The sequence below is a fragment of the Enterobacter vonholyi genome (assembly GCF_008364555.1).
GTDB classification, from domain to species: domain Bacteria; phylum Pseudomonadota; class Gammaproteobacteria; order Enterobacterales; family Enterobacteriaceae; genus Enterobacter; species Enterobacter vonholyi.
In genome coordinates this window covers 1-57,671 of record NZ_VTUC01000013.1, presented here as the reverse complement: position 1 = coordinate 57,671, position 57,671 = coordinate 1, and the positions used below count along the sequence as shown (strand labels likewise).

The window sequence follows — 57,671 nt, the reverse complement described above, 5'->3', positions numbered from 1 at the left end:
AATCAGGCTAAAGGAGAAGGCCCACAGGATAGTGGTGATAATGAGTAGCGCCACAATGCTTGTCTCTCAGAAAGAAGGAGAGGCATTGTAGCGAACTCTTTAGTTGACAACTGAGCAATAAACAATCAAGTGAAGATTATTCAAGGAACAGCTTGCGCAGATACTTCGGTACCGCGTTGTCAGCGTTAGAACCAATGACTTCCAGTTCAGGGTGGAGATCCTTCAGACGCTGGTGCGCGTTCTGCATGATGCAGCCCTTGCCTGCCATTGAAAGCATCTCGGCGTCGTTCATGCCGTCACCGAAGGCGATACAGTCTTTGAGCCCGAAGCCCAGGCGTTTCGCAACCGCTTCCAGCGCGTGACCTTTGGAGACGCCACCCGCCATCACTTCAAGACAGGTCAGGGTTGAGAAGCTTACGTTGACGCGATCGCCCCAGCGAGCGTTGATCGCCTGTTCCAGCGGGAGCAGCTCTTCGTGGCTGTCGCAGGTGAAGAACACCTTGCTGATCCCTTCCGGCTCCAGCAGGCCCGGTTCGTAAAGGGAGTAGTTGAATACCGCTTCCTTGAAGAAACGCATTTCATCCGGGCGGTGGCGGTTCATAAACCAGTCGTCGTCGCGGTAAACGTTAGTGACGATAGCCGGGTTGTTATGCACCACGCCAAACAGATCGGCGGCAATATCGCGATCCAGGTTGTGGGTAAAGATCAGGTTGCCGTCGGTATCATGCACGCGCGCACCGTTGGAGGTGATCATGTACGATTTGATCTCGAGATTATCGCGGATCTGCCCCACGTCGACGTGGTGGCGGCCGGTGGCGAACACAAAGTTCACGCCACGGGCAGTCAGGAGTTTTAAGGTCTCTTTCGCGTAAGGCGACAGGGTGTGGTCGGGGGAAAGCAGCGTGCCATCTAAATCAGATGCAACAACCTGGTACATAGGGATTTCAACCTCTGGTGGAAAACAAAAATCAATTATGCCTGTTGAAAAATTCAACAATGGCGTTGAGCGCGACTGAGCGCATAGCGTCCTTTTCAAAAAGGATCTCATGGAACGCGCCGTTAATGACCAGCGGTTTACCCCCTTCACAAGGGTGACCGGCAGCAGCGCGCAGTTCACAATAGCGGTCATGCATGCGGTTATCCACCACACGCTCTTCTTCCGCCTGAATCAGAAGCGTCGGCGTATCATCATCACCTACGCCCGCCAGCACCTGCTCACCGGCCATAATACCCTCCCGCACCCAGTGCCAGGTCGGGCCGCCGACGCGTAAGCGTGGTTCATCGGCATAAAAGCGCAGGTTGCGGCGATAACGCTGCCGACTGTGGGTTAAGACGTTGATGGCGAACGGCAGCGCGCGCCAGCGTCCTGTACCTATGGCGTAACCTTCACGAATGCGCTGATGGCCCTCAGCCCAGTCGAGAAGATGACGCACCATCCAGTCAGGAAAACGGATAACGATACCGTACATCGGCGCGGTCAGCGCAATGGCATCGCACTGGTGTTCATAACGCTGCAAAAACAGCGTCGATATCGCGCCCCCCATGGAGTGCGCAAGGATATACCGCTTGCGCCAGGGACCAGGCTGAACGTCCTGCTGCCAGAAGGCGGCAAAATCGTCGACGTAATCGCTGAAGCGATCGACGTGCCCACGGTGCGTGTCCGGTAGCAGTCGTCCGGACAGCCCCTGTCCACGATGGTCGATAATCAGGACATCGAACCCCATATGGACCAGGTCGTAGGCCAGCTCAGCGTATTTAACGTAGCTTTCAATACGCCCAGGGCAGACCACAATCACCCGGTCATTTTTTTCATTTCGGAAACGAACGAAACGCACCGGGATGCCCCCGACGCCCGTAAACTCATCTTCCTCACGCTGCCGCCAGAAATCGGTCAGCGGCCCCATAGAGAAAGCAGCAAAAGCGTTTTCTCGTGTTTCCCAGTCCTTTTTCTGCTGAAACATTGGGTTTCCACTCACGTAATCCAGGGAATATCGTTTTTTTCGTCACCGGTCACAAAATGACTCAATAATAGCGTATTGTGGCATAAAAATAGACGGTTCGGGAGTTTCAAATGACCTTCGAGTGGTGGTTCGCCTACCTGCTGACATCCATTATCCTCAGCCTTTCTCCGGGTTCGGGTGCTATTAACACCATGACTACCTCCATCAACCACGGTTACCGCGGTGCGGTGGCGTCGATTGCCGGTTTGCAGGCCGGGCTGGGCATTCATATTGTGCTGGTTGGGATTGGTCTGGGGACACTTTTCTCCCGCTCGGTGCTGGCGTTTGAAGTGCTGAAATGGGCCGGGGCAGCCTATCTGATTTGGCTCGGCATCCAGCAGTGGCGCGCGGCAGGTTCCATCAACCTGAATACTCTCGCGCAGACGCAAAACCGCGGCCATCTGTTTAAGCGGGCGGTGTTCGTCAACCTGACCAACCCGAAGAGCATCGTTTTCCTCGCCGCGCTGTTCCCGCAGTTTATCGTTCCGCATCAGCCGCAGGTGATGCAGTACGTGGTGCTGGGCGCGACCACCATTATCGTCGATATCATCGTGATGATTGGATACGCGACGCTGGCGCAGCGAATTGCGGCGTGGATTAAAGGGCCTAAGCAGATGAAGGCCCTGAATAAAGTCTTTGGCTCGCTGTTTATGCTGGTTGGCGCGCTGCTTGCGTCAGCGCGTCATGCTTAGCGAGAAATGATGAGATGAATGCCGAAGCCGGCGAACAGCGCGCCGGCGCAGCCGTCAATCCACTTCGCGATACGCTGGTAGCCGCGGCGCATCGCCGGTAAAGCGAACAGGCTGGCCACGATAGTAAACCAGGCAAAGGTTTCAACGACGATCAGCAGGAAGATGCCCCAGCGTGCGCCCGCACCGACGCTATCGCCGACAAACAGCGAGAACACGGAGCCGAAATAGATAATCGCTTTTGGGTTCGCCAGATTAGTCAGCAACCCTTTTACAAAGCTGCGACCGCCCGTTGCCAGCTCCACCTTTGGCTCTTCCGGTTTTTTCTCTTCTTTCTTCAGCGCCCCGCGCAGCATTTGGTAGCCCATCCAGCACAGGTACAGCCCGCCGCCGACCATAATGATGTTATGCAGCCAGGCCATCTTCGCCAGGATCAGGTTCAGACCGAGCAGCGCAACGGCCGCCCAGACCATAACGCCCATGGTGATACCGAGCACGCCCATCATCGCCTCTTTTCGGGAGCGGCTGACGGCCGTTTGTGACACGAAGAAAAAGTCTGGGCCGGGGCTCATCAGCGCAACGATGTGCACTAATGCCACGGTGAGAAATAGCATTAACATAATTAGCTCGCGGGGAAATAATTTAGTGAGTCATCATCCTGGCACTTTTTCGCCCGGCTGACTACTCCTCATCGTCACCGTCGGCGTGAGAGCGGATGAGCGCCATAAACTCTTTACCGAAGCGCTCCAGCTTGCGCGTGCCGACGCCGTTGACGCTGAGCATTTCGCTGGCGCTGAGCGGCATCTGCTCGGCCATCTCAATCAGCGTCGCGTCGTTGAACACCACGTAAGGCGGGATGTTTTCCTCGTCGGCGATGGCTTTACGCAGCTTGCGCAGTTTGGCGAACAGCTTGCGGTCGTAATTTCCGCCGTAGGATTTCTGCATCACGCGCGGCTTCAGGGCGATGACGCGCGGCACGGCGAGCTTCAGTTCAACGTCACCGCGCAGCACCGGACGCGCGGCCTCCGTGAGCTGAAGCGCGGAGTGCTGAGCAATGTTCTGCGTAGCGAAGCCGAGGTGGATCAGCTGGCGAATGATGCTCACCCAGTGCTCGTGGCTCTGGTCCTTGCCAATACCGTAGACAGGCAGCTTGTCGTGGCCCATGTCGCGGATACGCTGGTTGTTGGCACCGCGCAGCACTTCCACCACGTAGCCCATCCCGAAGCGCTGGTTCACGCGGTAAATGGTTGAGAGCGCCTTACGCGCGTCCATCAGGCCATCGTACTGTTTCGGCGGATCCAGGCAGATATCGCAGTTGCCGCACGGCTCCTGTCGCCCTTCACCAAAGTAGTTGAGCAGAACCAGACGACGGCAGGTTTGCGCTTCGGCAAACGCGCCCATCGCGTTGAGCTTGTGGCGCTCGATATCCTGCAGCTGTCCCTGCGGCTTCTCTTCCAGACAGCGGCGCAGCCACGCCATATCGGCCGGATCGTAAAACAGCATCGCTTCCGCAGGCAGGCCGTCGCGCCCGGCGCGGCCGGTTTCCTGATAGTAGGATTCGATATTGCGCGGAATGTCGAAATGCACCACGAAGCGCACGTTGGGCTTGTTGATCCCCATCCCAAACGCCACCGTCGCGACCACGATCTGCAGGTCATCGCGCTGGAATTTTTCCTGCACGTCGGCACGGATATGGTTCTCTAATCCGGCGTGATAGGCGGCGGCGCTAAAGCCGCGGTTTTGCAGACGCGCGGCGGTGTCTTCCACCTTTGCGCGGCTGTTGCAGTAGATAATGCCGGACTTGCCGCGCTGCTCCTGCACGTAGCGCAGAAGCTGATCCAGCGGCTTGAATTTTTCCATCAGCATATAGCGGATGTTGGGGCGGTCGAAGCTGCTGACCTGAATATAGGGGTCGTTCAACCCGAGCAGGCGAACGATATCCAGGCGCGTAGTGTCATCCGCCGTGGCGGTAAGCGCCATAAACGGCAGCTCGGGGAAGCGCTGACGCAGCTGGCCGAGGGCGGCGTATTCCGGGCGGAAATCGTGTCCCCACTGGGAAATACAGTGCGCTTCATCCACCGCCAGCAGGACCGGGTTCCAGTGCGCCAGGTGATCGAGGAAGTTATCCAGCATCAGGCGTTCCGGCGCGATATACAGCAGGCGAATCTGCCCGGTGCGACACCCGGCCATCACCTCTTGCTGCTGCTCCCGGGTTTGGGTCGAGTTGAGACAGGCCGCCGCCACTCCGTTGGCGAGCAGCTGGTCAACCTGGTCTTTCATTAGAGAAATGAGGGGGGATACCACGACCGTCAGGCCGTTAAGCACCAGTGCGGGCACCTGATAACAGAGGGACTTGCCGCCACCGGTAGGCATCACCACAAGGCAATCACGACCTTCCAGCACCGTTTCAATGATGGTTTCCTGGCCAGGGCGGAACTGCTGGTAGCCAAAGGTTTCATGCAAAACCTGTTTAGCCAGCGACTCCTGATTCAATACTTCCGCCTGCGCCACGTTAACCCCATATGCCTGAAATGAAACAGGCGCTATTTTCAGCGCCTGAGAGAGAAACTTCAACGTTTAACGCAAAAACATTCGAACAGCCTAGAGAATATCGTTCAGCATCACGCCCACGCCGACGCGGGTCTGGTTGAAGTTGTAATCGATAAGCGACTCGCCGTAGCCGCTATAGACTTGCGTATAAAGGCGGACATGCTTGCTTACCGGATAGCTTAAGCCCACTTCCGCGCCGCCGTAGCCGGTGTTCCAGTTGTACTGACCTTTCGCACTCAGCACGGCATCACCTAACTGGTAGCCGACTTTAAGCTGGTAGTAGCCCATATATTTGGTGATGTCCGGGTTGTCATCAGTGCTGCCGACCACATACCACGGCTTCACTTCCACCATCCAGTTACCGTTCTGCGCCATCAGACGCGTATAGGCACGGTTCCAGCTACGGGATGTCGGATCGGAACGTCCGTTAGAATCATGGTTAAAGCCCACTTCCACATCGCGTAACGTCCAGCCCGCAAACTCATAATCCGTTGCGAAGCCGAGGAACAGCTGGGGCTCATAGTTGGTTTCGCGGAACGGCGAGGATTCCCCGCTGTTAGAGAGCTGCCACCAGGACTTCTGCGTATAGGAGGCACCAAACACCGAGTTCGGTCCCAGAATGCCGCGCCAGAACGGGAAAGCGAGGCTGAGCTGGAACTTCACCTCATCTTTACGCGCATTATCAGACCAGTTATAGGAGCTTATCGCCTCTTTGTTGAGATCGCTGGTCTGGGTGTAAATCACGTAGTTGGTATCATACGGATAGAGCGTGAACGGATTGTCATGCTCCTGAAGAAGATTCGCGATAATGCTACCGTGAACGGCAGGCTTATCATGCACCTCTTTGATTGTCGCTTCCTGCGCATAGGCTGTGAGGGGCAGCGAAATCGCCGCCAGTAACCAGGCCAGATACGTCCGCATCGGTGGTGTTCTCCTGCAAAAGAGTAAAATTACCTGAATAGTTATGTGGCGGACATTCTACAGACTTATGCGACAACTGCTGCATCCTCATTTCTGAAAGTGGAATTCCTTGTTGCCGAGGCATAAAATCAACATTTTATTAACAATAAGGATGTGATGCCTCATGTCAGCCATGCTTACCGCCGAAGAAGTGTTAAAACTCGTGGGCGAGATTTTTGTTTACCATATGCCGTTTAACCGCGCGCTGGGACTTGAGCTGGAGCGTTACGAGAAAGACTTTGCCCAGTTGAGTTTCAACAATCAGCCGATGATGGTGGGTAATTGGGCGCAAAGTATTTTGCACGGCGGCGTGATTGCCTCCGCGCTTGACGTGGCGGCAGGTCTGGTCTGCGTGGGCAGTACGCTGACCCGCCATGACACCATCAACGAAGACGAACTCCGCCAGCGTCTGGCGCGCATGGGTACCATTGATCTGCGGGTCGACTATCTTCGGCCGGGGCGTGGAAATCGCTTCACCTGCACGAGCAGCCTGCTGCGCGCGGGGAATAAAGTCGCCGTGGCGCGCGTTGAATTACACAACGAAGAACAGGTGTATATCGCCAGCGCAACCGCCACTTATATGGTGGGTTGAGGCGGCAAAATCGGGTAAAATTAATTCACTTTTTTGTAACGGATTTTCCCGATGGATGCTAAACAGACGCGGCAGGGCGTTTTACTCGCCCTTGCCGCTTATTTTATTTGGGGTATCGCCCCGGCGTATTTCAAGCTTATCGCCTACGTTCCGGCCGATGAGATCCTGACTCACCGCGTCATCTGGTCGTTCTTCTTTATGATTGCGCTGATGAGCCTCAGCCGTCAGTGGTCGGGCGTCAAAACGCTTCTGCAAACCCCGAAGAAGATCTTCCTGCTGGCACTCTCTGCCGTGCTGATTGGCGGCAACTGGCTGCTGTTTATCTGGGCGGTGAATAACCATCACATGCTCGAAGCGAGCCTGGGGTACTTCATTAACCCGCTGGTGAATATCGTGCTGGGGATGATTTTCCTCGGTGAGCGCTTCCGCCGGATGCAGTGGGTGGCGGTGATTCTGGCCTTCTGCGGCGTACTGGTGCAGCTCTGGACCTTCGGCTCGCTGCCGATTATTGCCCTCGGCCTGGCGTTCAGCTTTGCGTTCTACGGCCTGGTGCGTAAGAAGATTGCGGTGGAAGCGCAGACGGGGATGCTGTTTGAAACCCTGTGGCTGCTGCCCGTGGCGGCGATTTATCTTTTCGGCATCGCCGACAGCCCAATCAGCCACATGGGCAGCAACCCGTGGTCGCTGAACCTGATGCTGATGGCGGCGGGCGTGGTGACCACTATTCCACTGCTGTGCTTCACCGGTGCGGCGACGCGCCTGCGTCTCTCCACGCTGGGTTTCTTCCAGTACATTGGCCCGACGCTAATGTTCCTGCTGGCGGTGGTGTTTTACGGCGAGGTGCCGGGGGCGGATAAGATGGTGACGTTCGCCTTTATCTGGGTGGCGCTGGCGATTTTCGTCGCCGATGCGATTTATACCCAGCGCAGGGGGCGCAAAGGGCTGTAATGTTGCCCTCACCCTAACCCTCTCCCACAGGGAGAGGGAATTCGATCGTTGGGCGGGTAAGCGCAGCGCCACCCGCCAGATTTTTACAGCCAGTTCCGGCGCTTAAAGTACAGATACGGTGCCAGCCCCGCGAGGATCATAAAGATAATCGCCCCCGGGTAACCAAAGCTCCACTTCAGCTCCGGCATAAACTCGAAGTTCATCCCGTAGCTGGATGCCACCAGCGTTGGCGGCAGGAACACTACGGACACCACCGAGAAGATCTTGATGATGCGGTTCTGCTCGATGTTGATAAAGCCCATCGCCGCCTGCATCAGGAAGTTGACCTTCTGGAACAGGGATTCGTTGTGCGGCAGCAGGGATTCGATATCGCGCAGGATCTCACGCGCCTGCTCCAGCTGACCGCCCGGCAGACGCGCCTTGCGCACCAGGAAATTCAGCGCGCGCTGGGTATCCATCAGACACAAACGCACCTTCCAGCCGATATCTTCCAGCTCAGCCAGCGTGGAGAGTGCCTCGTCGTACTCATCGCCCTGATGGCCTTCCATGATCACGCGGCTCAGCTTTTCCAGATCGCTATAGATGTTTTCAATTTCGTCCGCCAGCTGTTCAATTTTGGTCTCGAACAGATCGAGCAGCAGCTCGTACGCGTTGCCGTCTACCATCGCCTGGCTACGGGCGCGCATGCGGTAGAGGCGGAATGCCGGTAGCTCACGCTCGCGCAGGGTAAACAGACGACCATCGCGAATGGTAAACGCCACGGTGGAGTTACCCGCGTGGTCTTCCGCATCTTCAAAGAAGAAGAAGGAGTGAATATGCAGACCGTCTTCGTCTTCAAAAAAACGCGCGGATGCTTCGATGTCTTCCAGTTCCGGGCGGGTTGCCAGGCTTTGCCCCAGCTCAGATTGTACGCGAAGGCGCTCATCGTCGTCCGGCTCGACCAGATCCACCCATACGGCATCAATGAGGGGCTGTGACTCTTCGGCTTCAAGCCGAGTCAGTCGGTTATTTTCGAGTTGAAATGCGCTCAACATGACCGGGACTCCCAATGCAAAAAATATCGGACAGTTCGGTGGGCACACAGAAACAAATTGGGTTTCAGACCATTAAACAGCCTGACTCAGCGCGACGGGAATAATGCAGTCGCTGACAACCACTAAGGCCATCAGCAAGAGGAGATAGCCTTAGGAGTTGTTCCTGGATGACAGGGAATTGAGCCAGTATCTACTGGGTGTGTCCAAGGCGAATGTCCTCTTAGCGTAATCGTGCGCGCATGTTACGCCAGCTATAACTGTGGCGTCAACACGCAACGGAACGCTGAAGGGCATTAATTGACCTTCAGCGTATAAGGCTAGCAGATTATTACAAAATAACGATATTTTTCTGAAAGTTAGACTGTTTCCAGCTTCGCGTAGGCGGCCACCAACCATTTGATCCCCTGCCCCTGGAACGCCACCTGCAGGCGGCTGTGCTCGCCGCTGCCTTCCAGATTCACAATGGTACCTTCGCCAAACTTCGAATGGCGCACGCGCTGGCCCAGCTTGTAGCCAGTGTCGGTTTCCGCAATCGGCGATCCCATGCGCTGATGGCTGACAGGACGACTGATGCTTGCCCGCAGACGCACCTCCTCCACGCACTCTTCCGGCAGTTCACCGATAAAGCGCGACGGACGGTGATAGACCTCTTTACCGTACAGACGGCGGGTTTCCGCATAGGTCAGCGTCAGCTTCTGCATCGCGCGCGTCACGCCCACGTAGGCCAGACGGCGTTCCTCTTCCAGACGACCGCCTTCATCCAGCGACATCTGGCTCGGGAACATCCCCTCTTCCATCCCGACGATGAACACCTGCGGGAACTCCAGTCCTTTGGCGGAGTGCAGGGTCATGAGCTGAACCGCATCCTGCCAGGTATCCGCCTGCCCTTCCCCCGCTTCCAGCGCGGCGTGGGAGAGGAACGCCTGCAGCGGCATCAGGTCTTCGTCTTCTTCGTTGTAGCTGAACTGGCGAGTTGCCGTGACCAGTTCCTCTAAGTTCTCAATACGGGTCTGGCCCTTCTCGCCTTTTTCCTGCTCGTACATGGTGCGCAGGCCGGAATCTTTAATCACCCGGTCGGTCTGCACGTGCAGCGGCATGTCGGCCGTTTCCTGCGCGAGGGCGTCAATCAGCTCAAGGAAGCGCTGCAATGCGCTGGCGGCACGTCCGGCGAGCGCTTTTTCCTGCAGCAGCTCGCGGCACGCCTGCCACAGCGTCAGCTGGCGGTCGCGCGAGGCCTGACGCACCACGTCCAGCGTGCGGTCGCCAATCCCGCGGGTTGGGGTGTTCACCACGCGTTCAAACGCCGCGTCGTCGTTACGGTTGGCAATCAGACGCAGATACGACAGCGCATCTTTGATTTCCTGACGTTCGAAGAAGCGCATGCCGCCGTAAATGCGGTACGGCATGCTCACCTGCAGCAGCGCCTCTTCCAGCACGCGCGACTGGGCGTTGCTGCGATAGAGAATGGCGCACTGCTCCAGCGCGCCGCCGTTGTCCTGCCAGGTTTTAATGCGGTTCACCACGAAGCGCGCTTCGTCGAGCTCGTTGAAGGCGCAGTAAATCGAAATCGGTTCGCCGTCGACGCCGTCGGTCCACAGCTTTTTACCCAGACGCCCGTTGTTGTTCTCAATCAGGGCGTTGGCCGCGCTCAGGATGTTGCTGGTTGAGCGGTAGTTCTGCTCCAGACGGATGGTTTCCGCGCCGGGGAAATCGTTGAGGAAGCGCTGGATGTTCTCCACCTGCGCCCCGCGCCAGCCGTAGATCGACTGGTCATCATCGCCCACGATCATCACCTTGCCGGTATCGCCGGCCAGCAGGCGGATCCACGCGTACTGGATGTTGTTGGTATCCTGGAATTCGTCCACCAGGATATTGGTGAAGCGTTCACGGTAGTGCTGCAGGATGTGCGGTTTGTTCAGCCACAGCTCGTGGGCGCGCAGCAGCAGCTCGGCGAAATCCACCAGACCGGCGCGATCGCACGCTTCCTGATAGGCCTTGTAGACGTTCTGCCAGGTCTGCTCGACCGGGTTGCCGAAGCTCTGAATGTGGTGCGGGCGCAGCCCCTCGTCTTTCTGGCCGTTGATGTACCACATCGCCTGACGCGGCGGCCACTGCTTCTCGTCGAGGTTCATCGCCTTGATCAGGCGCTTCAGCAGACGGAGCTGGTCTTCGCTGTCGAGGATCTGGAAATCCTGCGGCAGGTTGGCGTCCATGTGGTGTGCGCGCAGCAGACGGTGCGCCAGGCCGTGGAAGGTACCGACCCACATGCCGCCCTGGCTGGTGCCCATCAGCTGCGCGATGCGGTGGCGCATCTCTGCCGCCGCCTTGTTGGTAAACGTGACCGCCATGATGGAGTACGGCGAGCAGTTTTCCACGCTCTGCAGCCAGGCGATACGGTGAACCAGCACGCGCGTCTTACCACTGCCCGCTCCAGCCAGCACCAGCAGGTTGGTGCGCGAGGCGGCAACCGCGTCACGCTGTTTGTCATTAAGGCTGTCGAGCAGGTAAGAAACGTCCATTGGCACCGTCACGTCATGTCGGGCAGGCGAATAGCATTCGCCAAAACCCTGTTAATTTATACAGAACAATTGATGATTATATCAGCGTCGTGAGGGATGCCAACCGTGAAATTTCCACGTGCGGCAGAAGACGGCTATCGGAGGCGATCATCAGGTCAGCATTTTCCGGCTTGATCCAGCAGGCCTGCATCCCGCAGCGGATTGCGCCGGCCACGTCTGTGGTCAGGTCATCCCCCACGTGCAGGATCTCACCCAGCGGCAGGTTAAGCTTATCTGCCGCCAGATGGTACATGTCACTGAACGGCTTTGCGCGCCCGTGAGGACCCGCACGCAGCACGAATTCAAAGTAATCACTCAGGCCAAAAAGCTCCGGCTGGGCATTGCCGTTGGTGATGGCCACCAGCGGCCACTTTTCGGCAAGCTTCGCCAGCGTGTCGTGGGTTTCCTGCGGCACGTCGATACGGCTGCGCCATTTGGCGAAGTTTTCCATGGCCGCTTCCGCCCCAATGGCAGCATCCTGTGTGCTCAGACCCACGTTGAGCATCGCCTGCTCAACCGCGCGACGACGCCATTCGGTCACGTCGTGGTAAATGTCCGGCTCGGTCTCACGCAGGGACTGGCGCAGCTTCTGGAAGTCCTTGTTCTGTATCGCCTTCAGCGCGGGATGGTAGTTCTGCACAAACGCCAGGGACTCCTGTTCGGTGCGCAGGATCACCTCGCGGTTGTCATAAAGAGTGTCATCAAGGTCAAACGTCAGGGCTGAGATCTGACCGAGTGGGCGGTAAAAACGCATTATTTCCCCCGTTTGGCGCGTGGATGCGCCGCGTCATACACCGAGGCAAGGTGCTGGAAGTCTAGGTGGGTATAGATTTGAGTGGTCGACAGATTTGCGTGGCCAAGCAGTTCCTGCACGCCGCGCAGATCGCCGCTCGACTCAAGCATGTGTGTCGCAAAGGAGTGGCGCAGCTTGTGCGGGTGAACGTGGCTGTTCAGCCCCTGCTTAATGCCCCACTCCGCAAAGCGCTTCTGCACGTTACGCGCCGAGATCCTCTTGCCGAGCTTCGACAGGAACAGCGCATCTTCGTCGGAGCCAAACAGCCCGCGCAGGTCAAGCCAGTGCTCAATCCAGGAGACCGCATTGCGGCCAATCGGCAGGCGGCGCTCTTTGCTGCCCTTACCCATTACCCACACTTCGCCCGATTCCAGATCGAGATGCTTGAGATCAAGGTTGACGAGTTCAGACAGACGCAGCCCGGCACCATACATCACCTCCAGCATCGCGCGATCGCGCACGGCCAGCGGATCGTTCAGATCGATATCCAGCAGGCGGTTTACGTCGTCAACGTCAATATTTTTAGGCAGATGGCGCGGCGCCTTCGGCGTGGCGATCCCTTTTGCCGGGTTGGCTTTTAAGCCCCCCTGACTGACCAGCCAGTCGAAGAAGCTGCGCAGCGCAGAGAGCCTGAGCGCCAGGCTTGCCGGGCTGAGATTTTTTTTACGGCTACGCACGACAAACCCGCGTACCGTCGCAGCGTCACATTGTTGCCAGCTTTTCAGGCCGATCTCGTCGGCAATCTGCATGATGGCATCAAGCTGACGCTGATAGTTAAGCAGCGTAATGGGGCTAAGCTGACGTTCCACGCCGAGATAGCGCAGAAAGCGCGAGACGTCAGTGGCGAGCAGTCCGTCCATCATACGCGCTCAATCCAGCGCTCCAGCAGCTCAGGCAGCATCAGGGCGATCTCCTGCAGCAGGTGCGTGGCTTGCCCCTGCTCGTAGTGATGCGCGTCGCGGCTGGTAAATAATATGACGCCCAGATCGCCATCGCGCCCCATCAGCGACATCGCCACCGAGCCAATCGCTTTGGCTTCCGGTAATACCACCAGCAGCTCAGGCCCGTTAAGCGGCCCCAGATAGTGGTGATCATGCCCCAGACGCTGAATGCGCAGCGGTTCAAATGCCTGACGGCTGAGTGCCAGATGGGTAAATCCCGACGGCGCGCCGATGCGCCAGCGGTCAGGGAAAAGACGAATCGTTGCGCCCGCCAGCCCCAGCTCGCGCGCCCAGCGGTGGAAACGGCTGAGGAACTCGTCGAGACTGTGCGCCGACGCCAGACGCGCCTGCAGATGCAGCAGTCGATAGAACAGGCTTTCGTTGGTGCTGGCCTGCTCCATCAGCAGCGTCATGTTCTCTTCAAGCTGGCTGATGTGGTTGCGCGAGCGCGCCATGTGCCATTCGACCAGCGACACGGTCCCGCGAACCGGATGCGGCACACGCATCTCTTCGACCACGCGTGCATTGCGAATAAAAAACTCAGGATTGCGCAGCAGATAATCAACAACAGCCCTGTCGTCCAGTTCCGTCACTGTTTCCTGCAGTTCTTCCCCTGGTTGTTTCATAGATGGATAAACCCGTCATAGACATGTGCCGCCGGGCCAGTCATATACAGTGGATGACCCGGTCCTTTCCAGGCGATATCAAGCCGACCGCCCGGTAATTCCACGCGAACCTCTTCTGCCAGTAACCCCTGGGAGATGCCCACGGCCACCGCAGCACAGGCACCGCTTCCGCAGGCCTGAGTTTCACCCGCGCCGCGCTCGTAAACCCGCAGGCGAATGTGCTCGCGCTTCACCACCTGCATAAAACCGATGTTCGCGCGCTCCGGGAAACGTTCGTGGCTTTCCAGTACCGGGCCGAGCGTTTCGACCGCGGCAGTTTCCACATCATCAACCTGAATCACGCAGTGTGGGTTACCCATTGAGACGACGCCGCACAATACTGTCTGCTCGGCCGCACGCATAATATAGGTCTTTTCCGCTTTGTTTGCGCGAAACGGCACGACGGAGGGCTCGAAGTTAGGCTCGCCCATGTTCACGCGCACCAGCTCATCATCGGTGACGCTGAGCACCATGCGACCATTGGCCGTGCTGACGCGAATATCACGCTTGTTGGTCAGCCCTTTCAGGCGGACAAAGCGGGCGAAACAGCGCGCGCCGTTGCCGCACTGGTTAACTTCGCTGCCGTCCGCGTTAAAAATACGGTAGTGGAAATCAAGATCGGGATCGTACGGTGGCTCGACCACCAGCAGCTGATCGAACCCCACGCCCAGATGCCGATCCGCCAGGCGACGGATCAGTTCAGGCGAGAAAAACACATTCTGCGTTACCGCGTCGACGACCATAAAATCGTTGCCAAGGCCATGCATTTTAGAGAACTGCATCATTTGCTCCATTGCGCGGGTACAGAACGTTGTCGTCAGAGATTAACCTGAGTCGGGCCACCGTTGTCGCCACGGTCGTTAGTATTTGGCGTGGTAGACTCAATGCCGCTGTTAACCGGTTTCGTCGGCGGCGGTGCGGTTTTATCCGCAGGCGGAAAGTACAGTGGTCCCTTCAGTCCGCAGCCAGTCAGGCTAAACAGCGTGATGAGAACGGCAAGCGTTCGGAAAGCGTTTTTCATTATAAAGTTGCCCGTAAGTTCAAATCTGTTTCTATCATCGCAGGAGAAGACACAAAAGCAAGAGTTTGCCGCTTTCCTGCAACGGGAATTATTTAGGGTTATACTGCCGGCATCACGAAAAACAGGAACAAAACCATGAACGACAGTGAATTCCATCGCCTTGCCGACAACCTGTGGATGACCATCGAAGAGCGTCTTGACGACTGGGACGGTGACAGCGATATCGATTGTGAAATCAACGGCGGCATTCTGACCCTGAGCTTCGAAAATGGCAGCAAAATTATTATTAACCGCCAGGAGCCGCTTCACCAGGTGTGGCTGGCCGCTAAACAGGGCGGCTATCATTTCGATCTGAAAGACGGGGAATGGGTTTGCGACCGTAGCGGCGTACCGTTCTGGGATCTGCTGGAACAGGCGGCGACCGCGCAGGCGGGTGAGAACGTGAGTTTCAGGTAGTTTTCTTGCCCGGTGGCGGCTGCGCCTTACCGGGCCTACAACGGCTAGAACCGTAGGCCGGGTAAACGTAAGCGCCACCCGGCGAAAAGGCTCAGGAGAAATACTGCTGCAACAGCGGGGCGGTGTCCTGATTGGCAGGCGCTGCAGGCGTGACGGATTGGGTGCGGAACGGAATCACCTGCGTACGGCCGTCGACGTTCACAATCTGGTAGAACTGCGGCAGGTTAAAGTTGATAAAGCTTGAGCCGTAGGTAAAGCGGTCATGCGAAGAGGAGTAGAAGCGGCTGACGTCGCGCACCAGCTCCTCTTTACTGCCTTCACAATGGTGATACACCTCGGCGCGGTTAGTCTCATCCAGAATGTAGATGTTAAATCCGGCATCGTCGCCCGACTCTTCAAAGAAGAACTGAATAATCCCTTCACTTGCGAATCCGTCCACCACCTGCGGGAGCTTAACGTGGTTGGTTTCCACCTGCACCGACAGGCCATGCAGCTTGTTGTGTGAAATCGCGCCGTAAAACTCGATGGCGTTTTCCAGCTTCTGTACCGACACGTTCAGGCGCTCGAAGAACAGTCCCCAGGTCTGTCCGGAGACGCGCAGCGCTTTAAAGCGGCCTGTTTCCTGACGGGTACTGGAGAGACGCAGTTCGATACACTCAGAAACCAGCTGCTGCACGCGGGTACGAATTAAACCGCGCAGGTGCTGGCTGTAGCAGAACACCTCAACGCTGTCCGGCGGTGCGGCATCCTGGTGCATCTTGCCAAGAATCGTTTTCAGCGCTTCGATCATTGCCTGCTCGCCGTTGAAGTGCAGGGTACGCACTTCGTTCCACGAGTTGCGGTACAACAGATCGACACTGCCTACCAGGCAGTTTTGCTGCTCGCCAAAGCTGAAGACGTCCAGCTTGCGGAAGTCAAAATGAACCACCTGATTGCGGAAGGCCGCCGTCGGGTCGTATTCCAGGTTGACGATGATCGCCAGATGGCGAATCTCGCACGGGCTGTAGAGCGCTTTCGGCGTTGGGGCAGGCAGACGCAGCGGGAAGTGGTGCGACACATCCGCGACCATCTCCTGCAGCTTAGCAAGATCGACCACCTCGTTGCCTTTGATAAACAGGCGCGTGCGCGAGGTCAGCAGACCGTTAAACCAGGCCCAGGCCACCAGCTTGTTCAGGTAGCGGTTATACTCCAGCGGCTGATGGCTGATAATTGAATCCATGCTTGGCGCACGGTTGTACAGATACCACCCGGTGCGGTTCGCGCGGCCCGGCGGCACATAGATAAAGGTCAGATTCGGTTCAGACAGGTCTGGCGAGATCTGCGGGTTAACCAGGGTAACTTTACCCGGCAGAGCTTCAAACGCGGCGTAAAGCTTACGGGTCAATACCCCGATGTCCTGCGGGCTGGCAGAAACGCTGAGGTTGTTACGGCGCGCAAAGCGGATCAGGTTGCGGTAGCTTTGCATCATCGCATCGAGCAGTTCGTTGTGCGCTTCACGCACCTGATCGATTTTCCAGTTGGCCCGGTTATCGAGCATGGACAGACGCGCTTCGTCCCATCCCCACTCTTTCACTAACTGACTGACCACTTCACGACGCCACCCCACGCAGGCGCGTTCGCGGCTCAATTTCTCACAGACTTTGAGATAGAAACATCGACGCACCAGGTCAAGACGCGTGGTGTCATCAATGGCTTTCAGGTATTCGGTCACGCGCTCCAGCATCATGCAGTAGGCGTCCAGCCCGAAGGAGACGATTTCCCCATCGTGCAGACGCTGCTTGATATCTTTCGCCAGCAGGCGCGGCGTAGGGTATTCCCAGGAATAGGCTTCCAGCAGCAGCGTTTTCAGCACCGCTTTGTACGGTGAGTCGATACTCTTATAGAGCTGCCAGAGGCTTGCGCCAAAATACTCTTCTGCTGACAGAGAGCTGAGGCCGCCGAGGTCCAACCATTCGTTTGGCGTCAGTACGCCCTGCGCGTAAAGCGACATGACGTAGTCATCGTAATGCTCTTCTTCTTCGCACGGGACCATATTCCACAGAATACGCTTCCCGGCCAGACGCACAGCAGTACGGTAGAATTCATCCAGCAATAAGATGTGCTGAGTCGAGCCGCAGTCCTCACCACCCAGACTGCCGCTTTCGTTATGGCGGAAACGGTTTTCATCAATCAGGAAGAAGCTCACTTCCACGCCGAGCGAGGCCGCCCAGCTCTCCAGCAGGCTGCATTTACGCTGCAGTAGCTGACGCTCGTCGTTATCGAGCCATGACTGATGACAGACCCAGATGTCCAGGTCCGAAGAACAGCTTTGCCCTACCGATGAGGTGCTCCCCATTGAGTAAACGCCGGTAATAGGCAGTTCACCTTTTGGAGATTCCTGTGGCGGCATGCCGCGGTAAAGTTCCAGCTCGTTCAGATAATGCTGTTGGGTTTCATCAGGCGTGAAAAGGCAAATGCCCTGGGGAACGTTACCGTCAAGGTAGCCAGGCATCAGCGGATGGTGATAGTGCAATAATGTCGGCAGCAGACTGTATACCTGCTGGAAAGCAGGGCCCATGGCAGCAAGCGCGCGATCCACACGCAGTTGATTTATGGCATCCAGTCTCTGTTTCAGAGTCTCAATATAGAGGTACAAGACGTATCGCCTGATGTTTCCGGGTGTCGCAAGCTATTCAAAACACGAGTAACAGCGGACCCGCAGTATTTCAAAAAGATAACCGTTACCCTTTTTCGCCCTTATCATTTTTGGTGGTACCGACGAAAAAATGGTCTAAAACGTGATCAATTTAACACCTTGCCGGTTGACCGTAAAGAAAGATGCGCTACATACAAGTGTAGCACCGTTCTGTACGTGTAAATTCCTGAATACGGCTCTGGCTGACGAATACGCCGCCTTGTCCCTCTCACGCTCATCAACCGTAAAACTGCCATCCCAGAGTCAACAATGTTAGGATGGTTAGCGATTGATAATGACGGTAACAAGCATGTTAGACAATGTTTTGAGAATTGCCACACGCCAAAGCCCTCTCGCGCTCTGGCAGGCACATTATGTGAAGCAGCGCCTGGAAGCCTGCCACAGTGGATTGCGCGTCGAACTGGTGCCGATGGTCACACGCGGTGACGTGATCCTCGATACGCCTCTGGCGAAAGTGGGCGGCAAAGGCCTGTTTGTCAAAGAACTGGAACTGGCATTGCTTGAGAACCGCGCCGATATCGCCGTACATTCGATGAAAGACGTGCCCGTCGAGTTCCCGGAAGGGCTGGGGCTGGTGACCATCTGCGAGCGCGAAGATCCGCGCGATGCGTTTGTCTCCAACCACTACGACTCGCTCGACGCGCTGCCGGAGGGTAGCGTGGTTGGCACGTCCAGTTTACGCCGTCAATGTCAGCTGGCGGAGCGTCGTCCTGACCTGATCATCCGCTCACTGCGCGGTAACGTCGGCACGCGTCTGGGCAAGCTGGATAACGGTGATTACGATGCCATTATCCTCGCCGTTGCCGGTCTGAAGCGTCTTGGGCTGGAGGAACGTATTCGCGTGGCGCTGCCGCCAGAGCTGTCGCTGCCGGCCGTGGGCCAGGGTGCAGTCGGCATCGAGTGCCGCCTGAACGATGCGCGTACCCGCGAACTGCTCGCACCGCTGAACCATGACGAGACCGCTACCCGCGTAAAAGCGGAGCGGGCGATGAATACCCGCCTCGAAGGCGGGTGCCAGGTTCCAATTGGCAGCTATGCTGAATTGACGAATGGCGAACTGTGGCTGCGCGCGCTGGTGGGCGCCCCGGACGGTTCGCAGATGGTACGCGGCGAACGTCGCGGTAAAGCGCAAGATGCCGAGCAGCTTGGCGTGTCGCTGGCGGAAGAATTACTGGATAACGGCGCCCGCGAGATTCTGGCTGACGTTTACAACGGAGAACCCCCTGCATGAGTATTCTCGTCACCCGCCCTTCTCCCGCAGGAGAGCAGTTAGTGAGCCGTCTGCGCGCACTGGGGCAGGTGGCCTGGAGTTTTCCTCTCATTGAATTCTCCCCCGGTCGGGAGCTCTCTGCGCTCGCCGACCAGATGAATACCCTTCAGGACGGCGACCTGCTGTTTGCGCTGTCGCAACATGCCGTGGAATTTGCCCACGCTCAGCTGCAGCAGCAGGACCTGGCCTGGCCAGCCGCCCCCTGCTATTTCGCGATTGGTCGTACAACGGCCCTGGCACTGCATACCGTAAGCGGCGCGGACGTTCGTTACCCGTTAGATCGGGAAATCAGTGAAGTCTTGCTACAATTACCTGAATTACAAACTATTGCCGGAAAGCGTGCGCTCATTTTGCGCGGCAACGGTGGCCGCGAGCTGCTGGGTGAAACGCTGCGTGAACGCGGTGCGAACGTGACGTTTATTGAGTGCTACCAGCGCTGTGCAAAACACTACGATGGCGCGGAAGAGGCGATGCGCTGGCACGCGCGCGGCATTAATACGCTGGTGGTCACCAGCGGTGAAATGTTACAACAGCTTTGGTCGCTGATACCGCTTTGGTATCGCGAAAACTGGTTACTCCGCTGTCGGCTTCTGGTCGTCAGTGAGCGTCTGGCGAACCAGGCCCGGGAACTGGGCTGGCAGGATATTCGGATCGCTGATAACGCCGACAACGATGCGCTGCTGCGCGCATTACAATAACTCTCAAATGGGAAGCCATAATGACGGAACACGACAAATCCTCCGCCGTGGTTGAAGAGACCAGGGAGACTGTGGAGACGACGCCACAGCCAGAGACGACTGAGAAAACCGCTGAGAAGAAAAACAGCAGCAACAAAACGAGCCTCGCGCTGAGCGCGATTGCCATCGCCATTGCGCTGGCAGCGGGGGTTGGCCTGTACGGGCTGGTGAAACAACAGAGCGCTAACCAGACGTCCACCAGCGACGCGCTGGTGAATCAGCTCACTGCCCTGCAAAAAGAGCAGGAGACGCAGAAAACCGAGCTGGAAGCCGTGATTAAGCAGCAGGCCGCCGCGCTTGCCGAAGCGAACGGCAAACAGGAAGAGCTGACTAAACAGCTGGGTGAAGTACAGCAGAAAGTCGCCACGATTTCCGGCACCGATGCCAAAACCTGGCTGCTCTCGCAGGCTGACTTCCTGGTGAAGCTCGCCGGACGTAAGCTCTGGAGCGACCAGGACGTGACCACCGCCGCCGCACTGCTGAAAAGCGCCGATGCAAGCCTGGCCGACATGAACGATCCAAGCCTTATCACCGCTCGTCGCGCGATTACCGAAGACATCGCCAGCCTCTCCGCCGTCTCACAGGTGGATTACGATGGCATTATCCTTAAAGTGAATCAGCTTTCGAATCAGATTGATAACCTGCAGCTGGCGGATAACAACGACGACGACTCCCCGATGGATTCCGACGGTACCGAGCTTTCCAGTTCCCTGAGCGAATGGCGCATAAACCTGCAAAAAAGCTGGCAGAACTTTATGGACAGCTTTATCACGATCCGCCGTCGCGACGAAACTGCCGTACCGCTGCTCGCGCCGAACCAGGATATCTATCTGCGCGAGAACATTCGTTCCCGTCTGCTGGTGGCGGCCCAGGCCGTGCCGCGTCATCAGGAAGAGACCTATAAACAGGCGCTTGATAACGTCTCAACGTGGGTACGCGCCTACTACAACACCGATGATGCGACGACCACCGCCTTCCTCGAAGACATTGATAAGTTAAGCCAGCAGAACATCACCATGAACGTGCCGGACAAGCTGGCCAGCCAGCCGATTCTGGAGAAACTGATGCAGACGCGCGTACGCAATCTTCTGACGCAGCCGGGCGTACCTGCAGAGCAGACGAGCGGAGCGGCACCTGCTCCGGCTCCTGCGCCTGAAAGCGCACCGCAAGGAGAGTAATGATGCTAAAAGTTCTCTTACTCTTCATCCTGCTGATCGCCGGGATCGTCCTCGGGCCTATGCTTGCGGGTCATCAGGGTTACGTCCTGATCCAGACCGATAACTACAACATTGAAACTAGCGTAACGGGTCTGACGATCATTCTGATCCTCGGCGTGGTGGTTCTGTTTGCGATCGAGTGGATCCTGCGCCGTATTTTCCGTACCGGTGCCCATACGCGCGGCTGGTTCGTTGGCCGTAAGCGCCGCCGCGCCCGTAAACAGACCGAGCAGGCGCTGCTTAAGCTCGCCGAGGGTGACTATCAGCAGGTTGAAAAGCTGATGTCGAAAAACGCCGACCACGCCGAACAGCCGGTAGTGAACTATCTGCTGGCGGCCGAAGCGGCGCAGCAGCGCGGTGATGAAGCCCGAGCTAATCAGCACCTGGAGCGGGCAGCTGAGCTGGCTCACGGCGACCCGATTCCGGTGGAAATCACGCGCGTTCGTCTGCAGCTGGCACGCAATGAGAATCACGCGGCTCGCCACGGTATCGACCGTCTGCTGGAAGTCGCGCCACGTCATCCGGAAGTGCTGCGTCTTGCCGAGCAGGCCTATATTCGTACCGGCGCCTGGGGTTCACTGCTGGACATCATTCCGTCGATGGCGAAGGCCGAGGTAGGCGACGATGAACATCGTGACGAGCTTCAGCGTCTGGCGTGGATTGGCCTGATGGATCAGGCGCGCGCTGACCTGGGCAGCGACGGTCTGAAAACGTGGTGGAAGAATCAGAGCCGTAAAACGCGCCAGCAGGTTCCTCTGCAGGTGGCAATGGCGGAACACCTCATTGAGTGTGACGATCACGACACGGCTCAGGAGATCCTCCTCGACGGTCTGAAGCGCCAGTACGACGATCGCCTGGTGATGGTAATCCCGCGCCTGAAAACCAACAATCCTGAGCAAATAGAAAAAGTGCTGCGCCAGCAGATTAAAACCGTTGGTGACCGCCCGCTGTTGTGGAGCACGCTTGGCCAGTCGTTGATGAAGCACGGCGAATGGCAGGAGGCAAGCCTCGCCTTCCGCGCGGCGCTGAAGCAGCGTCCGGATGCCTTCGACTACGCGTGGCTTGCCGATACGCTGGACAAGCAGCATAAGCCGGAAGAGGCGGCCGCCATGCGCCGTGATGGGCTGTTGCTGACGCTGCAAAATAACGGTACGCAGCAGTAATTCATCAGGAGGCCAGATGGCCTCCTTTTTTTATCGCATTTCTCCTGCTACATTCTTTACACCCGCATCCGCAAACGAACCCGCCAATGTAACGATGTCTTTTCATTAACTTTTTTTCACACACACGCACTTTCTGCAGCGTGGACTAAATCGTTTTTGAAGGAAATCGTCATGAACTCGCTTTTGTATGCGCTTATTGAAGCGCTGCGCTGCCACCGCTGGCTGCGCCTGCTTGCCTGTGCTTTTATCTTTTCTTCGCTGGGGAATGGCTTAACCCAGATCGTGGTCTTCGGCTTGCTGTTAGCGTGGTCAGCTCCGCCCGGTCTGCTCACACTCGCTTTTCTTTTCGCTACGATACCGGGATTTATCGGCAGTACGATCGGCGAAAAGCTGTGCTCACGCTGTTCTCCGATATCCCTGCTGATACTGACCGAAGGGCTGGGCCTGCTCGCCCTGCTCTTTCCCCTGCTTGGCGTGGGTTACCACAGCGTTGCCGCATTGCTCGCTGTGCAATCCACCGAGGCGCTGCTCAGCGGGATGAGCTGGCCCGCGCTGACGTTGCTCTTTAAGCGCGGTCTCAGCGAAGCAGAGCTGCCTGCTGCAACCTGTCTGGAAAATGTGATTTTTGCTTCTCAGGTATTATTAGGGACAGGTCTGGGCGTGGTGCTGTTCCAGAAGACGTCCGTGTTTACCCTGCTGGCCATTGATGCCGCCAGCTTTCTCGGATCACTGCTCATGCTATGGCTGGCTGGACGCCGGTTTTCTGCGCCTTCACTCCCGCCCCTCGAGGAAGAGGAAGCCCCTGCGGCATTACGCTGGCGGACGTTGACCGTTCGGCAGAAACGCAGTCTGCTCATCCTGCCGTCGCTGGCGGCCGTTGGCTCACCGGCCATGGCGCTGCTTCCGGCCCTGGCACAGCAAATCCATCCTCAGGATGCGGCGGGTCTTGCCCTGCCTCTGCTTTTTGCAAGGAGCATGGGACAGCTTTGCGGCCCCATGCTGCTAAAAAAAGAGAGTCTGACGCGCTTCGCCGCTCGCACACCGCGCATCATCGTTTGTCTGGGCATCTTTCTGGCCGCTTATGGAACGCTACCGTTGTTGTCCGGGTGGATGGCATGTGCGCTGGGGGCGATCTTTATCGCGCATCTGGCTTCGAATATTCTCTTCGCGGCCGGGACGTTTGGCGTTCTCAGTAGTTTTCATATTACTCAAACCGCTTCGGCCAGTGGGAAAGCCTGGCGCTGGCAAACGCTCAGCGCCTCTCTCTTCACCGGCATTGCAGCGGCAGTGGCTGCCGGGTTTGGCTCAGTAGCGGCACTCTATGCTGTCTCCGCAACGGCTCTGGTGATGGTTGCCCTGATCGTGCGCCGGTATCGGGAATAAGGCATAAAAAAACGCCTGCTATAAAAGCAGGCGTTAAAACAGGTCTGTAAGACAACATATTTGGTGCTTCACTCAACGTTGTGTCCATGGTGTCTGATGAGGCCGAAGCGACATCTGTCAGTGGACGATAAGCACCGTAAATGGCTCTGCGTCATTCCTGAGTTTATGAGGCACTAAGGCGAACATAAGAGATGGAATGAGCATCTACACGCATATTATTGCACGTAACGTGCCAACATGACAGCCAGAACTTTTACATAACGCAACATTTTAAGATAAAAGGAAATTATGCTGTTAAGCACCGTTTTAAGCTCTACAACATATCGGGAAAAGGCGGGCATATGTCGCCAGGAGGAGACAGCAAAACCCAGAAATAAATATTCATTTAACTTTCAATGAGTTGCATGTCTCTGGATTGCGACAATGAAAAAGGACGTTGTTGGGGAATGACTACAAGGATGAAGAATCTCAGAAAACAAAAAACCCCGCCGAAGCGGGGTTCAAAATTGGTCGGCGAGAGAGGATTCGAACCTCCGACCCACTGGTCCCAAACCAGTTGCGCTACCAAGCTGCGCTACTCGCCGATGTACTGCTTTTTGAATTTTTAGTTCAATTCATTTAAAAAGTCGTGGTGCGAGGGGGGGGACTCGAACCCCCACATCCAAAGGACACTAACACCTGAAGCTAGCGCGTCTACCAATTCCGCCACCTTCGCAATTCACAACTCTTTCAAATAATGGGGTGGCTAATGGGATTCGAACCCACGACAACTGGAATCACAATCCAGGGCTCTACCAACTGAGCTATAGCCACCACTGTATTCTTTCACGCGGTACTGACTACTTCTCAGACCACCGCAGCTCTAGCGCCGGGACTAAAATGGCGCGCCCGACAGGATTCGAACCTGAGACCTCTGCCTCCGGAGGGCAGCGCTCTATCCAGCTGAGCTACGGGCGCTTAGCGCCGTTGCGGGGCTGGATATTACGTACCTCCGTCCCCGCTGTCTAGTGCTTTTTTGAAAAAAATGCGCGTTTGGTTATGGTTTGCACATTTTGCCGCTTATTCCTCCACTTTCTGCGTGGTGGCACGGCGACCCAGGCCAAAAAGCTTATATGCAGCCGTCACAGCCGCCAGGAAGATCACCCCGACAAACAGCGACATGCGGGTATCTTCATTAAAGTACATCCCGATTAATACGCAAATCAGGAACGCCATCGTCAAATAGTTCGCATACGGGAACAGAATTGAGCGGAACGGATGGCTTTCAATCGCTTTTTTATGCGCATGACGGAAACGCAGCTGGCTGATGAGGATAACAAACCACGGCACCATGCCCGGCAGCACGCTGGCGCTGTAGACGTAAACGAACACGCGCTGCGGGTTAGGAATAATGTAATTCAGGCAAGAGCCAATCAGCAGTATTGCAATGGAAACCGCCACACCCGCCACCGGCACGCCGGCCCGTGAAACTTTACTCATCACCGCAGGCAGCTGGTTATTCTTCGAAAGCGCATAGAGCATACGCCCACAGCTGTACATCCCACTGTTACAGCCTGACAACGCTGCCGTCAGGACCACAAAGTTGATGATACCTGCCGCTGCCGTGATGCCAATTTTGGCAAAGGTTAAAACAAACGGGCTACCCGTCGTGCCAATTTCATTCCACGGGAAGATGGTCACGATAACGAAGATCGCGCCCACATAGAAAATCAGAATACGCCACAACACTTTGCCCACCGCGCTACGTAGCGTGACCTGCGGGTTTTTCGCTTCACCGGCGGTAATACCGATCAGCTCCACGCCCTGATACGAGGCCACAACGATACACAGCGCCGTCAGGAAGCCCTTCCAGCCGCCGGCAAAGAAGCCGCCGTTTTCGGTCAGATTGCCAAAGCCGATAGCGTGTCCACCGTTGCCAAAGCCGAAGAAAATCACGCCCAGGCCGACGACAATCATTACGATAATCGTGGTGACTTTAATCATTGCGAACCAGAACTCAATCTCACCGTAAAGGCGCACGGCAGCCAGGTTTGCCAGTGCCACCAGCCCCACGGCGATGAGCGCGGGAATCCACTGGACCATGTCAGGGAACCAGAACTGGACGTAAACCCCTATCGCAGTGATCTCTGAGATCCCCACCGCCATCCACATAAACCAGTATGACCAGGCCGTCAGGTAGCCGAAGAACGGGCTCATATAACGATGCGCGTAAACGGCGAAGGAGCCGGTTACCGGCTCCAGGAAGAGCATTTCGCCCATGGAACGCATGATGAAGAAAACAAACAGCCCGGCAATAATGTACGCCAGTAATACGGAAGGGCCTGCCCATTTGAGCGTGCTTGCAGAGCCCATAAACAGGCCCACGCCGATAGTGCCGCCCAGCGCTATCAGTTCAATATGACGAGCTTCCAGCCCACGCTGTAGCTCCGGTTTTTTCTCTGCCATAGATCCTCGATTGTGTTTGCTGTTTCCCGGCTTAATACCGGGTATTGTTTTTTAGGGGTACTAAAATACGGAGCGAATGGTTTCTTAAAATCTGCCAAATGGCAAACGATGCATTAAAAAAATGAATGCATTGCACAGATTATCAGCAGTTTTGCAGGCGAGTTGCAGCGCGAATAGCATATCGCGCTACATTTTGATTACATTTTCCCGGTGTAATGCCAGGCGAGGTAGCGAAGCAGACGGATCTGTCGTTTAATGCGCGTCGGTTGCGATAGCAGGCGGTACAGCCACTCCAGCCCCAGATTTTGCCAGACCTTGGGCGCACGCTTAACGTGGCCGGTAAAGACATCGTACGTACCGCCGACGCCCATGTAGAGGGCATCCGGACAGACCAGACGGCAGTCGCGCATCAGGATCTCTTGGCGCGGGGAGCCCATCGCCACGGTGACAATCTTTGCCCCGCTGTCACGAACGCGCTCAAAGAGCGTCTGCCGATCTTCCGGTTTGAAGTAACCATCCTGGCTGCCGACAATATTAACATTCCATTGACGACGCAGTTTCTCCTCAGTCTGGGCCAGTATCTCCGGCTTCCCGCCAATCAGGAACACGGGCGTGCCCTGTTCACCTGCGCGGGCCATAAGCTGCTCCCAGAGATCGGCCCCCGCCACGCGAGATACATTAGCGTCAGGATACTTTTTACGGATAGAGCGGACCACGCTGATCCCGTCCGCGTATTTAAATTCCGCCGCTTCAATCAGGCTTTTGACTTCCGCGTTATCCTCAACCGCCAGCATTTTTTCCGCGTTGATCGCCACCAGAGTACCGGATTTCATCTGGCCGTCGGCGAAAAGAAAGTCCAGCGCGTGCTGCATGTCGCGCCAGCCAATAAGCTGCAGGCCACGTAGCGCATAGCGCGGTGCAGAAATTTTATCAGTCATTACTATCCTTACTCAGACTTGCGACAGCGTTGTGCTGCCCCGCCGCTCGCGCCTGTGCACAAGCCCTGCGCTGTCAAACAGCCAGTACAGCAGTTTGGCCAGTAACAGGCAGAGGCCGAAAACAACCATGAAGAACACCACGCGCGAAACGAACGAGTCCAGCCCTTCGCGCGCCAGAACGATCATATTGAAAATGGCCCCAAAGCAGAAACTGTGCAAAATGGCGGCCTTATAGCGGTTGTTCTCTTCGTTGCCACGCACGTAAAGCCAGTCGAACCACTTGATAATCAGCCCCACGGCAACCGCCCCGGGGAGAATGAACCACGCTCCTCCCATCACCACCAGGGAACCAATCAGCGTGGGCGAGATTGCCAGACCAGAATGGTTGTTCAGCACTTCCCAGGTAAAGTAATTTGCCGTGTTAAGCACCACGCCAGGCCGGTCCGGCCATAGCCAGGAAGGGATAAATACGTAGAAGTCGCGAACAATCGGCGCCAACCCCTGGAAATCAATCTTGTCGTAGTTTTGCAGCAGCAATGCCAGGTTTTCCCACGGCGAGAAGGTATCGCGCGTCAGGTAAAGGAAAGTGTAAAACGCCTCATCTCCCGCTACGTTCATTCCATAGCGCTTTAGCGCCAGCCAGAACATACCCACAATGCCAAACGCGCCTGCTGCAACCAGCATCCAGAGCGAGATCCAGCCGCGGATAATGCCGATAAACAGGAAGATCGCGAAGGCGATGATGATGTTCGCGCGCGTGCCGCCCACGATCATGTAGGTCAGGATGCCAAACGCGACGGTGCTAACCAGGAAGAATAGCCACGCTTTGCTGTCCTGGCGCAGGAAAAAGACCACTAGCATCGCCGGGATGAAGAAGTAGAAGAAACGCTTAAGCGCCACGCCCGAAACCTCGGCCGAAAAAATCTGGCTGTAGGAGTGGAGCTTAAACAGCAGGAAGCCGTTATGCATGAAGAAGATACCGACGCTGACCAGGGCGATGGTCATCAGCATCACCCACGTCAGGTGGGTCTCCACCCGATTCATGGTAAAAAGCGGCCGACGCGGGGCAGCAGCCTGCGCTGAACGCAGACGCGTTTTATAGGTGACGTAGTAGACGGCATAGAAGCAGGTTGCCGCCAGAAGCGCCTGGAGCAGGATTTCCGGCGGTGCGACGCTCACGTCAAAACGGAACACCAGAATGCTGGTTAGCGGGAAGCCGAAAAAGAAGGTCAGCAGAAACAGTAACGAGAAGAACACGTTAAAGTTGAAGCGCACCCGGCGGAATTCAAACCAGGTAAGCGTGGCGATAAACAGGGTGCTCAGAAGCCAGACAATCAGTAAGCCGCTGAATTGCAACTGACTCATACTTTGTCTCCTGAAGCGATACGCAGCGCGCGGTGCCACGGCGTGAGATAATTCGGGCTGAAAAAATCAATGCTATTTTTATCCACCAGCGTGAGCTGGCGTTGGGCTTCCCGTACCACCTCGACGTTCAGCGTGTCTGAGGTAAACAGCACGGGAATATGCTGCTCGGCCATGTCCTGCCAGAACGGGTTCTCGCGGTTTAGCACGCACGGTACCCCCGCCTGAATCAGCAGACATAGCGTGCCAATCCCCTGCTGTCGGGCAAAGATGAAATAGCCGAGATCGCATTTTCTCAGCAGCGCGAGATATTCCTCAAATTCCAGCTTATCGCTGAGAATGTGCAGATTTTCTGCGCTAAACAGCGCAAGCCCCTGTCGGCGAACCTCATCTATGTAAGCGTCGTTATTGGCGGGATAGCCCATCGGCACCACCACGTTCACCGTGTCGCCGAACTGCTGATGCACCGCCCTGAGTGCCGCGACGTGTTCGTTACTGCGATCGCCGGAATTCCCCACCAGGATCGTTAGTTTGCCTTCACGCACCGTGTCATTCGCCATGGCGTTAAGCGCCGGATCCATGCGGGTGGGGAAATAAAGCAACTCGCCGCGCACGTTGGGGTGCTGTTTAGCAAAATAGTTGAGATCGCCGCGGGTAGCAAAAACGCAGCCCACGCGCCCCTGCGCCATGCGGCGCAACGGATAGAAAAGACGGAATTTCCAGCCTCGGGAGACTTCGTAGAGATCGGCTCCCCAGATATGCCAGCTGCACTGGGAGGGTTTAATCCCCCCGCTGAGAAGCGCCAGCCATAGCCCGGTATTAAACTGTCCGTGGAAGAAGAATCGTTGCTCGCGGTCGGCTTTCGCTTTGGCAACAACCGCCTTCGCCAGCGTGGCCTTGTCCGGCCAGAAGCGAATCGTCAGCGCCGGAAACGCCTCGCTCAGGCCCTTATCCTGACCTGCAACCATAAACTCACGCGCATCTGGATTACCCGATGCCAGCTCGTCGTTGAAGAACCGCAAAACGGTCTGGTTATGGTGTGGGATGTCCGATCCCAGGATGTGAATCAGTGCAGTCATGCGCGTTTACGCCACAATAAAAATACGCCGCAACAGGCAGCGAAATAAACGATATAGGTTGCCATGTAGGCCTGAGCCGCCCCCAGCGCGCCGTGCATGGGTATCAGCCAGTGCGAAAATGCTGTCAGTAACGCAAACTGGCTAATTTCCGCCAGGATATACAGCCGCAGGGACGCTTTTGCAATCACCAGGTAGCCGAAAACGTATGCACCCACTTTCAGCACATCCCCCACCAGCTGCCAGGCAAAGAGATCGCGCATGGCGATGAATTTCGCCGAGAACAGCAGCCAGATGGCGACATCGCGCAGTAGCCAGACGGTAAAGCTGGCAGCCGCGACGGCCGGTAACACAAAGCGCAGCGATCGGAAAATCTCGCGCGTTATTTCCTGTCTGGACGTCAGTCGCGATAAGGTTGGCAGCAGGTAAACGCTAAAGGAAGCCGTAATAAACTGGAGATAGGCGTCGGAAATACTGCTTACGCCCTGCCAGATCCCGACCTCATCCCAGCTATAATGCGCTGCCAGCAGGTTTCGCATCATCACGTAGGCCACCGGCAGCGTGACGGAGGTAATGAGCGCCATCAGGGTAAATTTACCCAGCTGGCTGGCAAGGACCTTGTCCCATTGCGGTTTCAGGTAGCTAAGAGGGATGACGCCCCGGCGCATCAGCATAAATGCCGCAGGCACAATCACCAGCGCCGGAACCAGCGCCAGCCCCAGCAGTGCGCCTTCATAGCCGCCCAGGCGATAGCAGAAATAATAGGCAATCACGCCGATGACGCTGCCCAGGATCAACGCAATCGCGTTCCCGGCCGCATCACGAAACCCTTTCATCAGCGCCAGCAGCAGGTTAGCCCAGGCAATCCCCATCTGAACCAATGCGACCAGACGCACCAGCCCCTGGTAATGGGTGTGCCCGAACAATCCCTGGCTGATGGGTGCCGCCGCCAGCAGAAAGACAATCGCCATCAGGGTTGAAAAACCCGTGACCATAGCCGAAGAGGTGCCCACCACTCTGCGCAGCTGAGCCGCATCATCGTGATACTGCGCAACGTATTTGGTCACGCCGTTGAAGATACCGGCACCGGCCAGCACCCCAAGGACGGTGACAAGCTGGCGGAAATTACCCGCCAGCCCCACACCAGAAGGGCCAAATGAAACGGCCAGCAGCTTGACGACCAACAGCCCGGCGCCAATTTTTACAAGCGTGGACGCGGCGGTCCACACCGATGCTTTTGCCAGAGACATATCAGCCGAAATAACTCAGAAGGGTATTAATCACCGTACGCTGGTTAACGGGCGCGAGATTGTAGAACAGTGGCAGGCGAAGCAAACGCTCACTTTCTTTAGTGGTGTAGCGGTCTTCACCCGCAAACGTGCCAAACGCTTCTCCGGCCGGACTGGAGTGCAGCGGGATATAGTGGAACACCGCCATAATTTCGGCCTCTTTCAGCCAGGCGATGAGCTCGCTGCGGTCGTCGTTATCGCGCAGCTTGATGTAGAACATATGCGCGTTGTGGACGCAATTTGCCGGGATGGTTGGCAGTTCAATACGCCCGGCTTTTGCCAGAGGCTCAAGCGCATCGTAATAGGTTTGCCACAGGGAAAGACGCTGAAGGTTGATACGCTCCGCCGCTTCCAGCTGCGCCCACAGGTACGCAGCCTGCAGATCCGCCATCAAATAGCTGGAGCCGATATCGCGCCAGGTGTATTTGTCTACCTGACCCCGGAAGAACTGGCTGCGGTTAGTGCCTTTTTCGCGGATCACTTCTGCACGCTCCACGAGAGCCCGGTCGTTAATCAGCGTCGCACCACCTTCTCCACCCGCCGTGTAGTTTTTGGTTTCGTGGAAGCTAAAGCAGCCAATGTGGCCGATAGTGCCCAGCGCGCGTCCCTTGTAGGTGGACATCACGCCCTGCGCGGCATCTTCCACCACGAACAGATTATGTTTTTTGGCGATGGCCATGATGGTGTCCATTTCACAGGCCACGCCCGCGTAGTGAACCGGCACGATCGCGCGCGTTTTGTCAGTGATCGCCGCTTCAATCAGCGTCTCATCAATGTTCATGGTATCCGGGCGGATATCCACAAAGACAATTTTCGCCCCGCGCAGGACAAAAGCGTTCGCAGTGGAAACGAAGGTATAGCTCGGCATAATCACTTCATCACCAGGCTGGATATCCAGCAACAGTGCCGCCATTTCCAGCGATGCCGTACAGGACGGGGTCAGCAGCACTTTGGCGCTGCGAAAACGCTGTTCCATCCACTGCTGACAGCGCCGGGTGAAACCGCCGTCACCGCAGAGTTTGCCGCTGCCCATAGCAGACTGCATATAGTCGAGTTCAGTTCCGACAACGGGTGGTGCGTTAAATGGAATCATCTTGTCACCTGTATAACCAGTAGGCGGTGGCGTCGATGTTGGCACCACTCGCAATATAACGTTTAAGCGCCGCGGTGTTGCCCACCTGGGTCGCCACCCGCAGCGTCACTAGCTGTTGCTGTTGCGACCAGTGCAGCGCCGCCTGCATGAGTTTTTCACCCATGCCGCGCCCGGCTAATAAGCCAATACGCGCCTCGTGCTCGTTGAGCTTACGCAGCGAGACGAACCCCTTGATTTGACCGTCTCCTGCACGGAAAACCAGGCAGACGTGGTCAAAGGTGCCTTTAACCGCATTCTCTACCCACTGGGCATAGAAACGCCCGCTATCGTCAGGTGCATACCAAGGCGCACGAAAGCGGCTCTGCGCAAACGCCTGGGTCGCCATCTGACGCAGCACGGGGATGTCCTGATCCGTTGCAATTTCCGCGCCTGACGCATCGTGCCGGGTGAGGGTAATGGAAAGATCGACCTCGCCTTCAACCAGCTGAAAGCCGTGTTGCTGGAGCGCGTCAAGCAGATCGGCACGCTCCGCAGGGATCTTCGCCTGCACCCGTTGCCAGGCGGTAAAATCCGGTACAGTCAGTACCGGCGCGTCATTGCTCAGACGCACGATGGCCGACGGCAGACTGAAAAAGGTACTCTCCCACTGCAGGGGCTCGAGTACCCCGTTCAGGCTGTTCAACGCCAGACACCTTTGGTATCAACTACATACTGCTGACGCACCGCATCAGCGGATGTCGCTTTAAACTCTTTGTGATCCACCAGCAGCACCAGCACGTCCGCCGTCGCAAGCGCTTCATCCAGCGCCGTCAGCGTGCAGTGCCCCGCCAGTTTTGTCGGCAATTCATGGATATTCGGCTCAACCACCAGCGTTTCACCCTTGTGCCATCCGGCAATCATCTCAGCAATTTCCATCGCCGGGCTTTCACGCAGATCGTCAATGTTGGGTTTGAATGCCAGACCGAAACAGGCAATTTTCAGCTCGCTGGCGCGCTTGCCGCTCTCTGCCAGACAATCCGCTACCGTGGTTTTGACCTGATTGAGCACCCAGTGAGGTTTGCTGTCGTTCACTTCACGCGCGGTGCGAATCAGGCGCGCCTGCGCTGGATTCTGCGCCACGATAAACCACGGGTCGACGGCAATACAGTGTCCGCCCACCCCCGGGCCTGGCTGGAGAATATTCACACGCGGATGGCGATTCGCCAGGCTAATCAGCTCCCAGACGTTAATTCCCTGATCGGCGCAGATGAGTGAAAGTTCGTTCGCAAAGGCGATATTCACGTCACGGAAGCTGTTTTCCGTCAGCTTGCACATCTCGGCGGTGCGGGAGTTTGTCACCACGCACTCGCCTTCCAGGAAAATCTTATACAGCGCGCTGGCACGTTCGGAACAGACTGGCGTCATACCGCCAATGACGCGGTCGTTTTTAATCAGTTCGACCATGACCTGGCCCGGGAGTACGCGCTCCGGGCAGTAGGCGATGTTGATATCCGCCTGCTCGCCAACCTGCTGTGGGAAGCTCAGGTCTGGACGGGCCTCTGCCAGCCACTGCGACATCTGTTCAGTCGCCCCCACCGGAGACGTGGACTCGAGGATTACCAACGCCCCTTTTTTCAACACAGGCGCGATAGATTTTGCCGCCGCCTCGACGAACGCCATGTCGGGCTCGTGGTCGCCTTTAAAGGGCGTTGGAACGGCAATCAGATAGGCATCCGCTTCAATGGGCGTCGTGCTGGCATGCAGGAAGCCCCCTTCCACCGCCTCTTTCACCACACGATCCAGATCGGGCTCCACAATATGAATTTCGCCACGGTTAATGGTTTCTACCGCGCGGGCGTTAATATCCACCCCGACAACCTGTTTTTGACGAGAGGCAAACGCGGCCGCAGTAGGCAAGCCAATGTAGCCAAGACCAATGACAGAGATGGTAGTAAAACTCATAGCGATACCCGATTGTGTTTAAGTGCATGCAAAATACGGCCACAAGCCTGCCCGTCTCCATACGGATTATGGGCCCGGCTCATCGCCTGATATGCTTCATCGTCATGCAGCAGGCGCGAGACCTCTTCGACGATGAGCTGCGCGTTGGTGCCGACCAGACGCACCGTACCGGCTTTGACGGCTTCCGGACGTTCGGTCGTTTCACGCATCACCAGTACCGGCTTGCCGAGGGAGGGCGCTTCTTCCTGAATGCCGCCGGAATCGGTGAGGATCAGCCAGGCGTGGTTCATCAGCCAGACAAACGGCATGTAGTCCTGCGGTTCAATCAGTAGAACATTGTCGACATGGCCCAGAATGCGGTTAACCGGCTCGCTGACGTTAGGGTTGAGATGGACCGGATAGACAATTTGCACATCGTCATTTTGCGCAGCGATTTCAGCCAGCGCGTGACAGATTTGCTCAAAACCACGGCCAAAGCTTTCGCGACGGTGGCCGGTTACCAGGATGGTTTTTTTGCCGTTGTGCAGGAATGGATAGCGGGCAGCGAGATCTTTCTGAAGATCGCTATTTGCCAGAACGCGGTCACGCACCCAAATTAATGCATCAATGACCGTATTGCCGGTCACAAAGATTTTGTTATCGGCGATATTTTCACGCAGCAGGTTCTGACGAGAATTTTCCGTCGGCGCAAAGTGGTACATCGCCAGATGGCCCGTTAACGTGCGGTTGGCCTCCTCCGGCCACGGCGAATAAAGATTGCCGGTACGCAAACCCGCCTCAACATGCCCCACAGGAATTCGTTGGTAAAACGCGGCCAGGCTTGTCGCCACGGTAGTGGTGGTGTCACCGTGTACCAGCACCACGTCAGGCTTGAATGACTCCAGGATCGGCTTAAGCTCTTGCAGAATGCGACAGGTTATCTCCGTTAAACCTTGCCCCGGTTTCATAATATTGAGGTCGTAATCCGGGACGATGGAAAAGAGCGTTAAGACCTGGTCGAGCATCTCACGGTGCTGGGCCGTGACGCAGACTTTTGCTTCAATATCCGGATCGCTGGCCAGCGCATGAACCAGAGGTGCCATCTTAATGGCCTCCGGCCTGGTGCCAAATACGGTTAGTACTTTCACATCGATTCTCTTCGATTAGGCGATGAAGGCCGCAGCCTTCATCGTAGACGGCGTTCTTAGTTTTTGCGACGACGCGTTAACGCCACGCCAGCGCCCGTCAATGCGCCTACAATCCCCCACATAATCATCAGGAATGCACGACGCGGACTATCGCGTTTTACAGGTTCTTCAGGCGTTCGCAAATAACGATAGGTCTGAAAACGCGGGTCCAGAGAAGGACCTACATTAAGCGTGTTGAGCATCGCGCGATTTTGATCGTAATCGAGGTCAAAATCAGGACCGACGGCCTGGAGGTTTTCCAGGCGCGCCTGCAGCATGGGGCGGCCAAGGAGGAACATCTCTGAATCAGGCAGCTCATCAGCCGGCACGTCCGTCTCAGTGCGGGAAATATTGTGCTGTTCCGCAATTTTCAGCGCCTGCTCAATATTATGAACACGACGAGCGAAAATGGCTTTAGCCACCTCTTCCTGACGTTTCACCTGTGCTTTCATCTGGATTGTACGAGCCGCCCAGGCGCCTTTAAGCTCTTCGTTAAGATGGCTTGCGGCACGCTGGCTGGCAAACGCGACATACTGACGCAACAGGTTGTTAGCATCCGGCGCGGTTTCTGCAATCAGTTTGACGCTGTCGTTCACGTTACGCAGCGCGTCGCCCGGCATAAACTGAATATTGTTAATCAGATCGTCCAGCAGAGCGGCATCGGCTTTAGTGTTATCAACCCGACGCTGCTTGTAATAATCCGTCTGAGACCAGAAGTCGCGGCGCGTATCCCACGAAGCCAGTTGCATCACAAACTCTTTATAAGCCTCATCCATAACGGAGACCTGATCTGGCGTGGCGAGGTTGGCTTTGATATCCAGGTTTCGCAGGAATTGCTGCTGGGAATAGTATCCCCCAAGCATGTTAACCGTTGGTTTGTCCGTGATTGCCGTGGAGCTCCATTCTTGTTTTGCAAAGAACGTATAGGCCAGCGCTAACAGTGCAAAACCCAGCGCGATCCCCGCAATCCAAAGTTTGCCTGCCCATAACACGCGAAACAAACCCCGAATATCCAGTTCATTCTCAGTTACCACTGATTTCGCTCCCGCCAACGGTTGAGTCATCATAGTCCCGGTTTTACTTAGTTAATGTTGTGTTTTTGCCACTGTTACGACGCATCCGGCGTTTAATACGTTTTATGAACCGCGCTACTTTCCATGCGCGCTTAATGCAGTAGCCGTACAGGAAAAATGCCAGCAAGAATAATGCCAACATAACCCACTCAGGAATAATATGAGAATATTCTGCAGCTACACCAATTGCGGCCAAAATAGCAGCGGCCAGAGTAATCAGCACAAACGCCTGACGAGAAGTAAAACCCGCACGCATGATGAGATGATGAATGTGTTGGCGGTCTGGAGAGAAAGGACTCATCCCTTTGCGCAGGCGGCGATACATAATCGCCACCATATCCATCAATGGAATGGCAATAATCCACAGCGCTGTTACCGGACTTATCGGGTGGGTTTGACCCTGCGTGGTTTCAAGCAGGATCCAGATAACCGTAAAACCAATCAGCGTACTGCCCGCGTCCCCCATAAAGACTTTATAGCGACGGCCCAGCACGCCGAGGTTTAAGAGGATATAAGGCAGAATGGCGGCAATCATGGCAAAACACCACATTGCCAGACTGTACTGGCCATCAAACCATAAGATAATGCCAATAGCGGCGAAAGAAACGGATGACAGTCCACCGAGCAGGCCGTCAATGCCGTCCACCATGTTGAAAGCATTGATTGCCGCCCAGACGGCAAAGAGCGTCAGGAAGAAGCCAAATGGACCCAGAACTAACTCCCACGGGCCAAACACATAGCCGAGGCTACGCAGATACAGTCCGCCGACAACCATCATCACCACGCCAATGGCCGCCTGAACGGTGGCGCGTATTTTCACCGCGATATCGAAGCGGTCATCAAGAGCCCCGACTAACACCAGGACACCGGCGCAGGCAATATAGAGGGCGGCATGCGGGATATAATAGTCAGCAATACCAAACGTGAAGCAAATCCCTGCGTAAACAGAAATCCCGCCGACTAAAGGAATAAGTCCCTGATGGCGTTTACGAAAATTAGGCTTATCCACCAACCCTATTCGTTTTGCCACCTTGCGCGCAATGAACAAAAAACAGGTTGTGAATAAAAAAATACTGATCAGTTCAGTAACGGCGGTGAATAGATTCACAATGGATTGCTCTCAACAAATGTTAGTCCCGGAAGTATAACCATGAAGCCACAGCCTCAGAAGTAATAAAGATGGCTTCTTACAACTCCCTCTGTATATTTTTCAATCAATTATTTCTTTGGCTGCAGAAACGGCCCTATTGTCGCACCGACCGGTCAAAATTGGGAGTAGATGGTACTAGCGTATAGTCCATAAAAGAAAAACGCCACGTAAAAACGTGGCGTTTGCTGGCTTTATTTGCGTTACGAGCGTTTCATCATGTCAAAGAAATCGTCGTTGGTTTTAGTCATCGCCAGTTTGTTAATGAGGAACTCCATTGCGTCGATTTCACCCATTGGATGGATGATTTTGCGCAGGATCCACATTTTCTGCAGCTCTTCCTGGGTGGTGAGCAGCTCTTCTTTACGAGTACCGGAACGGTTGTAGTCGATAGCCGGGAAGACGCGTTTTTCAGCGATTTTACGAGAAAGATGCAGTTCCATGTTGCCTGTACCTTTAAATTCTTCGTAAATCACTTCGTCCATTTTAGAACCGGTATCGATCAGCGCCGTCGCGATGATGGTCAGGCTGCCGCCCTCTTCCACGTTACGTGCTGCACCGAAGAAGCGTTTTGGGCGATGCAGGGCGTTAGCATCCACACCACCGGTCAGGACTTTACCGGATGCCGGCACCACGGTGTTGTAGGCACGCGCCAGACGAGTGATGGAATCGAGCAGGATGATCACGTCTTTCTTGTGCTCAACCAGGCGTTTCGCCTTCTCGATAACCATTTCCGCAACCTGAACGTGGCGAGATGCCGGTTCGTCGAAGGTAGAAGCAACCACTTCACCTTTAACCAGACGCTGCATCTCAGTCACTTCTTCCGGACGTTCGTCAATCAGCAGCACCATCAGCACGCAGTCTGGGTGGTTATAGGCGATGCTCTGAGCGATGTTCTGTAGCAGCATGGTTTTACCCGCTTTTGGCGGCGCCACAATCAGACCACGCTGGCCACGACCAATTGGTGATGCCAGATCCAGTACACGCGCGGTTAAGTCTTCAGTAGAACCGTTACCACGCTCCATGCGCAGGCGAGAGTTCGCGTGCAGCGGCGTTAAGTTCTCAAAGAGGATCTTATTACGCGAGTTTTCCGGTTTGTCGAAGTTAACTTCATTGACTTTCAACAGCGCAAAGTAGCGTTCACCCTCTTTAGGAGGACGAATCTTACCTGAAATGGTGTCACCAGTGCGGAGGTTGAAACGGCGGATTTGGCTGGGGGATACGTAGATGTCGTCAGGGCCGGCGAGGTAGGAGCTGTCTGCAGAGCGGAGGAAACCAAATCCGTCTTGCAATATCTCCAGCACACCGTCGCCAAAGATATCTTCGCCACTCTTAGCGTGCTGCTTCAGGATGGCGAAAATGATGTCCTGCTTGCGCATACGAGCCTGGTTTTCCAGCCCCATATTTTCGCCGAGAGTGATCAGCTCAGAAACCGGCGTATTCTTTAATTCGGTAAGATTCATAATGGTGTGGGTTCTTAAACTCGGGGTGATTCTCGAACTTAATGTTGTGAATGGTATGGCAGGGTCATCCATGCCTGTTTAGCGGCCATCAACTCATGTCTGTTCGCTGTCTGGTCACAGGGAAAGAACGCAGAACTGAAACGACAAGACGGATTGAGCGACAAGCCCGGAATTTAGCCACTTCACGCACTGTTCATGTCAACAACGGGAAGTATCGGGTAAAACAAGATTCAAACAACAAGATATGTTTAAAACGAAGTCATAGCTAACTTAGCACGACTTCAGCCGGGCGTCCAGAGTTCCACATCATTTAGGCGGGAGCTCTGAACGCACAGCGGAGAAACCTTACGCCAGGTTAGCGTCCAGGAACTCTTTCAGTTGACCTTTGGACAGCGCACCCACTTTGGTCGCTGCCACTTCGCCGTTTTTGAACAGCAGAAGGGTTGGGATGCCACGGATACCGTATTTTGGTGCGGTGCCCGGGTTCTGGTCGATGTTCAGCTTGGCAACGGTCAGTTTGCCCTGATATTCGTCGGCGATCTCATCCAGAATCGGGGCGATCATTTTGCAAGGACCACACCATTCAGCCCAGAAATCGACGAGGATCAGCCCGTCAGCCTTAAGTACGTCCGTGTCAAAACTGTCGTCAGTCAGGTGAATAATTTTATCGCTCATATATAACTCCACAGGAATAAGCCTGGTACGTTGGTTTTGTCTCCACCAACGACGTGTTGATGTCGCATTAACCAACTAAAGGTTGACTTTATTTCACCGGATACGCTTTCGTAAAGCAATAGTAAGCTGATATTCTACCACACTATGAGCAAAACACATTTAACAGAACAGAAGTTTTCCGACTTCGCGCTGCACCCGAAGGTGATTGAAGCCCTTGAAAATAAAGGGTTTCATAACTGCACGCCCATTCAGGCCCTCGCGCTGCCGCTGACGCTGGCCGGTCGCGATGTTGCCGGGCAGGCGCAAACCGGTACCGGCAAAACGATGGCGTTTTTAACGTCAACGTTTCATTATTTACTTTCTCACCCAGCGATTGCAGACCGCAAAGTTAACCAGCCGCGCGCGCTAATTATGGCCCCGACGCGAGAACTGGCGGTACAGATCCACGCAGACGCTGAACCCCTGGCGCAGGCTACGGGCCTGAAGATAGGCCTGGCCTACGGCGGCGACGGCTACGATAAACAGTTGAAAGTGCTCGAAAGCGGTGTGGATATCCTGATCGGTACCACCGGCCGTCTTATCGATTACGCCAAACAGAACCACATTAACCTCGGTGCCATCCAGGTTGTGGTGCTCGATGAAGCAGACCGCATGTACGATCTCGGCTTCATTAAAGACATTCGCTGGCTGTTCCGCCGTATGCCTCCGGCCAATCAGCGTCTGAATATGCTGTTCTCTGCAACCCTCTCATACCGCGTACGCGAACTGGCGTTCGAACAGATGAACAACGCCGAATATGTTGAAGTGGAACCTGAGCAGAAAACGGGTCACCGCATTAAAGAAGAGCTCTTCTATCCTTCCAATGAAGAGAAAATGCGTCTGCTGCAAACGCTGATTGAAGAAGAGTGGCCAGATCGCGCCATCATCTTTGCGAACACCAAACACCGCTGTGAAGACATCTGGGGCCATCTGGCTGCAGACGGCCACCGCGTTGGCCTGTTGACCGGCGACGTCGCACAGAAAAAACGCCTGCGTATTTTGGAAGAGTTCACCCGTGGCGATCTCGATATTCTGGTCGCAACCGACGTGGCGGCACGTGGTTTACACATTCCAGCCGTGACGCATGTCTTTAACTACGATCTGCCAGACGACTGCGAAGACTACGTACACCGTATCGGTCGTACCGGTCGCGCGGGCGCAAGCGGACACTCTATTAGCCTTGCATGTGAAGAGTATGCGCTGAATCTCCCAGCCATTGAGACTTATATCGGTCACTCTATCCCGCAGAGCAAATACAATCCGGAAGCGCTGTTAAGCGAACTGCCGCCGCCTAAGCGTCTAACCCGCCCACGCTCCGGCAATGGTCCGCGTCGTTCAGGCGGCGCACCGCGTAATCGTCGTCGTTCAGGTTAAGAAAATATGCTCAGCTCCACCTCGCTTTATGCGGCAATTGATCTCGGTTCGAATAGTTTTCATATGCTGGTTGTGCGCGAGGTGGCGGGAAGCATACAAACGCTGACGCGCATCAAGCGCAAGGTCCGCCTCGCGGCGGGCCTGAGCAGCGATAACCACCTCTCACCTGAAGCCATGGAACGTGGCTGGCAGTGTCTGCGACTCTTTGCCGAGCGTCTGCAGGATATCCCGCATGCCCAAATCACCGTCGTCGCCACTGCGACACTTCGCCTGGCGGTTAACGCCGTTGATTTTATTGCCAGAGCGCAGGAAATCCTCGGTTGCCCGGTTCAGGTTATCAGCGGTGAAGAAGAAGCTCGTCTGATTTATCAGGGAGTTGCACACACCACGGGGGGTGACGATCGCCGCCTGGTGGTGGATATCGGCGGTGCCAGTACCGAGCTTGTGACCGGCACCGGCGCGCAGGCAACGTCGCTGTTCAGCCTCTCGATGGGCTGCGTGACCTGGCTTGAGCGCTACTTTACCGATCGTAATCTGGGTAAAGAGAACTTCGACGAGGCGGAAAACGCCGCGCGCGAGGTATTACGCCCGGTCATGGATGAACTGCGCTATCACGGCTGGAAAGTCTGCGTGGGTGCGTCCGGGACCGTGCAGGCCCTGCAGGAAATCATGATGGCGCAGGGAATGGACGAGCGGATTACGCTTGCTAAGCTTCAGCAGTTGAAACAGCGCGCCATTCAGTGCGGACGCCTGGAAGAGCTGGAAATTGAAGGCCTGACGCTCGAACGCGCGCTGGTCTTCCCGAGCGGGCTGGCCATTCTTATCGCTATTTTCACCGAGCTGAACATCCAGTGTATGACCCTGGCCGGCGGTGCGCTGCGTGAAGGCCTGGTCTACGGGATGCTGCATCTGTCGGTCGATCAGGATATCCGCAGCCGTACCCTGCGCAACGTGCAGCGTCGTTTTCTGGTTGATATCGATCAGGCAGGACGCGTATCGCAGCTGGCGTCACGCTTCGCCGATCAGGTCGCTAACGTCTGGGATCTTGATCACCTGAGCCGGGATTTACTCCTGAGCGCGTGCGCGCTACATGAAGTAGGGCTGAGCATTGATTTTAAGCAGGCACCGGCTCACGCAGCGTATCTGGTCCGCAACCTTGATTTACCGGGCTACACGCCCGCGCAGAAAAAATTGCTGGCAACGCTGCTGCTGAACCAGACCAATGCAGTCGACCTCTCCTCTTTGCATCAGCAAAACGCCGTACCGCCGCGCGTGGCCGAGCATCTCTGCCGCCTGCTGCGTCTGGCGATCCTGTTTGCCAGCCGCCGCCGCGATGATTTGCTGCCAGCCATTAATCTTGTGGCCGATGACGAGAAGCTTTCGCTGACGCTGCCGGAAAACTGGATTGAACGTCACCCGTTAGGGGCCGAGATGATCGAGCAGGAGTGCCAGTGGCAGAGCTATGTGCACTGGGTGCTGGAAGTAAAGTAATACGCTGAACATTGCCGGGTGGCGGCTTCGCCTTGCCCGGCTACTCATCATTATCCTTTCTCTTTGGCTTTAGCCAGCATGGCGCGAATGTTCGCCACGTTAGCCTGCCCCTTGTGCATCCGCTCTTCCGCGGTAATCACTTTGCGCTCCTGCTCCCAGATCAGGTCATCCTGCGGCAGTTCCAGCAGGAAACGACTCGGCTCCGGGCGGACGAGTTCGCCATACTGGCGGCGCTCTTTACACAGCGTGAACGTTAGCTCTTTCTGCGCGCGGGTGATCCCCACGTAGGCCAGGCGGCGCTCCTCATCGACGTTATCTTCATCAATGCTGCTCTGGTGCGGCAACAATCCCTCTTCCATACCAACCAGATAGACATACGGGAACTCCAGCCCTTTTGACGCATGCAGCGTCATGAGCTGAACCTGATCGGCCTCTTCTTCGCTCTCGCCGCGCTCCATCATGTCGCGCAGGGTAAAGCGGGTGACGACCTGCGTCAGGGTCATAGGCTCGTCGATTTCAGAGCCCTCCAGCATTTCGGTCATCCAGCTGAAAAGCTGGTTAACGTTCTTCATGCGCATCTCAGCCGCCTTCGGGCTGGCTGAGGTTTCATACAGCCAGGACTCATAGTCGATGCCGTGAATGAGATCGCGCACTGCCGCCACCGGCTCGCGCTCCGCGAGACGCTGTACTTCGCCGAGCCAGTGGGTGAAGCGGGTTAACGAGTCATAGCCACGCCCGGTTAACGTCTGGCTCAGCCCCATGTCAAAGCTGGCAGTAAACATACTTTTGTTGCGGGTCATCGCCCACTCGCCGAGCTTTTGCAGCGTCGCCGGGCCTATCTCGCGTTTTGGCGTATTCACAATACGCAGAAACGCGCTGTCGTCATCCGGGTTAGTGAGCACGCGCAGATAAGCCAGCAGGTCTTTGATCTCTGGCCGTGAGAAGAACGACGTACCGCCCGAGATTTTGTACGGAATGCGGTTCTGCATCAGCATCTTTTCAAAGACGCGCGACTGGTGGTTACCGCGATAGAGGATCGCGTAATCCTTATATTCTGTTTTGTTGACGAAGTGGTGAGCGATGAGCTCGCCCGTGACGCGCTCCGCTTCATGATCCTCATTGTTGGCGCTGAGCACTTTCAGCTCCGTTCCATAGCCCAGTTCAGAGAAGAGACGCTTCTCAAATACGTGCGGGTTATTGGCAATCAGGATGTTTGCTGCCTTCAGGATACGCCCGGAGGAGCGGTAGTTCTGCTCGAGCTTAATCACCTGCAGCGCCGGGAAATCTTTGCTCAGCAGCACCAGGTTTTGCGGACGCGCGCCGCGCCAGGAGTAAATTGACTGATCGTCGTCGCCTACCACGGTGAAACGCGCCCGATTCCCCACCAGCAGCTTAACCAGCTCGTACTGACTGGTGTTAGTGTCCTGATATTCATCCACCAGCAGGTAGCGGATTTTATTCTGCCAGCGCTCGCGCACCTCTTCATTGCGCTGCAGCAGCAGCGTGGGCAGCAGGATCAGGTCGTCAAAGTCCAGCACGTTGCACGCTTTCATATGCGCATCGTACAGACCGTAGCAGTGGGCGAAGATCCGATCCCGTTCGCCTTTGGCGATCGCCGCGGCCTGGGCCGGCGTCATCAGATCGTTTTTCCAGTTCGAGATCGTCGAGATCAGCTGCTGCAACAGCACTTTGTCATCTTCGATCAGCCCCTCGGTGAGCTCTTTGAGCAACGCCACCTGGTCAGTGTCATCGAAGAGGGAGAAGTTGGACTTCATTCCCAGCGCCGCATACTCGCGTTTGATGATATCCAGCCCCAGCGTGTGGAAGGTGGAGATCATCAGGCCGCGCGCTTCTTTACGGCCAAGCGTCTGACCGACGCGCTCTTTCATCTCACGCGCCGCTTTATTGGTAAAGGTGACCGCCGCAATGTGTCGCGCCTGATACCCGCAGTTGCGGATCAGATGGGCGATCTTGTTGGTGATCACACGGGTTTTACCCGAACCGGCCCCTGCCAGCACCAGGCATGGTCCAGTAACGAATTCGACCGCTTGTTGTTGTCCAGGGTTTAAACGCATGGGAGTGTTGCTCAATCTTCGAACGGGGTGTGGATTGTAGCAGAAAGCCGGGCGCAGATTTACCGGCTAATGATAAAGTGGAGAAATCGTGTTTAACCCGTAGAGCAGAACCATGAAAAAGACCGCAGCAGCCCTGCATATTCTGGTAAAAGAAGAGAAACTGGCCCAGGAGATCCTGGCCAAGCTGGAGCGCGGCATCAGCTTTGATCATCTGGCGAAGCGCTACTCTAAATGCCCTTCCGGGCGCAATGGTGGGGATCTCGGCGAGTTTCAACAAGGTGCGATGGTCGGCCCGTTCGATCAGGCGGTCTTTAGCTGCCCGCTTCTGAAGCCCTACGGCCCGGTAAAAACCAAATTTGGCTACCATATCATTAAGGTGCTTTATCGCCGCTGACGCGTGGTATATTGCGCCCCGATTTATTTCAACCTATTCAAGGCACGATCATGGCAAAAACAGCAGCAGCAGTGCACATTCTCGTTAAAGAAGAGAAACTGGCTTTAGATCTTCTGGAGCAGATTAAAAACGGTGCCGACTTCGGCAAGCTGGCGAAGAAGCACTCCATCTGCCCGTCAGGCAAACGTGGCGGCGACCTGGGTGAATTCCGCCAGGGTCAGATGGTACCGGCGTTCGATAAAGTGGTCTTCTCCTGCCCGGTGCTGGAGCCAACCGGCCCGCTGCATACCCAGTTTGGTTATCACATCATTAAAGTGCTGTACCGGAAATAAACAGCAAGGCCTTCTCTTAGAGAAGGCCTTTAATGTTTGCACCCTCTCCCTGTGGGAGAGGGGCGGGGTGAGGGCATCAGCCCGCCCCTGTTGTTAACCCGCTACCGCGATGCGCTTCATATCGGTCATGTAGCCACGCAGTTTGTGACCCACTTTCTCGATCTGGTGGCTGCGAATGGCTTCGTTCACATCGCGCAGCTGCGCGTTGTCCACGGCACCTTCTGCAATCGCTTTACCCAGATCGCCAGTCTGCAGAGTAGTCATAAACTCTTTCAGCAGCGGTACGCAGGCGTAAGAGAACAGGTAGTTACCATATTCCGCGGTATCAGAGATCACCACGTTCATTTCGTACAGACGCTTACGGGCGATGGTGTTCGCAATCAGCGGCAGCTCGTGCAGTGATTCGTAGTACGCAGATTCTTCGATGATGCCTGAATCCACCATGGTTTCGAACGCCAGCTCAACGCCTGCTTTCACCATCGCGATCATCAGCACGCCTTTATCGAAGTACTCCTGCTCGCCGATTTTACCTTCGTACTGTGGCGCGGTTTCGAACGCGGTTTTACCGGTCTCTTCACGCCAGGTCAGCAGTTTCTTATCGTCGTTCGCCCAGTCCGCCATCATGCCGGAAGAGAATTCGCCGGAGATAATGTCGTCCATGTGTTTCTGGAACAGCGGTGCCATGATGGTTTTCAGCTGTTCAGACAGCGCGTAAGCACGCAGTTTTGCCGGGTTGGACAGACGGTCCATCATCAGCGTAATACCGCCCTGCTTCAGCGCTTCGGTGATGGTTTCCCAGCCGAACTGAATCAGTTTTTCCGCATATGCCGGGTCGGTACCCTCTTCCACCAGCTTATCGAAGCACAGCAGAGAACCGGCCTGCAGCATGCCGCACAGAATGGTCTGCTCGCCCATCAGGTCAGATTTCACTTCGGCAACGAAGGACGATTCCAGCACGCCCGCACGGTGACCGCCGGTCGCCGCTGCCCATGCTTTGGCAATCGCCATGCCTTCGCCTTTCGGATCGTTTTCCGGGTGAACCGCGATCAGGGTCGGCACGCCGAAGCCACGCTTGTACTCTTCACGAACTTCGGTACCCGGGCACTTCGGTGCAACCATCACCACGGTGATGTCTTTACGGATCTGCTCGCCCACTTCAACGATGTTGAAGCCGTGGGAGTAACCCAGCGCCGCGCCGTCTTTCATCAGCGGCTGTACGGAACGCACTACGTCTGAGTGCTGCTTGTCCGGGGTCAGGTTAACTACCAGATCCGCCTGCGGGATCAGCTCTTCGTAGGTACCCACTTTGAAGCCGTTTTCGGTCGCTTTGCGCCAGGAAGCACGCTTCTCGGCAATCGCTTCTTTGCGCAGGGCGTAGGAGATATCCAGACCGGAGTCACGCATATTCAGGCCCTGGTTCAGACCCTGTGCGCCACAGCCGACGATGACCACTTTTTTACCCTGAAGGTAGCTCGCGCCATCGGCAAATTCGTCGCGCGCCATGAAGCGGCATTTGCCCAGCTGCGCCAGCTGCTGGCGCAAGTTCAGTGTATTAAAGTAGTTAGCCATGGGTGATACCTCGTGATGTTGTGTGTCTTATTGTTCGGTTCGCGTTTCAGCGAGAATGTACCCACATTACAACAGGAAATTTATTGCGGAAATTGATATATTCACAACGTCATGTTGCAATTTTTGCAATGTAAAAAGAGGGAGTGGAATCGGTGGATTTACGCGATCTGAAAATGTTCCTGCACCTGACGGAAAGCCGTCATTTTGGCCGCAGCGCCCGGGCGATGCACGTTAGCCCCTCCACGCTTTCACGCCAGATCCAGCGCCTTGAGGAAGACCTCGGCCAGCCCCTGTTCGTGCGCGACAACCGCACCGTCACCCTCACGGAAGCGGGCGAAGAGCTACGCATTTTTGCCCAGCAGACGCTGCTGCAGTACCAGCAGCTGCGGCACTCGATTGACCAGCAGGGGCCGTCACTTTCCGGCGAGCTGCATATTTTTTGCTCCGTGACCGCCGCCTACAGCCATCTGCCACCCATCCTTGACCGCTTCCGCGCGGCGCATCCGTCGGTTGAAATTAAGCTCACCACCGGCGATGCCTCCGACGCAATGGAAAAAGTGGTGACGGGCGAAGCGGATCTCGCCATTGCTGGGAAACCTGAAACCCTGCCGGGCGCGGTGGCATTCTCCATGCTGGAGAATCTGGCGGTGGTACTCATTGCCCCGGCCCTGCCCTGCCCGGTGCGTAACCAGGTGTCGGTGGAAAAACCGGACTGGTCCACGGTACCGTTTATCATGGCCGATCAGGGGCCGGTGCGCCGTCGTATTGAGCTGTGGTTCCGCCGCCAGAAAATCAGCAATCCGTCGATTTACGCCACGGTCAGCGGCCATGAGGCGATGGTGTCGATGGTGGCGCTCGGCTGCGGCGTGGCGCTGCTGCCGGAGGTGGTGCTGGAAAATAGCCCGGAACCGGTGCGCAATCGCGTGATGATTCTGGAGCGCAGCGATGAGAAAACGCCGTTTGAGCTTGGCGTGTGCGCACAAAAAAAGCGGCTGCATGAGCCGCTTATTGATGCGTTCTGGACGATATTGCCGAATCACTAACCTGCCAGGAAGAACCTGAACGCCGGGTTATGGGTTTCGTCGTGACACTCATAGCCCAGCTCGTTCAGCCGCGTTTCGAAATCCGGCTCGTGCTCGCCCAGTTCAAACGCCGCCAGCACGCGGCCGTAGTCGGTGCCGTGGCTGCGGTAGTGGAAAAGGGAGATGTTCCAGTGCGTGCCCAGCGTGTGCAGGAACTTGAGCAGCGCGCCAGGCGATTCCGGGAACTCAAAGCTGAACAGACGTTCCCTGAGCGGCTTCGATGGACGCCCGCCGACCATGTAGCGCACGTGCAGCTTCGCCATCTCATCGTCGGAGAGATCGACTACGCTATAGCCGCCTTCATGCAGCAGGTTAAGGATCTCTTTACGCTCCTCCACGCCACGGCTCAGACGCACGCCGACAAAAATGCAGGCGTCTTTGGCATCGGCAAAACGGTAGTTAAACTCCGTCACCGAACGGCCGCCCAGCAGCTGACAAAATTTCAGGAAGCTGCCCTTCTCTTCCGGAATCGTCACCGCCAGCAGCGCTTCCCGCTGTTCGCCCAGCTCGCAGCGCTCGGACACGTAGCGCAGACCGTGGAAGTTCACGTTGGCACCAGAAAGCACGTGCGCCAGACGCTCGCCGCGAATGTTGTGCTGCGCGATGTATTTTTTCATGCCCGCCAGCGCCAGAGCGCCGGACGGTTCCGCCACCGCACGAACGTCTTCGAAGAGATCCTTCATCGCCGCGCAGATCGCATCGCTATCCACCGTGACGATATCGTCGAGATATTCCCGGCACAGGCGGAAGGTTTCGTCGCCAATACGCTTCACCGCCACGCCCTCGGCAAACAGCCCGACGCGCGGCAGGTCTACCGGATGCCCGGCATCCAGCGCCGCTTTCAGGCAGGCAGAATCTTCCGCTTCCACGGCAATGACTTTGATCTGCGGCATCAGCTGTTTGATCAGCACCGCCACGCCTGCGGCTAAGCCACCGCCGCCCACCGGAACAAAGACGCGGTCGAGATGGGCATCCTGCTGCAGCAGCTCCAGCGCCAGCGTGCCCTGCCCGGCAATCACCATCGGGTGGTCGAACGGCGGCACCCAGGTGAAACCCTGCTGCTGCGCCAGCTCAATCGCTTTGGCTTTTGCTTCGTCAAAGTTAGCCCCGTGGAGTAATACTTCACCGCCGAAACCGCGCACCGCGTCGACTTTGATGTCTGCGGTAGCAACCGGCATCACGATCAGCGCTTTCAGTCCCAGACGAGCAGACGAGAACGCCACGCCCTGCGCGTGGTTGCCCGCCGACGCGGTAATCACGCCGCGCGCCTTTTGCTCATCGGTCAGTCCGGCCATCATCGCGTAGGCACCGCGCAGCTTGAAGCTGTGCACCGGCTGGCGGTCTTCGCGCTTCACCAGAATGACGTTGTCGAGGCGCGAGGAGAGTTTTTCCATTTTCTGCAGGGGCGTGACCTGCACGGCTTCATAGACCGGTGCGCGCAGCACCGCCCTGAGATATTCCGCCCCCTCAGGGGCGGCGGATAAGGGTTGTGACTCGGCCATCGTTAGCCCCCGAGTTTCGATTTATCGCGTACAGCGCCTTTATCTGCACTGGTGGCAAGGCTCGCGTAGGCGCGCAGGGCAAAGGAGACTTCGCGCTGGCGATCTTTCGGCGTCCAGGCTTTGTCGCCGCGCGCTTCCTGCGCTTCACGACGGGCTGCGATCTCCTGGTCGCTCAGCTTGAGCTGAATGCCGCGATTCGGAATGTCGATTTCGATCAGATCGCCGTCTTCGATGATGGCAATGTTGCCGCCGCTTGCCGCTTCCGGGGAAACGTGGCCGATAGAGAGGCCGGAAGTGCCGCCGGAGAAACGCCCGTCGGTGATCAGCGCGCAGGCTTTACCGAGGCCCATCGATTTCAGGAAAGTGGTTGGATAGAGCATCTCCTGCATGCCCGGACCGCCTTTCGGCCCTTCGTAGCGAATGACAACCACGTCGCCTTCAACCACTTTACCGCCAAGGATGGCGTCTACCGCTTCATCCTGGCTTTCGTACACCTTCGCCGGACCGGTGAATTTCAGGATGCTGTCGTCCACGCCTGCGGTTTTCACGATGCAGCCGTTTTCCGCAAAGTTTCCGTACAGCACGGCCAGACCGCCGTCTTTGCTGTAGGCGTGTTCCAGCGAGCGGATGCAGCCTTCGGCGCGGTCATCGTCCAGCGTGTCCCAGCGGCAATCCTGGGAGAAGGCCTGCGTGGTACGAATACCGGCAGGACCGGCGCGGAACATTTTTTTCACCGCGTCGTCTTTGGTCAGCATCACGTCGAACTGGTCCAGCGATTCCGGCAGCGTCAGCCCGAGCACGTTTTTCACGTCACGGTTCAGCAGCCCGGCGCGATCCAGCTCGCCCAAAATACCGATTACACCACCGGCACGGTGCACGTCTTCCATATGGTACTTCTGGGTACTTGGTGCGACTTTACACAGCTGCGGCACTTTGCGGGACAGCTTGTCGATATCGCTCATGGTGAAGTCGATTTCGGCTTCCTGCGCGGCGGCCAGCAGGTGCAGAACGGTGTTGGTGGAACCGCCCATGGCGATATCCAGCGTCATGGCGTTTTCGAACGCGGCTTTACTGGCAATGCTGCGCGGCAGCGCGCTGGCGTCATCCTGCTCGTAGTAGCGCTTGGTCAGCTCAACGATACGTTTACCGGCGTTGAGGAACAGCTGCTTACGGTCGGCGTGGGTCGCCAGCAGCGAGCCGTTGCCCGGCTGAGACAGGCCCAGCGCTTCGGTCAGGCAGTTCATGGAGTTCGCCGTGAACATACCGGAACAGGAGCCGCAGGTCGGACACGCGGAGCGTTCCACCTGATCGCTCTGCTCGTCAGAGACTTTCGGGTCCGCGCCCTGGATCATCGCATCGACCAGATCGAGCTTGATGATTTTGTCGGAGAGCTTGGTTTTCCCCGCTTCCATTGGGCCACCGGAGACGAAGATCACCGGAATATTCAGACGCAGGGAAGCCATCAGCATCCCCGGGGTGATTTTGTCGCAGTTGGAGATACAGACCATGGCATCGGCGCAGTGGGCGTTAACCATGTACTCTACGGAGTCGGCGATGAGCTCGCGCGACGGCAGTGAATAGAGCATGCCCCCGTGACCCATCGCGATACCGTCATCGACCGCAATGGTGTTGAACTCTTTCGCCACGCCGCCGGAGGCTTCGATTTGCTCGGCTACCAGTTTACCCAGATCGCGCAGGTGCACGTGGCCCGGTACGAACTGGGTGAAGGAGTTCACCACGGCGATAATCGGCTTACCGAAATCGGCGTCGGTCATTCCAGTGGCGCGCCACAGCGCGCGGGCACCCGCCATGTTGCGGCCGTGGGTGGTGGTGGCTGAACGATACTTAGGCATGCTTTATTGACTCCCGTCTGACTATGTAATGGGACGGTGCGTGCCGTCCCAAATTTATGCTTAGTGATTAACCTGATCCAACCAGCCGTATTTATCTTCTGTTTCGCCGGTGAAGAGGCCAAAGAACGCTTTCTGAATGCGTTTGGTGACCGGGCCACAGCGGCCTTCGCCCACCTGAATACCGTCTACGCTGCGCACCGGGGTGATTTCAGCCGCGGTACCGGACATAAACACTTCATCGGCCAGGTACAGGGATTCGCGGGACAGCACCTGCTCGCGCACTTCGATACCCAGGTCTTTCGCCAGTTTGATGATGGCGTCACGGGTGATGCCCGGCAGCGCGGAGGAGGTGAATGGTGGCGTAAACAGAATGCCGTCTTTCACTTCAAACAGGTTTTCACCTGCGCCTTCGGAGATGTAGCCATTCACATCGAGCGCGATACCTTCCTGGTAACCGTGACGGCGCGCTTCGCTACCAACCAGCAGGGAAGAAAGGTAATTACCGCCCGCTTTCGCGGCGGTCGGGATGGTATTTGGCGCAACGCGGTTCCAGGAAGAGACCATTGCGTCGATCCCCTGCTCCAGGGCTTCAGCACCCAGGTAAGCACCCCACGGGAACGCGGCAATGATCACATCAGTGGTATAGCCCGCTGGCGGGTTCACGCCCATACCGACGTCACCCACGAAGACCAGCGGACGAATATAGGCGCTGGTGAGGTTGTTCTTACGGATCACGTCGCGGCAGGCTTCCATCAGCTCATCAACGCTCTGAGATACCGGGAAACGATAAATTTTGGCTGAGTCATGCAGACGCTGCATGTGTTCGCGATGGCGGAACACCACTGGCCCTTTGTGAGAATCGTAGCAGCGGATGCCTTCAAACACGGAGGTACCGTAATGCAGCGCGTGGGACATCACGTGGACCTTCGCGTCCTCCCAGCGAACCATCTCACCGTTGAACCAAATGTAATCAGCTTTTTTTGTCGTCATTTTTTCGTCCTGTCACGCTTAAGCGCGGATTTGTTGTGATGTGGTTGTGCTCTGGCAGATGGCAACATGGGCAACGTCTACCAGCTTTGATAACTGACTAAACAGTAAGTCGACCGACCGCGGGCTGGCAACGGTTAATTCGATACTGATATTCCGGGCGTCAGTGGCTGTCTCCATATTCATAGAGCAAATCTGAAAACCACGATGACGCACCACACGCAAAACGCGTTCTAAAGTTTCCGGGTTGAAGCGAGCCTGTACGGCGACCTGATGCTGCATCATGATAATTTCTCCATCATTTGTGAGTTACTGGCACCAGGCGGTACCAGCGGCCAGACGTTCTCGAGTTCATCGATTGAGACATGAAGCAGGTAAGGCCCATCGCTGTTCAGCATGGTGTCGAGCGCCGCTTCAACCTGATCTTTACGGGTGATGTGCTGGCCAGGGATGCCAAAGGCGCTGGCCAGGGTGAGGAAATCGGGGTTATCGGTGAGAGTCGTTTCGCTGTAGCGCTCCTGGAAGAACAGCTGTTGCCACTGGCGAACCATCCCTAAACGCTGGTTGTCGAGCAAGACGATTTTCAGCGGCAACTGCTTGCGTTTAACGGTGCCGAGCTCCTGAACGTTCATCATGAAGGAGCCGTCACCGGAGATACAGATAACGGTATCGTTCGGGCGGGCGACCTGCGCGCCAACGGCTGCTGGCAGACCGAAGCCCATCGTCCCTAACCCGCTGGAGGTGATGAAATTTTCCGGGCGGGTGTAGGTCATATGCTGCGCGGACCACATCTGGTGCTGGCCGACGTCGGTGGTGACGACGCTATCAGCAGGTTTGCGATCCGACAACTGCTTCAACAGCAGCGGCGCGTAGATGGCCTCGCCGGGGTGATCGTAACGCCATGCGTGCTCGGCGCGCATATCGGCGGTGTGCTGACGCCATGCGTTGATATCCAGCGGCTTCTGCAATGCCGGTAACAGCGCGTTGAGATCGCCCTGCAGCGCAACGTGCGCCTGACGCAGCTTGTTCATCTCCGCCGGGTCGATATCCATATGGATGACTTTAGCGTTCGGCGCAAAGGTATTCAGCTTGCCGGTGACGCGGTCGTCAAAACGGGCACCTACGGCGATGAGCAGATCGCACTCCTGCACCGCCAGGTTTGCCGCTTTGGTGCCGTGCATCCCCAGCATGCCCAGATAGTACGGATAGTCTGCATCTACCGCACCCAACCCTTTCAGCGTGCAGGTGGCTGGTATTTGCGTTACCGCGATAAATTCACGCAGGGCGGGAACGGCCTGCGCCATCCCGACGCCACCGCCGACGTACAGCATCGGCTGTTTCGCCTGAGCCAGCATCTGACGGGCCTCTTCAACTTCCGCTTCCGGAAACGCATCGTCGCTTTCAACGGTAGAGAAGTGCGGTTCCAGATCGCCGAGTGCCACCTGGATATCTTTCGGGATATCAACCAGAACCGGACCGGGACGGCCTGAGCTGGCCACTTCGAACGCTTCTGCCATTACGCGCGGCAGCTCTTCCAGAGACTGGACGAGGAAGCTGTGTTTGGTGCAGGCCAGCGATAAACCAAGGACGTCGACTTCCTGGAAAGCATCGGTACCGATGAACGGAGACGCCACCTGCCCGGTGATGGCAACAACGGGAACAGAGTCCAGCAGCGCGTCAGCCAGGCCGGTGATGAGGTTAGTTGCGCCCGGGCCTGACGTCGCCATACACACGCCGGTTTTACCGGTCGCGCGGGAGTAGCCAATGGCCGCCATCACTGCGCCCTGCTCGTGTCGGCACAAGAGATGTTCCACGCCGCCGTCATACAGTGCATCGTAAATCAGCATAATTGCGCCACCTGGATAACCGAATACTGTCTCGACTCCCTGCGCGCGCAACGCATGTACTACCCACTGTGCCCCATTCATAGTTAGTTCCCCGTCATAAATCGGGAGAAACAGAATTTTGTGCTAGTCGTCATTCTCTGCTCCTCATTTGCGTTTTTTAGTCATAAAAAAACCCCCGGACCTTTCGGTGCGGGGGTCTTAGTTCGTTAAGGCTTGATTTCTAAGCCTTTCCTCGTCCAAGTGCAGCCCCGCACGGTGGGATAATAATCACCACCACGCTAATCACGACCAGGCTAATCACTCGTAGAAGGGCTGTCATTTTCAGTTCTTTTTGCATCTTGTTCGAAGGAATACCTAAAGAGTTATCACAGTTTTTAAATCAAACACAAGATTTATTTATGACGGATTTGATTAGGCAGCGAATCATATTTCTTAAAATCTTTGTTTTATATAAAGAAATTAGAAAATGAATATTTTTCATTTTTTTACTGCAGTTCTTAACGTCAAAACGGGGCTTTTTACATTCTGCGAGGAAGCTTCCACGGTTATGCAATTGTTTCAGCGTGCGCTTAAAATCTCTGAACAGGCGGCGTAAATCAGCAAAATGACGCTAAACAGACAAAAAAGGCGCTGGCATAGTCACACCAGGAGGTAGTGCAAATGTCACTGTCAGTTGTTTATACGCGTGCGGCTCTCGGGGTAAAGGCACCGCTTGTTTCCGTTGAGGTTCATTTGAGTAATGGGCTACCCGGACTCACGCTTGTCGGTTTACCTGAAACGACGGTTAAAGAGGCCAGGGATCGCGTTCGCAGCGCAATAATAAATAGCGGTTATACCTTCCCTGCGAAGAAGATCACCATCAACCTTGCTCCCGCCGATCTGCCTAAAGAGGGGGGACGATACGATTTACCTATCGCAATTGCCCTTCTCGCGGCTTCTGAGCAGCTTAATACGACAAGGCTAGGCTCGTATGAGTTCGTGGGTGAACTCGCGCTCACAGGCGCGTTAAGAGGCGTTCCCGGTGCGATATCAGGAGCGCTGGAGGCCATACGTGCCGGGCGGCAAATCATTGTCGCAAATGAAAACGCATCAGAAGTGAGTCTTATCGCCGAGAAAGGATGCCTCATCGCGGGACATTTACAGGAAGTTTGTGCCTGGCTGGAAGGACGACATGAACTGTCCGAGCCAGAGGAGTGTGACGATGTTATAACCGACGTCCCGGAGGATCTCAGCGAGATTATGGGGCAGGAGCAAGGGAAACGGGCGCTGGAGATTACGGCCGCAGGTGGACACAATCTTCTGTTGATTGGCCCGCCGGGTACGGGGAAAACGATGCTGGCGAGCAGGTTGAGTGGATTGCTTCCACCGCTCAATAATCATGAAGCGCTGGAAAGCGCTGCCATATATAGCCTCATCAGTTCTGCATCGTTGCAAAAACAGTGGCGCCGTCGCCCTTTTCGTTCCCCGCATCATAGCGCTTCACTGACGGCAATGGTCGGCGGCGGGTCTATCCCCGGGCCGGGAGAAATCTCACTGGCCCATAATGGAATTCTATTTCTCGATGAGCTGCCCGAGTTTGAGCGCCGCGTGCTGGATGCACTGAGAGAACCTATTGAATCTGGCGAAATACATATCTCGCGCACGCGGGCCAAAATAAGCTATCCCGCGCAGTTTCAACTGGTCGCTGCGATGAACCCCAGCCCCACGGGCCACTACCAGGGCAACCATAACCGCTGTACGCCGGAGCAAACGTTGCGCTATCTGGGTAAGTTATCCGGCCCGTTCCTCGACCGTTTCGATTTATCCCTCGAAATCCCCCTTCCTCCGCCGGGTCTGCTCAGGCAGACGGGCATAACGGGTGAAAGCTCAGCGGATGTACGCGAGCGGGTGATTGCGGCCCAGACGCGGCAGTATGCTCGTCAGAACAGGCTAAATGCGCGGCTGGATAATGCCGGGATCCGGCAGTTTTGTTCCCTTAACAGTGAGGATGCGGGATGGCTAGAGGAGACGTTGACCCGTTTTGGGCTGTCTATACGTGCGTGGCAGCGTTTGCTAAAAGTGGCCAGAACCATTGCTGACGTGGAGGGGTGCACTGACATTGAGAGAAAGCATTTGCAGGAGGCGCTGAGCTATCGCGCTATCGATCGTTTGCTGCTGCATTTGCAGAAGTTGCTAGCATAAAAAAAGGGGCCATAGCCCCTTCTTATCATCTTAGTCATCAGACTCGGTGTAGTCTTCTGCACCTTCCATCTGCGGCTTACCGCCAGACAGCGTATGGAAGCGCTTTGGACGCTTAATGCGTGCCATATACTTGATCCATACACGTTCCGCTTCAGACTGCGGCTCACGCTCACCACGGCAAACAGAAACAAACTGTTTTTCGTCTTCGGTAGCAGGCTCACGCTTGCCCAGATCCAGCTCGTTAAAGGCATAACCATGGCGCTCAAGCAGTTGAGCTTCTTTGATGGTGAAATCACCGTGACGAGAGAACCCGCGCGGATAATGTTTATTGTCGAAAAAACGATTAGTCGTCGTAAAGCTTTCCGCCATCCTACACGCTCCTAATTCTTTGGCCGAGCTATTTATGGCGCGGAGTATTAGTTACGCTTGACAGAGTGTAAAACAAAACATTTAAATCATAACGACAAATAATTTTGCGGAGAAAGATGTGGATACGGAATTGCTTAAAACTTTCCTTGAAGTGAGCAGAACACGCCACTTTGGGCGAGCAGCTGAAGCCCTTTACCTGACGCAGTCAGCAGTCAGTTTTCGTATTCGACAGCTGGAAAATCAACTGGGTGTGAATCTTTTTACCCGCCATCGCAACAATATCCGCCTCACGCCCGCCGGCGAAAAACTACTGCCGTACGCAGAAACGCTCATGAATACCTGGCAGGCGGCACGCAAAGAGGTGGCGCATACTTCGAGGCATAATGAGTTCTCGATTGGGGCCAGCGCTTCTCTGTGGGAATGTATGCTAAGTCAGTGGCTTACCCGGCTGTATCATTCACACGGCCACCTGCAATTTGAAGCGAGAATTGCGCAACGGCAGTCGCTGGTTAAGCAGCTTCATGAGCGTCAGCTTGATCTTCTGATCACAACTGAAGCCCCCAAGATGGACGAATTTAGCAGCCAGATTGTAGGCCAGTTTGGTCTGGCGCTTTATGCCTCTGAACCTTCGATGATGAAGGCAGATCTGACCTATTTGCGCCTGGAATGGGGGCCAGATTTTCAGCAGCATGAGACTGGATTGATTGCACCTGATGATGTTCCACAGTTAACAACCAGCTCTGCGGAGATCGCCTGCCAGCAACTGCCCTTGCTGAGAGGTTGTACCTGGTTGCCTGTTCGCTGGGCAGACGCTAAAGCGGGGCTGCATACGGTGATGGATTCCACCACGCTTACCAGACCGCTGTATGCGATTTGGCTGCAAAATAGTGATAAGCAAGCACAGATAAAAGATCTGTTAAAAACCAATGTAATGGACTGATACATCAGCCAGCAGGAATGCTGGCTGAATATTAAGAAGAGACGTTTTTGCAGGATTTCAGGCAAAAAAAATCCTTTGCCGAAGCAAAGGATTATATATGGCAGGGGCGGAGAGACTCGAACTCGCGACACCCGGTTTTGGAGACCGGTGCTCTACCAACTGAGCTACGCCCCTAAAGTTTTTTGCCATTAAGCCTGCCAAAAAGGCAGGCTTAATGTCTTAATAAGTGGCGGAACGGACGGGACTCGAACCCGCGACCCCCTGCGTGACAGGCAGGTATTCTAACCGACTGAACT

54 protein-coding genes and 5 tRNA genes (1 of these 59 running past the window's edge) are annotated in these 57,671 nt (G+C 56.0%); 16 read left to right on the top strand and 43 right to left on the bottom strand.

The genetic code is table 11. The features are described 5' to 3' along the window. From F0319_RS16960 to pldB, 3 genes are all read right to left on the bottom strand, one after another. Positions 1-54: the 5' portion of a carboxylate/amino acid/amine transporter gene (locus F0319_RS16960; RefSeq protein WP_115877019.1), read on the bottom strand. Its footprint begins 846 nt before the window's first position; 54 of the gene's 900 nt are visible here — the first part of the coding sequence; the start codon lies at positions 52-54; its stop codon lies off the left edge, out of view. 82 nt (positions 55-136) lie between these two features. After that, on the bottom strand, positions 137-937 hold the full coding sequence (yigL, locus tag F0319_RS16955; RefSeq protein WP_029741831.1) for a sugar/pyridoxal phosphate phosphatase YigL: 801 nt from the start codon (positions 935-937) through the stop codon (positions 137-139). Positions 938-968: 31 nt separating this feature from the next. Beyond that, a complete protein-coding gene (gene pldB / locus F0319_RS16950) occupies positions 969-1,961 on the bottom strand; it encodes a lysophospholipase L2 (protein ID WP_149367412.1) in 993 nt (330 codons plus the stop codon). Between the two features lie 110 nt (positions 1,962-2,071). Here pldB and rhtB point away from each other — a divergent pair, with 110 nt between their 5' ends. Then, entirely contained in the window at positions 2,072-2,692 is a 621-nt protein-coding gene (gene rhtB, locus F0319_RS16945; protein WP_111963537.1) for a homoserine/homoserine lactone efflux protein, read from the top strand. Here rhtB and rhtC read toward each other — a convergent pair. The 3 genes from rhtC to pldA form a co-directional block, all read right to left on the bottom strand. Beyond that, positions 2,689-3,309 (bottom strand): threonine export protein RhtC, encoded by a 621-nt coding sequence (gene rhtC / locus F0319_RS16940; protein ID WP_111963536.1) that lies wholly within the window; start codon positions 3,307-3,309, stop codon positions 2,689-2,691. The genes rhtB and rhtC overlap by 4 nt on opposite strands. Before the next feature lie 61 nt (positions 3,310-3,370). Then, complete coding sequence (recQ, locus tag F0319_RS16935; protein ID WP_047345452.1) at positions 3,371-5,200, bottom strand: ATP-dependent DNA helicase RecQ; 1,830 nt, start codon at positions 5,198-5,200, stop codon at positions 3,371-3,373. A 90-nt stretch (positions 5,201-5,290) separates the two neighbouring features. Next, the gene (pldA, locus tag F0319_RS16930) at positions 5,291-6,160 is read right to left on the bottom strand and encodes a phospholipase A (RefSeq protein WP_045417650.1); all 870 of its coding nucleotides are present in this window, start codon (positions 6,158-6,160) and stop codon (positions 5,291-5,293) included. A 163-nt stretch (positions 6,161-6,323) separates the two neighbouring features. Here pldA and yigI point away from each other — a divergent pair, with 163 nt between their 5' ends. Together yigI and rarD are read left to right on the top strand one after the other, a co-directional pair. Beyond that, entirely contained in the window at positions 6,324-6,791 is a 468-nt protein-coding gene (gene yigI / locus F0319_RS16925) for an acyl-CoA thioesterase YigI (protein WP_008501538.1), read from the top strand. Between the two features lie 51 nt (positions 6,792-6,842). Then, positions 6,843-7,739, top strand: a complete 897-nt coding sequence (gene rarD, locus F0319_RS16920) for an EamA family transporter RarD (protein ID WP_149367411.1) — start codon at positions 6,843-6,845, stop codon at positions 7,737-7,739. An 83-nt stretch (positions 7,740-7,822) separates the two neighbouring features. On the opposite strand, the gene corA is transcribed toward rarD, so the two are convergent. The 8 genes from corA to lptM all read right to left on the bottom strand — a co-directional run bounded on the left by corA (position 7,823) and on the right by lptM (position 14,751). Next, the gene (corA, locus tag F0319_RS16915) at positions 7,823-8,773 is read right to left on the bottom strand and encodes a magnesium/cobalt transporter CorA (protein ID WP_008501540.1); all 951 of its coding nucleotides are present in this window, start codon (positions 8,771-8,773) and stop codon (positions 7,823-7,825) included. A 150-nt stretch (positions 8,774-8,923) separates the two neighbouring features. After that, positions 8,924-8,980 carry a YsgD/CorL family protein gene (ysgD, locus tag F0319_RS22395; protein ID WP_212743980.1) on the bottom strand — a complete coding sequence of 19 codons (57 nt, stop codon included), beginning with the start codon at positions 8,978-8,980 and terminating at the stop codon, positions 8,924-8,926. A gap of 149 nt (positions 8,981-9,129) precedes the next feature. Beyond that, on the bottom strand, positions 9,130-11,292 hold the full coding sequence (gene uvrD, locus F0319_RS16910) for a DNA helicase II (RefSeq protein WP_032646073.1): 2,163 nt from the start codon (positions 11,290-11,292) through the stop codon (positions 9,130-9,132). Between the two features lie 76 nt (positions 11,293-11,368). After that, a complete protein-coding gene (gene yigB, locus F0319_RS16905; protein WP_111963534.1) occupies positions 11,369-12,085 on the bottom strand; it encodes a 5-amino-6-(5-phospho-D-ribitylamino)uracil phosphatase YigB in 717 nt (238 codons plus the stop codon). Then, a complete protein-coding gene (gene xerC, locus F0319_RS16900; RefSeq protein WP_136196061.1) occupies positions 12,085-12,987 on the bottom strand; it encodes a tyrosine recombinase XerC in 903 nt (300 codons plus the stop codon). Before xerC ends, yigB begins: the two co-directional genes overlap by 1 nt. Continuing rightward, on the bottom strand, positions 12,984-13,691 hold the full coding sequence (locus tag F0319_RS16895; RefSeq protein ID WP_111963533.1) for a DUF484 domain-containing protein: 708 nt from the start codon (positions 13,689-13,691) through the stop codon (positions 12,984-12,986). The genes xerC and F0319_RS16895 overlap by 4 nt, the downstream gene beginning before the upstream one ends. After that, on the bottom strand, positions 13,688-14,512 hold the full coding sequence (dapF, locus tag F0319_RS16890; RefSeq protein WP_008501545.1) for a diaminopimelate epimerase: 825 nt from the start codon (positions 14,510-14,512) through the stop codon (positions 13,688-13,690). The genes F0319_RS16895 and dapF overlap by 4 nt, the downstream gene beginning before the upstream one ends. 35 nt (positions 14,513-14,547) lie before the next feature. Further along, positions 14,548-14,751: an LPS translocon maturation chaperone LptM gene (lptM, locus tag F0319_RS16885; RefSeq protein WP_024907980.1), complete on the bottom strand. Its 204-nt coding sequence runs from the start codon at positions 14,749-14,751 to the stop codon at positions 14,548-14,550. A gap of 135 nt (positions 14,752-14,886) precedes the next feature. On the opposite strand from lptM, the gene cyaY reads away from it, so the two are divergent. Next, positions 14,887-15,207: an iron donor protein CyaY gene (gene cyaY / locus F0319_RS16880; protein WP_111963531.1), complete on the top strand. Its 321-nt coding sequence runs from the start codon at positions 14,887-14,889 to the stop codon at positions 15,205-15,207. A gap of 91 nt (positions 15,208-15,298) precedes the next feature. Here cyaY and cyaA read toward each other — a convergent pair whose 3' ends face one another. Further along, positions 15,299-17,842, bottom strand: a complete 2,544-nt coding sequence (cyaA, locus tag F0319_RS16875; protein ID WP_149367410.1) for a class I adenylate cyclase — start codon at positions 17,840-17,842, stop codon at positions 15,299-15,301. 349 nt (positions 17,843-18,191) lie between these two features. On the opposite strand from cyaA, the gene hemC reads away from it, so the two are divergent. From hemC to F0319_RS16850, 5 genes are all read left to right on the top strand, one after another. Continuing rightward, entirely contained in the window at positions 18,192-19,133 is a 942-nt protein-coding gene (gene hemC, locus F0319_RS16870) for a hydroxymethylbilane synthase (protein ID WP_133295323.1), read from the top strand. Then, positions 19,130-19,870, top strand: a complete 741-nt coding sequence (hemD, locus tag F0319_RS16865) for a uroporphyrinogen-III synthase (protein ID WP_149367409.1) — start codon at positions 19,130-19,132, stop codon at positions 19,868-19,870. Before hemC ends, hemD begins: the two co-directional genes overlap by 4 nt. A 20-nt stretch (positions 19,871-19,890) precedes the next feature. Beyond that, positions 19,891-21,087 carry a uroporphyrinogen-III C-methyltransferase gene (gene hemX / locus F0319_RS16860; RefSeq protein ID WP_149367408.1) on the top strand — a complete coding sequence of 399 codons (1,197 nt, stop codon included), beginning with the start codon at positions 19,891-19,893 and terminating at the stop codon, positions 21,085-21,087. 2 nt (positions 21,088-21,089) lie between these two features. Further along, positions 21,090-22,289, top strand: coding sequence for a protoheme IX biogenesis protein HemY (hemY, locus tag F0319_RS16855; RefSeq protein WP_008501551.1), 1,200 nt, complete (start codon positions 21,090-21,092; stop codon positions 22,287-22,289). Positions 22,290-22,460: 171 nt separating this feature from the next. Next, positions 22,461-23,672, top strand: a complete 1,212-nt coding sequence (locus F0319_RS16850) for an MFS transporter (RefSeq protein WP_149367407.1) — start codon at positions 22,461-22,463, stop codon at positions 23,670-23,672. 507 nt (positions 23,673-24,179) lie between these two features. Here F0319_RS16850 and F0319_RS16840 read toward each other — a convergent pair. The 17 genes from F0319_RS16840 to trxA all read right to left on the bottom strand — a co-directional run bounded on the left by F0319_RS16840 (position 24,180) and on the right by trxA (position 39,340). Beyond that, positions 24,180-24,256 (bottom strand) — tRNA-Pro (locus F0319_RS16840). Positions 24,257-24,301: 45 nt separating this feature from the next. Further along, positions 24,302-24,387: transfer RNA gene (locus F0319_RS16835), tRNA-Leu, on the bottom strand. 22 nt (positions 24,388-24,409) lie between these two features. Then, positions 24,410-24,485 (bottom strand) — tRNA-His (locus tag F0319_RS16830). Positions 24,486-24,552: 67 nt separating this feature from the next. Further along, positions 24,553-24,629, bottom strand: a tRNA-Arg gene (locus F0319_RS16825). 102 nt (positions 24,630-24,731) lie between these two features. After that, complete coding sequence (thrP, locus tag F0319_RS16820) at positions 24,732-26,117, bottom strand: bifunctional threonine/serine APC transporter ThrP (RefSeq protein WP_111963524.1); 1,386 nt, start codon at positions 26,115-26,117, stop codon at positions 24,732-24,734. A 197-nt stretch (positions 26,118-26,314) separates the two neighbouring features. Beyond that, complete coding sequence (gene wecG / locus F0319_RS16815; RefSeq protein WP_111963523.1) at positions 26,315-27,055, bottom strand: lipopolysaccharide N-acetylmannosaminouronosyltransferase; 741 nt, start codon at positions 27,053-27,055, stop codon at positions 26,315-26,317. Between the two features lie 12 nt (positions 27,056-27,067). Then, positions 27,068-28,420, bottom strand: coding sequence for an ECA oligosaccharide polymerase (gene wzyE, locus F0319_RS16810; protein ID WP_149367406.1), 1,353 nt, complete (start codon positions 28,418-28,420; stop codon positions 27,068-27,070). Then, positions 28,417-29,496 (bottom strand): TDP-N-acetylfucosamine:lipid II N-acetylfucosaminyltransferase, encoded by a 1,080-nt coding sequence (locus F0319_RS16805; protein WP_143345653.1) that lies wholly within the window; start codon positions 29,494-29,496, stop codon positions 28,417-28,419. Before F0319_RS16805 ends, wzyE begins: the two co-directional genes overlap by 4 nt. After that, on the bottom strand, positions 29,493-30,743 hold the full coding sequence (gene wzxE / locus F0319_RS16800; protein WP_149367405.1) for a lipid III flippase WzxE: 1,251 nt from the start codon (positions 30,741-30,743) through the stop codon (positions 29,493-29,495). The genes F0319_RS16805 and wzxE overlap by 4 nt, the downstream gene beginning before the upstream one ends. A gap of 1 nt (position 30,744) precedes the next feature. Continuing rightward, positions 30,745-31,875 carry a dTDP-4-amino-4,6-dideoxygalactose transaminase gene (gene rffA / locus F0319_RS16795; RefSeq protein WP_149367404.1) on the bottom strand — a complete coding sequence of 377 codons (1,131 nt, stop codon included), beginning with the start codon at positions 31,873-31,875 and terminating at the stop codon, positions 30,745-30,747. A gap of 4 nt (positions 31,876-31,879) precedes the next feature. Then, the gene (gene rffC / locus F0319_RS16790) at positions 31,880-32,557 is read right to left on the bottom strand and encodes a dTDP-4-amino-4,6-dideoxy-D-galactose acyltransferase (protein WP_149367403.1); all 678 of its coding nucleotides are present in this window, start codon (positions 32,555-32,557) and stop codon (positions 31,880-31,882) included. Next, a complete protein-coding gene (gene wecC / locus F0319_RS16785; RefSeq protein ID WP_149367402.1) occupies positions 32,554-33,816 on the bottom strand; it encodes a UDP-N-acetyl-D-mannosamine dehydrogenase in 1,263 nt (420 codons plus the stop codon). The genes rffC and wecC overlap by 4 nt, the downstream gene beginning before the upstream one ends. Beyond that, complete coding sequence (wecB, locus tag F0319_RS16780) at positions 33,813-34,943, bottom strand: non-hydrolyzing UDP-N-acetylglucosamine 2-epimerase (RefSeq protein WP_149367401.1); 1,131 nt, start codon at positions 34,941-34,943, stop codon at positions 33,813-33,815. The genes wecC and wecB overlap by 4 nt, the downstream gene beginning before the upstream one ends. A gap of 56 nt (positions 34,944-34,999) precedes the next feature. Next, positions 35,000-36,046 carry an ECA polysaccharide chain length modulation protein gene (gene wzzE / locus F0319_RS16775; RefSeq protein ID WP_111963515.1) on the bottom strand — a complete coding sequence of 349 codons (1,047 nt, stop codon included), beginning with the start codon at positions 36,044-36,046 and terminating at the stop codon, positions 35,000-35,002. A gap of 13 nt (positions 36,047-36,059) precedes the next feature. Continuing rightward, on the bottom strand, positions 36,060-37,163 hold the full coding sequence (gene wecA / locus F0319_RS16770) for a UDP-N-acetylglucosamine--undecaprenyl-phosphate N-acetylglucosaminephosphotransferase (RefSeq protein WP_111963514.1): 1,104 nt from the start codon (positions 37,161-37,163) through the stop codon (positions 36,060-36,062). A 242-nt stretch (positions 37,164-37,405) separates the two neighbouring features. Beyond that, positions 37,406-38,665, bottom strand: coding sequence for a transcription termination factor Rho (gene rho, locus F0319_RS16765; RefSeq protein ID WP_008501566.1), 1,260 nt, complete (start codon positions 38,663-38,665; stop codon positions 37,406-37,408). Positions 38,666-39,010: 345 nt separating this feature from the next. Then, entirely contained in the window at positions 39,011-39,340 is a 330-nt protein-coding gene (gene trxA / locus F0319_RS16760) for a thioredoxin TrxA (RefSeq protein WP_006179218.1), read from the bottom strand. A 144-nt stretch (positions 39,341-39,484) separates the two neighbouring features. Here trxA and rhlB point away from each other — a divergent pair, with 144 nt between their 5' ends. Beyond that, a complete protein-coding gene (gene rhlB / locus F0319_RS16755; protein WP_111963512.1) occupies positions 39,485-40,753 on the top strand; it encodes an ATP-dependent RNA helicase RhlB in 1,269 nt (422 codons plus the stop codon). Between the two features lie 6 nt (positions 40,754-40,759). After that, positions 40,760-42,244, top strand: a complete 1,485-nt coding sequence (gene gppA, locus F0319_RS16750; RefSeq protein ID WP_021242833.1) for a guanosine-5'-triphosphate,3'-diphosphate diphosphatase — start codon at positions 40,760-40,762, stop codon at positions 42,242-42,244. A 50-nt stretch (positions 42,245-42,294) separates the two neighbouring features. Here gppA and rep read toward each other — a convergent pair whose 3' ends face one another. Beyond that, on the bottom strand, positions 42,295-44,319 hold the full coding sequence (gene rep / locus F0319_RS16745; protein ID WP_115877002.1) for a DNA helicase Rep: 2,025 nt from the start codon (positions 44,317-44,319) through the stop codon (positions 42,295-42,297). Between the two features lie 112 nt (positions 44,320-44,431). Here rep and ppiC (F0319_RS16740) point away from each other — a divergent pair, with 112 nt between their 5' ends. Together ppiC (F0319_RS16740) and ppiC (F0319_RS16735) are read left to right on the top strand one after the other, a co-directional pair. Then, entirely contained in the window at positions 44,432-44,713 is a 282-nt protein-coding gene (gene ppiC / locus F0319_RS16740; RefSeq protein WP_004886860.1) for a peptidylprolyl isomerase PpiC, read from the top strand. A gap of 50 nt (positions 44,714-44,763) precedes the next feature. Continuing rightward, the gene (ppiC, locus tag F0319_RS16735) at positions 44,764-45,045 is read left to right on the top strand and encodes a peptidylprolyl isomerase PpiC (protein WP_023309650.1); all 282 of its coding nucleotides are present in this window, start codon (positions 44,764-44,766) and stop codon (positions 45,043-45,045) included. 93 nt (positions 45,046-45,138) lie between these two features. Here the strand turns inward: ppiC (F0319_RS16735) and ilvC are convergent, their stop codons facing one another. Then, on the bottom strand, positions 45,139-46,614 hold the full coding sequence (gene ilvC / locus F0319_RS16730; protein WP_021242831.1) for a ketol-acid reductoisomerase: 1,476 nt from the start codon (positions 46,612-46,614) through the stop codon (positions 45,139-45,141). A 152-nt stretch (positions 46,615-46,766) separates the two neighbouring features. Between ilvC and ilvY the strand changes: the two genes are divergently transcribed. Continuing rightward, on the top strand, positions 46,767-47,657 hold the full coding sequence (gene ilvY / locus F0319_RS16725) for an HTH-type transcriptional activator IlvY (protein ID WP_111963506.1): 891 nt from the start codon (positions 46,767-46,769) through the stop codon (positions 47,655-47,657). Here ilvY and ilvA read toward each other — a convergent pair. The 7 genes from ilvA to ilvL form a co-directional block, all read right to left on the bottom strand. Next, the gene (gene ilvA / locus F0319_RS16720) at positions 47,654-49,198 is read right to left on the bottom strand and encodes a threonine ammonia-lyase, biosynthetic (RefSeq protein WP_039267211.1); all 1,545 of its coding nucleotides are present in this window, start codon (positions 49,196-49,198) and stop codon (positions 47,654-47,656) included. The genes ilvY and ilvA overlap by 4 nt on opposite strands. 2 nt (positions 49,199-49,200) lie before the next feature. Further along, positions 49,201-51,051: a dihydroxy-acid dehydratase gene (gene ilvD, locus F0319_RS16715; protein ID WP_115877001.1), complete on the bottom strand. Its 1,851-nt coding sequence runs from the start codon at positions 51,049-51,051 to the stop codon at positions 49,201-49,203. 60 nt (positions 51,052-51,111) lie between these two features. Beyond that, entirely contained in the window at positions 51,112-52,041 is a 930-nt protein-coding gene (gene ilvE, locus F0319_RS16710; RefSeq protein ID WP_127732610.1) for a branched-chain-amino-acid transaminase, read from the bottom strand. An 18-nt stretch (positions 52,042-52,059) separates the two neighbouring features. Further along, positions 52,060-52,323, bottom strand: coding sequence for an acetolactate synthase 2 small subunit (gene ilvM, locus F0319_RS16705; protein WP_024907956.1), 264 nt, complete (start codon positions 52,321-52,323; stop codon positions 52,060-52,062). Beyond that, positions 52,320-53,966 (bottom strand): acetolactate synthase 2 catalytic subunit, encoded by a 1,647-nt coding sequence (ilvG, locus tag F0319_RS16700; RefSeq protein ID WP_149367400.1) that lies wholly within the window; start codon positions 53,964-53,966, stop codon positions 52,320-52,322. Before ilvG ends, ilvM begins: the two co-directional genes overlap by 4 nt. 2 nt (positions 53,967-53,968) lie before the next feature. Further along, positions 53,969-54,019, bottom strand: a complete 51-nt coding sequence (gene ilvX, locus F0319_RS22390; RefSeq protein ID WP_166792073.1) for a peptide IlvX — start codon at positions 54,017-54,019, stop codon at positions 53,969-53,971. 86 nt (positions 54,020-54,105) lie between these two features. Continuing rightward, positions 54,106-54,204, bottom strand: coding sequence for an ilv operon leader peptide (gene ilvL / locus F0319_RS16695; RefSeq protein WP_001311244.1), 99 nt, complete (start codon positions 54,202-54,204; stop codon positions 54,106-54,108). A gap of 341 nt (positions 54,205-54,545) precedes the next feature. On the opposite strand from ilvL, the gene F0319_RS16690 reads away from it, so the two are divergent. Then, entirely contained in the window at positions 54,546-56,066 is a 1,521-nt protein-coding gene (locus F0319_RS16690) for a YifB family Mg chelatase-like AAA ATPase (protein ID WP_115876998.1), read from the top strand. A gap of 30 nt (positions 56,067-56,096) precedes the next feature. On the opposite strand, the gene F0319_RS16685 is transcribed toward F0319_RS16690, so the two are convergent. Continuing rightward, entirely contained in the window at positions 56,097-56,435 is a 339-nt protein-coding gene (locus F0319_RS16685) for a MaoP family protein (RefSeq protein ID WP_008501577.1), read from the bottom strand. 118 nt (positions 56,436-56,553) lie between these two features. Here F0319_RS16685 and hdfR point away from each other — a divergent pair, with 118 nt between their 5' ends. Next, positions 56,554-57,375 carry an HTH-type transcriptional regulator HdfR gene (gene hdfR / locus F0319_RS16680; RefSeq protein WP_149367399.1) on the top strand — a complete coding sequence of 274 codons (822 nt, stop codon included), beginning with the start codon at positions 56,554-56,556 and terminating at the stop codon, positions 57,373-57,375. A gap of 98 nt (positions 57,376-57,473) precedes the next feature. Here the strand turns inward: hdfR and F0319_RS16675 are convergent. Further along, a tRNA-Trp gene (locus F0319_RS16675) sits at positions 57,474-57,549 on the bottom strand. Positions 57,550-57,671 lie beyond the last annotated feature (122 nt).

Coding starts and splice junctions, on each gene's coding strand:
- yigL (WP_029741831.1), bottom strand. CDS start 937: ATGTACCAGGTTGTTGCATCTGATTTAGATGGCACGCTGCTTTCCCCC.
- pldB (WP_149367412.1), bottom strand. CDS start 1,961: ATGTTTCAGCAGAAAAAGGACTGGGAAACACGAGAAAACGCTTTTGCT.
- rhtB (WP_111963537.1), top strand. CDS start 2,072: ATGACCTTCGAGTGGTGGTTCGCCTACCTGCTGACATCCATTATCCTC.
- rhtC (WP_111963536.1), bottom strand. CDS start 3,309: ATGTTAATGCTATTTCTCACCGTGGCATTAGTGCACATCGTTGCGCTG.
- pldA (WP_045417650.1), bottom strand. CDS start 6,160: ATGCGGACGTATCTGGCCTGGTTACTGGCGGCGATTTCGCTGCCCCTC.
- yigI (WP_008501538.1), top strand. CDS start 6,324: ATGTCAGCCATGCTTACCGCCGAAGAAGTGTTAAAACTCGTGGGCGAG.
- rarD (WP_149367411.1), top strand. CDS start 6,843: ATGGATGCTAAACAGACGCGGCAGGGCGTTTTACTCGCCCTTGCCGCT.
- corA (WP_008501540.1), bottom strand. CDS start 8,773: ATGTTGAGCGCATTTCAACTCGAAAATAACCGACTGACTCGGCTTGAA.
- uvrD (WP_032646073.1), bottom strand. CDS start 11,292: ATGGACGTTTCTTACCTGCTCGACAGCCTTAATGACAAACAGCGTGAC.
- yigB (WP_111963534.1), bottom strand. CDS start 12,085: ATGCGTTTTTACCGCCCACTCGGTCAGATCTCAGCCCTGACGTTTGAC.
- xerC (WP_136196061.1), bottom strand. CDS start 12,987: ATGATGGACGGACTGCTCGCCACTGACGTCTCGCGCTTTCTGCGCTAT.
- F0319_RS16895 (WP_111963533.1), bottom strand. CDS start 13,691: ATGAAACAACCAGGGGAAGAACTGCAGGAAACAGTGACGGAACTGGAC.
- dapF (WP_008501545.1), bottom strand. CDS start 14,512: ATGCAGTTCTCTAAAATGCATGGCCTTGGCAACGATTTTATGGTCGTC.
- lptM (WP_024907980.1), bottom strand. CDS start 14,751: ATGAAAAACGCTTTCCGAACGCTTGCCGTTCTCATCACGCTGTTTAGC.
- cyaY (WP_111963531.1), top strand. CDS start 14,887: ATGAACGACAGTGAATTCCATCGCCTTGCCGACAACCTGTGGATGACC.
- hemC (WP_133295323.1), top strand. CDS start 18,192: ATGTTAGACAATGTTTTGAGAATTGCCACACGCCAAAGCCCTCTCGCG.
- hemD (WP_149367409.1), top strand. CDS start 19,130: ATGAGTATTCTCGTCACCCGCCCTTCTCCCGCAGGAGAGCAGTTAGTG.
- hemX (WP_149367408.1), top strand. CDS start 19,891: ATGACGGAACACGACAAATCCTCCGCCGTGGTTGAAGAGACCAGGGAG.
- hemY (WP_008501551.1), top strand. CDS start 21,090: ATGCTAAAAGTTCTCTTACTCTTCATCCTGCTGATCGCCGGGATCGTC.
- F0319_RS16850 (WP_149367407.1), top strand. CDS start 22,461: ATGAACTCGCTTTTGTATGCGCTTATTGAAGCGCTGCGCTGCCACCGC.
- thrP (WP_111963524.1), bottom strand. CDS start 26,117: ATGGCAGAGAAAAAACCGGAGCTACAGCGTGGGCTGGAAGCTCGTCAT.
- wecG (WP_111963523.1), bottom strand. CDS start 27,055: ATGACTGATAAAATTTCTGCACCGCGCTATGCGCTACGTGGCCTGCAG.
- wzyE (WP_149367406.1), bottom strand. CDS start 28,420: ATGAGTCAGTTGCAATTCAGCGGCTTACTGATTGTCTGGCTTCTGAGC.
- F0319_RS16805 (WP_143345653.1), bottom strand. CDS start 29,496: ATGACTGCACTGATTCACATCCTGGGATCGGACATCCCACACCATAAC.
- wzxE (WP_149367405.1), bottom strand. CDS start 30,743: ATGTCTCTGGCAAAAGCATCGGTGTGGACCGCCGCGTCCACGCTTGTA.
- rffA (WP_149367404.1), bottom strand. CDS start 31,875: ATGATTCCATTTAACGCACCACCCGTTGTCGGAACTGAACTCGACTAT.
- wecC (WP_149367402.1), bottom strand. CDS start 33,816: ATGAGTTTTACTACCATCTCTGTCATTGGTCTTGGCTACATTGGCTTG.
- wzzE (WP_111963515.1), bottom strand. CDS start 36,046: ATGACTCAACCGTTGGCGGGAGCGAAATCAGTGGTAACTGAGAATGAA.
- rho (WP_008501566.1), bottom strand. CDS start 38,665: ATGAATCTTACCGAATTAAAGAATACGCCGGTTTCTGAGCTGATCACT.
- trxA (WP_006179218.1), bottom strand. CDS start 39,340: ATGAGCGATAAAATTATTCACCTGACTGACGACAGTTTTGACACGGAC.
- rhlB (WP_111963512.1), top strand. CDS start 39,485: ATGAGCAAAACACATTTAACAGAACAGAAGTTTTCCGACTTCGCGCTG.
- gppA (WP_021242833.1), top strand. CDS start 40,760: ATGCTCAGCTCCACCTCGCTTTATGCGGCAATTGATCTCGGTTCGAAT.
- rep (WP_115877002.1), bottom strand. CDS start 44,319: ATGCGTTTAAACCCTGGACAACAACAAGCGGTCGAATTCGTTACTGGA.
- ppiC (WP_004886860.1), top strand. CDS start 44,432: ATGAAAAAGACCGCAGCAGCCCTGCATATTCTGGTAAAAGAAGAGAAA.
- ppiC (WP_023309650.1), top strand. CDS start 44,764: ATGGCAAAAACAGCAGCAGCAGTGCACATTCTCGTTAAAGAAGAGAAA.
- ilvC (WP_021242831.1), bottom strand. CDS start 46,614: ATGGCTAACTACTTTAATACACTGAACTTGCGCCAGCAGCTGGCGCAG.
- ilvA (WP_039267211.1), bottom strand. CDS start 49,198: ATGGCCGAGTCACAACCCTTATCCGCCGCCCCTGAGGGGGCGGAATAT.
- ilvD (WP_115877001.1), bottom strand. CDS start 51,051: ATGCCTAAGTATCGTTCAGCCACCACCACCCACGGCCGCAACATGGCG.
- ilvE (WP_127732610.1), bottom strand. CDS start 52,041: ATGACGACAAAAAAAGCTGATTACATTTGGTTCAACGGTGAGATGGTT.
- ilvM (WP_024907956.1), bottom strand. CDS start 52,323: ATGATGCAGCATCAGGTCGCCGTACAGGCTCGCTTCAACCCGGAAACT.
- ilvG (WP_149367400.1), bottom strand. CDS start 53,966: ATGAATGGGGCACAGTGGGTAGTACATGCGTTGCGCGCGCAGGGAGTC.
- ilvL (WP_001311244.1), bottom strand. CDS start 54,204: ATGACAGCCCTTCTACGAGTGATTAGCCTGGTCGTGATTAGCGTGGTG.
- F0319_RS16690 (WP_115876998.1), top strand. CDS start 54,546: ATGTCACTGTCAGTTGTTTATACGCGTGCGGCTCTCGGGGTAAAGGCA.
- F0319_RS16685 (WP_008501577.1), bottom strand. CDS start 56,435: ATGGCGGAAAGCTTTACGACGACTAATCGTTTTTTCGACAATAAACAT.